Origin of the sequence: Streptomyces albospinus, from assembly GCF_014648695.1 — a bacterium.
Lineage (GTDB): Bacteria > Actinomycetota > Actinomycetes > Streptomycetales > Streptomycetaceae > Streptomyces > Streptomyces albospinus.
The window spans coordinates 104,125-145,105 of the sequence record NZ_BMRP01000021.1 but is presented as its reverse complement, the minus strand read 5'-3'; the positions used below and the strand labels follow the sequence as shown (position 1 = coordinate 145,105).

Below are 40,981 nucleotides of genomic sequence, written 5' to 3'. Positions count from 1 at the left end.
TCACGGTGTCCCCTGGTCGGAACACTGGGCTGCCGCTTCGGCAGGGTAGTTGGGTGGGGGGTGGGCGGGTGGGCCGCGGTGTCGCACTTAGATTCCCTACGAGTCGACAGCCGCCGGAGGAAGCGAGGAGGCGGGTGGCGCTGCTTGCCTCCACCCGCCTCCGTTCACCCGCACCAAGTCCCGATGCCGTGCCCCAGTTGCAGGATCCGTAGCGGTACGCCGCCCCCAGCGGCTTGCCGAGGACCGCAGCGTCCCGGATCCGACCGGCTACGACGCCATCGGAAGCGCCGCGCCCTCGCGCCACTTGAGGATCTTGTCGAAGCTGACCACGGCGCCGCGTCTGCCCGTGCGGTTGTGGTACTGGACGTGGTCGGTGAGGGCTTCGATCAGAAAAAGCCCCCGGCCGTCCTCGGCGTATGCGGGGGCCTGCGCGGGGGTGGGGACGGGAGCCGGCGCCAGAGCGCGGTCCGTCGCGGTATGGGGAGGGGCGCTACGGCGGAAGCCGGGTCCGGAGTCGGTGACCTCGATGCGGCAGGTGTCGCCGTCGATGTAGGCGGTGACGCGGTAGTCGTCGGTGGCGGCGTCGCCGCCGTGCTCGACGGCGTTCGCGCAGGCCTCGGAGAGGGCGACCGACAGGTCGTAACAGATGTCCGGGTCGACGCCGGCCGTCTCCATCGTGCCCAGAAGCAGACGACGGGCGAGCGGCACACTCGCGGCCTCACGCCGCAGATGGAGGGTCCACCAGATGCTCATCGCTCCAGCCTCCTGGCCACGGCTCGACATACCGATACCTATTGCCGCGCCGCAAGGTCCGTAAGCATGTCCGGGACGTGATACCGCTCATTCGGCGGATGCGGAAGGTGAGCGCATAGGTGTAGGCGAGGCGCCGCGTGCGCGCCGTCGCGCGCCCTGGCGGACGCCGCCGGCGCCCCGGTAGGCGCCCCCGTGAGCGGGGTCGTGCCGTACTTGGTGAAACCCTGCCGTAGGCGGTGGATAAGGGCAGTGGGATGATGGCGCCCGCCATGACTGCCCCGCCCGCCCCCACCGCGCGCGCTGCCGCCGATCTGCGGCTGCTGAGGGCCGCGGTGTTCACCGCGGTCTGCGTCGCGCTGTCCGCTGCCGGGCACATGGTCGCCTCGTTCGCCGCCGTTCCGCTGTGGACGCTGGGCCTGGCCTGCGCCGCGGTGTTCGCGGTGGCGGCCCCGCTGGCCGGGCGGGAACGCTCGCTGCCGGGGATCGCGGCCGGACTCGCGGTGGGCCAGCTGGCACTGCACTCGCTGTTCGCGATGGGGCAGCACCCGATGGCGGCACCGCCCTCCGGTGTCTCCGACCGGACGGCCGTCGCACTGGCCCGGCACATGACGTGCGGGCTCGGCGGCGGACGGCTGGACGCCGGTGAAGCGCGGCGGCTGCTCGGTCCCGGCGGCCTGGACATGGCCACGGCGGCCGGGCTGACGGGCTCCGGCGGGCATGCCACCAGCGGTGGCGGGGGCGGCGGTTCGACGATGTCGGACTGCCTGGCGCCGTCGCTGCCCATGCTGCTGGGGCATCTGCTCGCCGCGCTCGCGCTCGGCTGGCTGCTGCGGCGGGGCGAGGCCGCGCTGTGGCGGCTGGTGCGGCTGTCGGCCCCGGCGGCGCGGGAGGTCACCGCGCAGGCGCTGATGGGCGCGCTGCGCTGGGCGCTCACCCTCGTACGGGCGCTGCTCGCCGGACTCGGCACGGCGCACGGCGACGCGCTGCGCGCCCCCCTTTCGTACGGGGATGACAAACCCGGCCTGCGCGATGCCGCGCTCCACCACAGTGTCGTCAGGCGGGGACCGCCCGCCCCGGCCTGCCTGGCCCTCGCGGCCTGACGCCACGCGAAGCACGCTCCCGGAGGACCGGGGGAGGACGGGCCGGCGCGGCGTCGGCGCGCGCCGGCCGGACACCGACCGTCCCCTTTTCCCCTTTCCTCCTGACTTCATGGAGTGTTTCTTCATGTCCAAGACCCCGTCGGCGCGCCGTATCGCCCGCCGACTCCCCGTCCTCGGCGGGATCGCCGCCGGCTCCGTACTGCTGCTCGCCGGCCCGGCCTTCGCGCATGTCACCGTGCAGCCGGGCAGCGCCCCCAAGGGCGGCTTCGCCACCGTCAGCATCAAGGTGCCCAACGAGAAGGACAACGCCTCGACCGTCAAGGTCGAGGTGGCCCTGCCGACGGACCATCCGCTGGCGTCCGTGATGCCGGAGCCGGTGCCCGGCTGGAAGGTCGACGTCACCAAGTCCAAGCTCGCCAAGCCGATCGAGATGGAGGGCGAGAAGATCAACGAGGCGCCCTCGAAGATCACTTGGACCGCGGACGGCAAGGGCATCGAGCCCGGCCAGTTCCAGCAGTTCCCGCTCTCCGTGGGCCAGCTGCCGAACGACGTCGACCAACTGGTCTTCAAGGCCCTCCAGACGTACGACAACAAGGAGGTCGTGCGCTGGATCGAGCCGGCGAAGCCGGGCGGCCCGGAGCCGGAGAACCCGGCGCCGGTGCTCAAGCTCACCGCGGCCGGCGCCGACGGCTCCGGCCAGAGTTCGGGCGACGGCAAGGACGGCGCGAAGAGCGACACCGCCAAGAACGCCGCGGACGCGTCCCCCAGTGACACCACGGCGCGGGTGCTGGCGGTCGCCGGGATCGTCGTCGGCATCGTCGGGGTCGCGTTCGGCGTGCTCGCCGGCCGCCGCCGCAACGCCTGACCCCGCACCGCACCGGGTGCCGGACCGGCGGGCGATCCACGCCGGTCGGGCCCCCGTTCGTACGGGAGCAGTCACCGGTGTGCGCACCGGCGTGCACACCGGCACCCACGACATCCACCCGGATTCAGAAGCACCGAAATTCAGAAGTAACGGACCAACTGGAACCAACGGGATATATCTGTAATGCGTACCTCATCTGCGATGCGCAGAAGAACCCTGCTGCTGTCCGCCCTCGGGGCAACCGCCGCGCTCACCCTGACCGCCTGCGGGAGCGGCGACGCGGACCAGCCCGCCGCCGTCGTCTCCGGCGGTACGACGGCCAAGCCGATCCTCACCCTCGACTCCCCGATGGAGAAGCCGGACCTCACCCTGACCGACACCGACGGCACGCCGTACGACCTGCTGGAGAAGACCAAGGGCCATCCGACGCTGATCTACTTCGGCTACACCAACTGCCCGGACGTCTGCCCGACGACGATGGCCAACATCGCGGTGGCGGTGAAGCAGCTGCCGAAGGCCGAACAGAGCGATCTGCGGGTGGTCTTCGTGACCTCCGACCCGGAGCGCGACACCCCGGCCCAGCTCAAGAAGTGGCTCGGCGGCATCGACAAGGACTTCATCGGCCTGACCGGGAAGTTCGACACCATCCAGAAGGCCGCCCGGGACGTGAACATCGGGATCGAGAAGCCGGTCAGGAAGGCGAACGGCGACGTCGTCTCCACGCACGGCGCACAGGTCCTGCTGAGCTCCCCCAAGGACGACAAGATCCACTGGATGGGGATGCAGGAGGCCACCTCCGACAACTACACCACCGCACTGCCGAAGATCATCAAGGGACAGAACCCGTGAACCGCCGCACCACCCCCGTGAACCGCCGCATAGCCCTGACCGCCGCCCTCGCCCTCACCGCCGGCCTCGCGCTGACGGCGTGCGGTGGCGGGACCACCGGGAACACAGCCCCCCAGCTGAAGGTCAGCGACCCGTACATGCCGCAGCCGGTCACCCAGAGCATGGCCGGCGCCTACTTCGTGATCAAGAACAGCGGCGGCACCGCCGACAAGCTCACCTCGGTCACCAGCGACCTGTCCAAGGACATCACGATCCACAAGACGGTCGGCAACAAGATGGAGCAGGTCGACTCCCTGCCGGTGCCGGCCAACGGAGAGCTCACGCTCGGCCCCGGCGGCAACCACCTGATGTTCATGGGCCTGTCGAAGAAGCCCGCCGAGGGCCAGACCGTCACCATCGAGCTGCACTTCGCCACCGCCGCGCCGATCACGGTGCAGGTCCCGGTGAAGGCCACCAGTTACACACCGAAGCACTGATACGCACGCACCACAGGAGCACCCAGGAGAAGGGAACGAGCGCTATGGCCCTCACCGGCTTCCGGCCGCACCCGCGGCCGGCCGGCCCGCCGCGGTCCGGCCCGCGGTCCGCGGGGACGCTGCGGCTGCTGGTAGTCGTGGCGGCGCTGTTCGGCGCGCTGTTCGCGGGCGCCGCACCGGCGTTCGCGCATGCCGCGCTGACCGGCAGCGACCCCGCGCAGGGGTCGGTGGTGGACCGCGCCCCCGAGCAGGTCGCGCTCACCTTCTCCGAAGGCGTCGCGATGGGCGACGACTCCATCCGCGTACTGGACCCGCAGGGCAAGCGGGTGGACCGCGGCAAGCTGCGCAATCTGTGCAGCGGGAGCACCGTCAAATTCGGGGCGGGGCTGCCGCCGGGTCTGGCCGACGGGACGTACACCGTCGCCTGGCAGGCGGTCTCCGCGGACAGCCACCCGGTCTCCGGCGCCTTCACCTTCTCCATCGGGGCGCCGTCCAGGACCAGCGCCCCGGTGCCCCAACAGGAGGCCGGCGGGGGCCTGGTGGGCGCGCTGTACGGCATCGCCCGCTATCTCGCCTACGCCGGGTTCGTGCTGCTGGCCGGCGGCTCCGCCTTCGTGGTGGCCTGCCGGCCGGCCGCCGCCCGGGTGCGGTCCGTCCAGCGGCTGGTCGTCCAGGGCTGGGCGCTGCTGACCGGCACCACGGTCGCGATGCTGCTGCTGCGCACCCCGTACACCGGGTCCGGCAAGCTGGCCGATGTCTTCGACTTCGCCGGCCTCCAGCAGGTCCTGCTGACCAAGCCGGGCGCCGCGCTGGTCTCCCGGCTGCTGCTGCTCGCCGCCGCCGCGCTGTTCGTGGCGGTCCTCTTCGGCGCGTACGCCCGGGCCCACGCGCCGGACGGCGACGGGGGTGGTGGGGGCGACGGTGACGACGAGCGCGAAGAGGGTGCGGCCGAGGCCTCCGACGACCCCGACAGCGCCGACAGCACCGAGAGCACCGAGGATCTCGCCAAGCGGCGCAGGGACCTGACGTTGGGGCTCTCCCTCGGCGGTGTGCTGGTCGCCGCCGGGCTCGCCACGACCTGGGCGATGGCCGAGCACGCCTCGACCGGGCTCCAGTCCGCCGTCGCGATGCCGGTCGACGTCCTGCACCTGCTCGCGGTGGCCGCCTGGCTCGGCGGGCTGGCGGCCCTGGTCGTGTCCCTGTACTGGGGCCCGGCCGTCGAACGGAGCGCGGTGATCCGCTTCTCGCGGGTCGCCTTCGGCTCGGTGGTGGTGCTGGTCGCCACCGGCGTCTACCAGTCGTGGCGCCAGGTCGGCTCCTGGCGCGCGCTGACCGACACCTCGTACGGGCAGCTGCTGCTGCTCAAGGTGGGCCTGGTCGCGGTGCTCGTCGCCGTCGCGGCGATGTCGCGGCGGTGGACGGCGCGGCTGGGCGAGGTCCGGGAAGCGGCGCGGCCCGCCGGCCCGGAAACCGCGGCGGAAACCGGGGCCGAGGCGGAAGCCGATGCCGAGGCGGAGGCGGAGGCGGAGGCGGAGGCGGAGGCGGAGGCGGAAAACGACGCCGGGGCCGAGGCCGAACGCGAGGTGGTGCCCGTGGCCTTGGCCGCTCCGGCCGCCGCGCCCGCGCCCGGCACGTCGGCCGACCCCGCGCGCGCCGCCCAACTGGCCCGCCAGCAGGCCGCGTTGGCCACCGCCCGGACGAAGCGCATCCGCGACGCGGACCCGGTGCGGCTGGGGCTGCGCCGGGCGGTGCTCGCCGAAGCCTCGATCGCGGTCGTCCTGCTCGGGGTGACCACCGTGCTGACCACCACCGAACCGGCCCGTACGGAGGAGGCGGTGAAGGCCGCGTCCGCCGGGCAGTCCGCCGACGCCAACCAGCCGCGCGTGCTGACCATCCCCTTCGACACCGGCGGCCCGCAGGGCAAGGGCACCGCCCGCCTCGACCTCGACCCAGGACGCAGCGGCAGCGGCAACGAACTGCGGCTGCGGGTCGCCGACCCGTCGGGCAAGACCCGGGACGTCCCCGAGGTGAAGGTCTCCTTCACCCTCGGTGCCAAGAAGCTGGGGCCGCTCCCGGTCGTCCTCCGCCACGTCAGTACGGGCCACTGGACCGCGAGCGGCGTCCAGTTGCCGGTCCCGGGGCAGTGGCAGCTCTCGCTGCTCGTCCGGACCTCCGACATCGACCAGGTGACCGAGACCAGGAACGTGAAGATCGACTGATGAGCAAGCAGACGGACGCACAGAAGGCCGCCGGGAAGCAGACCCCCGGCAAGCAGCCCGCCGGCGGGAAGGCCGGGCGGCCCGCCGGCACCAAGGCCGTGGGCAAGCAGCGGGACGGCCGGCAGGAGGCCGGACCCGCCGGGCCCGCCGCCCCCGCGGACGGTGCCGCGCCCTCCCTGGAGCTCTCGCGCCGCCGCCTCCTGGGGACGGTCGGCGCGGCGGGCGCGGCCGGGCTGGTCGTCGGCGGGGCCGGCGGCGCCATCGGGGTCGCGGCGGCCACCGGGGACGCCCCGGACGCGCTGACCACCATCGGGTCGACCGAGGTCGCGTTCCGCAAGGACGGCACCAGGCAGCAGGCCGGGATCACCACCCCGCTCCAGGCCGACGGGCATCTGCTCGCCTTCGACCTGGCGCCGGGGGCCGGCCGCAAGGAGGCCGCCGCGCTGCTGCGCCGCTGGTCGCGGACGGCCGAGGAGCTGATGGCGGGGCGCGCCCCGGACGCCGACACCGGGGTGGCGCTGGACGCCGGCCCGTCCTCGCTGACCGTCACCTTCGGCCTCGGCCACAGCTTCTTCGACCGTACGGGCCTGGCCGCCCGGCGCCCCGTACAGCTCGATCCGCTGCCCGACTTCTCCGCCGACGCGCTGGACCCGAAGCGCAGCGACGGCGACCTGTGGATCCAGATCGGCGCCGACGACGCGCTGGTCGCCTTCCACGCGCTGCGCGCGCTCCAGAAGGACGCGGCCGGCGCCGCGCGGCTGCGCTGGCAGATGAACGGCTTCAACCGCACCCCGGGCGCCACCGCGCACCCCATGACCGCCCGCAACCTGATGGGCCAGATAGACGGCACCAACAACCCCAAGCCGTCGGACGCGACCTTCGACGAGCGGATCTTCGTGGGGCGGGACGCCGCGCAGGAGTGGATGCGCGGCGGCTCGTACGCCGTGGTCCGCCGGATCCGGATGCTGCTCGACGACTGGGAGAAGCGCTCCCGCGGCGAACAGGAGCGGGTCATCGGGCGCCGCAAGGACACCGGCGCCCCGCTGACCGGCGGCACCGAGACCACCCCGATGAACCTGGACGCGACCGGCGCCGACGGCCTGCCGGTCATCCCCGCCAACGCGCACGCCCGGATCGCCGCCCCGGCGTCCAACCAGGGCGCGGCGATGCTGCGCCGCCCGTTCTCGTACCACGACGGGTTCCGCGACGACGGCGCCCCGGACGCCGGGCTGCTCTTCGTCTGCTGGCAGGCCGATCCGCTGCGCGCCTTCACCCAGATCCAGCGGAAGCTGGACCGCGGCGACGCGCTCTCGCCGTTCCTGCGGCACGAGGCGAGCGGCCTGTACGCGGTGCCGCCGGCCCCGGAGGCGGGTGCCTACGTGGCGCAGCCGCTGCTGGAGGGCTGAGAGGGGTGAGCGGACCGGGGGACCCCGTCCGGAGCGCCGGTATCGTGACAGGGCAGGGAGAAGATCGGCGGGTTGCCCCCGCAGTGACGCGAGGGAGTCCTCCATCCATGTCGGCCAGTCGCTATACCTATCTCGGCCCCGCGGGCACCTTCACCGAGGCCGCGCTGCGCACCCTCCCCGAAGCGGCGACCCGGGAGCTGGTACCGATGGTGTCGGTGCCGGCCGCCCTGGACGCGGTGCGCGCCGGCGAGGCCGCGGCGGCGCTGGTGCCGATCGAGAACTCCGTCGAGGGCGGGGTGACCACCACCCTCGACGAACTCTCCGCCGGCGAACCGCTGATGATCTACCGCGAGGTGCTGCTCCCGATCGCCTTCGCCCTCCTCGTGCGCCCCGGTACGGCGCTGACCGATGTGAAGACGGTGACCGGGCACCCGGTCGCCCAGCCCCAGGTCCGCAAGTGGCTCGCGGCCCAACTCCCGGAATCCGTCTGGGAGTCGGCGGCCTCCAACGCCGACGGCGCCCGGCTGGTGCAGGAGGGCCGCTACGACGGCGCGTTCGCCGGTGAGTTCGCGGCGGCGACGTACGGGCTCGAACCGCTGGTCACCGACATCCACGACGCGCAGAACGCCGCCACCCGGTTCGTCCTGGTCGGCCGCCCGGCACGCCCCGCGGCACCCACCGGCGCGGACAAGACCTCGGTCGTGCTGTGGCTGGCCGAGGACCACCCCGGCGCGCTGCTGGAGCTGCTCCAGGAGTACGCGGTCCGCGGGGTCAACATGATGCGCATCGAGTCCCGGCCGACCGGCGAGGGCATCGGCCGCTACTGCTTCTCCGTGGACTGCGAGGGCCATATCACCGATCGCCGGGTGGGCGACGTCCTCATGGGCCTCAAGCGGATCTGCCGCGACGTACGGTTCCTGGGCTCATACCCGCGCGCGGACGAGGTGACCGCGAGCGTCCGGCCGCAGATGACCGACTCGGCATTCACCGAGGCGTCGGACTGGCTGACCCGCTGCCTCGACGGCCGGGCCTGACCGGTCGCCTTCCCCCGCACATCACGCGCTGCGACCTGCGGCTTTGCCGGGGCCGCGGCGATGCCTCCGTTTTCCGGTCCGACCGCCCTCTGTGGTTGTCCACAAAGTTATCCACAGGCTCGCTTCTCGACCTGTGGGTAAGTCGACACAAGACTCGGACAGAGTCGACATATCGGCCTAGCGACCTCACACCCGTCCACAGCCGCCCACAGTGGATCACCCTCGGCCGCGTCAGCGCAATTCTCGTGATCAATCCTTTAGAGCGAGGTAATCCCACACGAAAGAGTGCGTGAACGAGGTTTGGGCCGAGAATCCATAGCCGACCATTTCGGGTGCAGAATGATCCATTCCGGCTTCCACAGATCCCACGCACAGCCTGTGGATAAAAATCCCCGAGCCCCCCGACCCTGTGGACAACCCAGGGGGCAAGCCATGGGCGACACCCCGCCCCCCGTCACGAATGCCCCATTTCGGAGAATGCCCGGGAATTCCGCAGGGCCTTACGATGCGTTACACAGACGCCCCGAGCGGCCCCGGGAGCACGATTCCCACCCATGGAATAAATAACCCCAAAACGGACAAACTGCCTCGCCGGGGAATATCCCGTCGAGTGCCGGCTCCCGGCCCCGGTAGCCTGGTGGGGTGATTGACCTTCGCCTGCTTCGTGAGGACCCCGACCGTGTGCGCGCCTCTCAGCGCGCCCGTGGAGAGGACGTCGCGCTCGTCGACGCACTGCTCTCCGCCGACGAGCGGCGCAGGTCGTCCGGCGTCCGCTTCGACGAGCTGCGCTCCGAGCAGAAGGCGCTCGGCAAGCTCATCCCCAAGGCCGGCGCCGACGAGAAGGCCGAGCTGCTGAAGAAGGCCGGCGAACTGGCCGCCGCGGTGAAGGCCGCCGACGCCGAGCAGGACGAGGCCAAGGAAGAGACCCAGGCGCTGCTGCTGAAGCTCGGCAACATCGTCCACCCCGACGTCCCGGTGGGCGGCGAGGAGGACTTCACGGTCCTGGAGACGCACGGCACCATCCGCGACTTCGCCGCCGAGGGCTTTGCGCCCAAGGACCACCTGGAGCTCGGCGAACTGCTCGGCGCGATCGACGTCGAGCGCGGCGCCAAGGTGTCCGGCTCGCGCTTCTACTACCTCACCGGCGTCGGCGCCCTGCTGGAGCTCGCGCTGGTCAACGCCGCCATCGCGCAGGCCACCGAGGCCGGCTTCACGCCGATGCTGACCCCCGCCCTGGTGCGCCCGCGCGCCATGGAGGGCACCGGCTTCCTCGGCCAGGCCGCCGAGAACGTCTACCACCTGGAGCGCGACGACTTCTATCTGGTCGGCACCTCCGAGGTCCCGCTCGCCGCGTATCACATGGACGAGATCGTCGACGCGGAGCAGCTGCCGCTGCGCTACGCCGGTTTCTCGCCGTGCTTCCGCCGCGAGGCCGGCACGTACGGCAAGGACACCCGGGGCATCTTCCGGGTCCACCAGTTCGACAAGGTCGAGATGTTCTCGTACGTCGCGCCGGAGGACGCACAGGCCGAGCACCAGCGGCTGCTGGACTGGGAGAAGCAGTGGCTGACGGGCCTGGAGCTGCCGTTCCAGGTGATCGACGTCGCCACCGGCGACCTGGGCGCCTCGGCCTCCCGCAAGTTCGACTGCGAGGCGTGGATCCCGACCCAGGGCAAGTACCGCGAGCTGACCTCGGCGTCGAACTGCGACGAGTTCCAGGCCCGCCGCCTCTCGGTCCGGATGCGCGAGACCGTCGACGGCAAGCAGAAGGTCAAGCCGCTGGCGACGCTGAACGGCACGCTCTGCGCCGTACCGCGCACCATTGTGGCGATCTTCGAGAACCACCAGCTGCCGGACGGTTCGGTCCGCGTCCCCGAGATGCTCCGCCCGTACCTGGGCGGCCGTGAGGTGCTGGAGCCCGTCGCCAAGTGAGTTCCTCAGCTGCGGCGGGCTCGCCGCTGCCGTACAAGCTCATCGCGACGGACCTCGACGGGACGCTGCTGCGCCACGACGAGACCGTCTCCGAGCGCACCCGCCGGGCGCTCGCCGCGGCCACCGCGGCCGGCGCGGCGCACATCGTCGTCACCGGCCGGGCGGTGCCCTGGACCCGGCACGTCCTCGACGCCCTCGACTACCAGGGCCTCGCGGTATGCGGGCAGGGCGCGCAGGTCTACCACGCCGGCGAGCAGCGGCTGCTGACGTCGGTGACCCTGGACCGCCAGCTGGCCGGTCTCGCGCTGTCCAAGATCGAGGCCGAGGTGGGCCCGCTCTTCGTCGCGGCGAGCCGGGACGGCCTGTCCGGCGATGTGCTGGTCGGCCCCGGCTACCGCGTCCAGGAAGGCCCGCTGCCCAGCGTCCTGATGAAGGACCCGGGCGAGCTGTGGGCGGCCCCGCTCAACAAGCTCTACGTCCAGCACCCGACGCTGGACGACGACGCGCTGGCGCTGGCCGCGCGCCAGGTGGCCGGGGACCTGATCGGCGTGACGGTGGCCGGTCCCGGCATCGTCGAGCTGCTGCCGCTGGGCCTGTCGAAGGCCACCGGGCTGTCGCTGGCCGCCCGCCGGCTGGGCATCACCGCCAAGGAGACGCTGGCCTTCGGCGACATGCCCAACGACATCTCCATGTTCGCCTGGTCCGCCCACGGCGTCGCGATGGCCAACGCCCATGACGAACTGAAGGCCGTCGCCGACGAGATCACCGCGTCCAACGAGGACGACGGGGTCGCGGTGGTGCTGGAGCGGCTCTACTCCTGACGCGCCCCGGGCGGCGGCAGCTCCTCGGCCGGCGCCTGGCCGCGCGCCGCCGGGGTCAGCGGCCAGCAGGCGAATCCCATGGTCAGCGCTATGGCGTGGCCGAAGTCGGTGAAGGTCGCACCGGTCAGCAGCGGAATGCCGAAGAAGAGCAGCACGCCGACGAGGTAGCCGTAACGCCACGGCGACGGCAGCCGGTACGTCAGCACTCCTGCGGCGGCGGCCAGCCCGTAGGAGACGCCGATGTCCACGACATGGGTCATCGAGCGCGGCAGCTGGTGGCCCTCGATGGCGAGCAGGACGAGCTCCTGGCTGGCCAGGGTGGCGGCGACATGGGCCGCGCCGACCGTCAGCAGCCACCGCCAACTCCCCATCCAGCGCTCGACGTTGGCATGCACCAGCTCGAACATCACCGCGTAGAGCAGGAACGACCCCGGCCGCTCGATCCAGAAGCCGCTGATCAGGAGCGCGGGGATCGGATGCTCGTTCAGCTCGTGGATGTTGCTGCTGTTGCGGTGCAGCAGGAACTGCTCCAGGCCCGCGGAGGCGGAGGCGATGACCAGGCTGGTGATGCCGATGATCAGCAGCCAGATGTGGGTGCCGGGCGTCGACCGCACCCAGTCGAGCACCCCGTCCCTCGCCCGTCTCAGCAGGACACCGACCGGCGGCGGGCTCATCGGCGGCTCCTTGCGGCGAGCACGGTCGACGCGGTGGCGAGGAACGGGCCCGCCCCCTTGACGTGCCGGATACTCGGCGCGCTCTCCATCGTCCGTACGCCGGGCAGCGCCGCCACCCGGGTCGTCAGATAGCGGTAGAGCTCGCCGGTGTCCCGGCACAGCACGGACGCGAAGAGGTTGTGCGGCCCGGTGGTGGCACCGGCGAAGGCGACCTCGGGGTGGGCCGCCAACGCCTCGCCGGTGGCGGCGAGTTCGGCGGGCGCGACGGACAGCCAGAGAGCGACCATCACCCCGTATCCGCACTGCCGGAGGTCGTAGTCGACGTCGTAATACAGCACACCGTCGGCGCGCAGCGCTTCGAGGCGGCGGCGGACGGTGGTGGGCGACCAGCCGGTGGCGGTGGCGAGTTCGGCGAGCGGGGCACGGCCGTCCCGGGCGAGCACGTCGAACAGCCGGCGGTCGGCGTCGGAGAGCACCACCGGGCCGGCCGCCCGCCGGGCCGGTGCCGGGCTCAGCGCCGCGACCTGCTCCGCCGTCAGCGCACCGGACTTGCTGATCATGCTCTGCGGGCCGCCGTAGAACTCGTGCATCAGGCAGTGCGCGGTGACGCCCACGACGCTCGGGGTGCGCGGCAGCTTCTGGAGCAGCAGCGCATCGCTGTGCTCGCTGCTCGCCGCCCGGCAGACCGCGCCGATCTCGGTGCCGCCGGACATCAGGTTGACCCAGGAGGTGTCCGGGCGGCGGGCCAGCGCCTGGGCCACCGGCAGCGCGGCGTCCGGCGCGCACTGCACCCGGACCAGCCACTCGACCTCGCCCAGCGCCCGGGACTCGGCCAGCCCCAGCACCCGCAGCGCGCCGGAGCCGCGGTGCCGGGTGTAGCGCCGGGCGACGGTCTGGTCCGAGACGCCGAGCACCTCGGCGATCCGGCTGAAGGGGGCCCGGCCGTCGATCTGGAGGGCGTGCATCAGGCGGCGGTCGAGCTCGTCGAAGGCCGCGGCGGCGGTGGTGCCGGCCGCATTCCGGTCCGCTGCGGGACCCGTTCGGTCGGTTTTCACCATTGGAGGCTAACCCGTGTCGGATTGCGCCGCGGGGAACCGGCCGGCTGGGGGGACGAGGGGTCGGGACCGGAAGGTGGGGCCGTGCGACGGGCGCGCTGCCCGGGCACCCACGGAACGAGGACAACGGAGGAATGGTCATGCGGTACCCACCCGAGAACGGGCCCGGAGGGCCCGGCCGGGCGCCGGGCGGGAGCGGGAAGTGGTGGCCGCTGGTCGCCATCACCCTCGGCAACTTCATGCTGCTCGTCGATGTCACCATCGTGAACACCGCGCTGCCCCGGATATCCGACGGCCTGGGCGCCTCCTTCACCTCCCTCCAGTGGGTGATGGACAGCTACGCGCTGGCGCTGGCCGCGCTGCTGATGGTGGCGGGCTCGGCGGCCGACCTCTTCGGGCGGCGCCGGCTGTACGTGGCCGGGCTGGTGCTCTTCGCCCTCGCCTCGCTGGCCTGCGGGCTGGCGCCCGGCGCGGACGTACTGATCGCCTCGCGCGCCGTCCAGGGCATCGGCGCGGCGGCGATGTTCGCCACCAACACCCCGCTGCTGATGGCCGCTTACCAGGGCCGGGACCGCGGTGTCGCGTTCGGCGTCTGGGGCGGCACCAGCGGGGCCGCGGCGGCCGTCGGGCCCGTCCTGGGCGGGCTGCTCACCGAATACGTCGACTGGCGGGCGATCTTCCTGGTCAACCTGCCGCTGACCGCCGTCGCCGGGTGGCTCACCCTGCGCCGCGTACGCGAGTCCTACGGCGACCGCGGCGGGCGCATCGACTGGCCGGGCGCCGCGTCCTTCACGCTCTGCGCGGGTCTGCTGACGTACGGGCTGATGCGCGGCGGCGAGCGCGGCTGGGCCGAGGCCGGGACGCTGGCCTCGCTGGCGGGCGCCGTGCTGGCGCTGGCCGTCTTCGTCGTCGCCGAGCGGCGGATCCGGCAGCCGCTGCTGGACCTGCGGCTGCTGCGCCGGCCGTCGTTCGCGGTGCTGATGGCGGCGGCGCTGCTGATGCAGGCCGCGGCGTTCCCGTACCTGACGTTCGTGGGGCTGTGGACCCAGGACGTGCTGGGGCTGAGCCCGGTCCAGGCGGGCCTCGCGGTGACGCCGATGGCGCTGATGTCGCTCCTGGTCGGTGCGCTGGGCGGCCGGTTCCTCCAGCGGCTGGCTCCTCAACTCCCGCTCGGCATCGGCCTGTTGCTGATCGGGTCGGGCGCTCTGCTGCATGTCGCACTGCTCCGCGGCGGGGCGGGCTGGGCCGCACTGGCTCCCGGGCTCGCGGTGAGCGGGCTCGGGATCGGGGCGGCGATGCCGGTACTGGTGTCGGCGGCACTCGGCGCGGCACCGCCGGCGCGGGCCGGCATGGCGAGCGGGGCGGTGAACACCTTCCGGCAGCTCGGCTTCGCGTTCGGGATCGCGGTCCTGGGGACGGTGTTCGGCCAGGCGATGCGCGATGCGCTGCACGGCCCCGGGCACGCCACGCCCGCCGCCGCGTACCTCTCCGGGCTGCGCGAGATCACCCTGCTCTCCGGGGTCGTGGCGGTGGCCACCGGCCTGCTGGTGCTCGCGGTGGTCCGGCGCGCACCGCGTACGGCCGGCGGGCCCGCGGGCGAGCGCGACGCCGGGGAACCGGGCACCGGCGAACGGCCGCACGCGAAGGCCCCGGCAGGGGCGTGACCGGCCGGGCGGGCGTACGCGGCACACGCCCGCCCCGGGGGCGGGTCGGCACCCGGAACCGTACGGCCGTAGACGGTTCCGGGTTGCCGCCCTGGTCCTGCCACGATCGTCCCGGGGCGGCACCCCCAAGTCAATCCTCGGGTTTCCTTCCAAACTCCTTAGCAGCAGCTTGGGTTGGGGATAGCGTGACGGCGTGACACTCGACGATCTGCGCGCCTTCGTGGCCGTCTGCGAGGCGGGCAGCCTCAGCGCCGTCGCCCGCGACCTCGGCTGCACCCAGTCCGCCGTCAGCCAGCGCATCAAGCGCCTCGAACGGGAGGCGGGCATCGGCCTGTTGGAGCGCCGTCCGCGCGGGGTGGCGCCGACCGGCGCGGGCCGGATCCTGCACCGCGCCGCCGCCGACGGCCTCGGCGGCCTGGACCTGGCACTGCGTCGGCTGGCCGATATGCGCGAGGGCGACGGCGGAACGGTCCGGGTCACCACCGGCGCCACGACCGTCCGGCACTTCATGTCCGACGCGGTGGTCGCCTTCCGCGCCCGGCGCCCGCACGTCAACCTGGAGTTCCACACGGAGAGTTCCAGCCGCAGCTGCTTCGAGGCGGTCGCGGACGGCGGCTCCGAACTGGCCTGGATCACCATCGGCCGGCCCGTCCGCGGCATCGAGCAGCACCCGGTGATCGGCCTGCGCTGGGTGCTCGCGGTGCCCGCCGACGACCCGCTCGCCACCCGCGAGCGGATCGAACCGGACGAGCTGACCGCCCTCCGCCTCATACGGCTCCCGGAGAACTCCACCTCCCGGATGCGCCTCGACGGCCACCTCGGCCACCAGGACGCCGCCCCGGTCCCGCCGCCGAGCACCACCAGCGTCGCCGACTGGGACACCGCACTGCTGCTCGCCGAACTCGGCGTCGGCCCCGCCGTCGTCCCCGAACTCCCCGGCCGCCGGGCCGTCGCCGCCCACCCCGGCCTGCGGCTGGTGCCGATCCCGGCGCTGCCGCCCCTGACGACCGGGTGGGCGGTACGGCAGTGGGCGGCGCTGAGCCCCGCGGCGGTGGAGTTCGCGGAAACGGTGAACCGCTGCCTGGCGGGCGGGGAACACCCCCTCCGACGCTGACGTTCCGTCAATCCCAGCGGGCGCCGGGCCGGATGGCCGCTTCCGTGCCGCCGCGCCGCCGCGCCGCCGTGCCGCCGTGCCGCCCGGTATGCCCGCACGTCCCTGACAGCTAGTCAGCTCCGATCGTGGTCAGGCCGGATGCCCGCCCCCGTCCCCGACGACCGGCTCCTGGATCTCGGTCACCCACTTCTCCTGGTCCGCCGGGCACTCCAGATACAGCTCCCGGGCATACCCGGCGGAGCGGTAGCCGTTGGCGTCGATCCAGTGCGCGAGGTTCTGCGCGGTCGGCATGATCCGGCTCATCGGGCCGCGGTGCACGACGGTCGCGGCGAGGTCGAGGCCCGGGAGCATGACGACGTCGAACCCGAGGCCGGGGACGGGGGTGGGGGTGCGGGTCGTGCCGTCGACCACGGTGCCGGGGGCGGCCTTTGCCAGCGCCTCGGGGGCGATCACGAACCCGGCGTGCACGACGATCGCCTCGCCCCTGGCCTCCCCCTCACCGCTGCCGCCGCGCTGCCCGTCAGGGACGTCCCGAGCGTCCGGGGCATCCGGTGTGTCCGGGGCGTCCTCGTAGTACGCCAGGCCCGGCCCCGAGGGCGTCACCCCGGACGCCTCCAGCCGGCGGCACAGCTGCTCGTACAGCGGCGTGATCACCGGGCCGATGTCCTGCGGGCCGTAGCCGGCGGCGATCCCGCTCAGCTCCGCGAGCAGGACCGTTTCGGTGCGCTTGAGCACCACGTCGTCGGCGGACATGTGTCCCTCACTCTCGATCGTCCGGAGCCTCGCCTCGACCTGCGCCAGCCGCGCGCCGGCCGCGGCCCGCGCCGCCGCCAGCTCCGCCTGCCGCAGCCGCAGCATGCCGCGAAGCTCCGGCACACTCACCTGCTCGTCCAGGATCGCCGCCACCTGCTGGAGGCTGAAGCCGAGATCCTTGAGCGCGATGATGCGGTTGAGTCGGGCGAGTTGGGCCGCCTCGTAGAAGCGGTAGCCGCTGACGGGGTCCGTACGGGCCGGGCGCAGCAGCCCGATCGCGTCGTAATGACGCAGCATGCGGGCCGAGACACGGCCGTACCTGGCGAAGTCTCCGATGGTGAACATGACGCCTTCCAGTGGAGTGCTTTCCACAGTGTCAAGGTCAAGGGCGGGTGGCGGATGGCGGCACCCGCCACGAGGGCCGCGGAGCGACGGGGTCGAGGGCAGGGACGGGGACGGGGACGGGAATGGGGACGGGAATGGGGATGGGAATGGGGATGGGAATGGGAATGGGGATGGGGATGGGGGACGGTGTCGCGGTCCGGGGGACGCGTTACCGGCGTCAAGATCAGCGGCGGTGGACCACGATCGGCTGACCGCTCCCAGGGCCGGCCCAGGGCCGTTCCCGAGCCCGTCCCGGGCCGGGCGCTCCGGCTACGCTCCGCCCACCCCCGTTCACCGCTCGGCGACCGGAATGCGCCACTCAGGTCCGTGCATCGGCCACCGGCGGCAGCATCGCGTCAAGTGACGTAGACAAGCCGTCAATGATGCGTCAGCGGGCGGCGCTCTGCCCGGACGACCGGGCATAGCGTCTGTGACGAGCCCCGGCGTACGCGTTTTCCACCGGTCCGGGGCCGTCCCGTCGAGGAGCAACGCCGTGTCCCACCATCTCTACGCGGAAGACCCCGAGCCTTCTGATCATGTCCCGGCCGGACCTCTCTTCGTCCCCGTCCGGCCGGGACCCGCGGGCTGCACGACCCGCCTGTTCCGCACCCCGCTCGGCGGCCGGACCGCCGTCGGCTTCACCTCACCACAGCGGCTGGCCGAGGCCCTCGGCGGCGGACAGCCCTGGGTACGACTCTCCGAGGCCGCGCTGCGCGCGCTGGCCGAGCCCGTCGGGGCGGCGATCGTGACCGTCGATCCGCGGTTCGCCCCCGAAGTTTCCCGCAGGCACCACCTACGGGCCGTCTGAGGAAGGGGCACCCCCACCATGAGCCACAGCACACTGCCCCAGACCGAGGTGCCCCGGACCGATCCGGTATCCGGCGCGGCACCCCAGGCCCCCGGGCCGCGCACCGCCGCCCGCGCCACCGGCGCCGCCGACCCGCTCGCCATCTGGCCCGCGTCCGTCGTCCCCCTCTCCCAGGACGACCTCGCCCTCGGCGGCGTCCCGCTGACCGAACTCGCCGACCGCTTCGGCACCCCCACCTACGTCCTGGACGAGGACGAGGTGCGCAACCGCTGCCGCGCCTACCTCCGGGCCTTCCCCGACGCCGATGTCTACTACGCGGCCAAGGCGTTCCTGTGCCGCGCCATGGCGCACTGGGTGGCGGAGGAGGGGCTGGGCCTGGACGTCTGCTCCGCGGGCGAACTGGAACTGGCCGTCACCACCGGGTTCCCGCCCGAGCGGATCGTGCTGCACGGCAACGCCAAGAGCCCCGCCGACCTGCGGGCCGCGCTGCGACTCGGCGTCGGCCGGATAGTGATCGACAGCACCTCGGAGATCGCCCGGCTGGCCGCCGCGGTCCCGGCCGGGACGCGGCAGAAGGTGCTGATCCGGGTCGTCCCGGGGATCGCCGCGGGCGGCCACGCCAAGATCCGTACGGGGACCGAGGACCAGAAGTTCGGACTCTCCATCGCCGACGGCTCCGCACAGCACGCCATCACCCGCGTACTGAGCCAGCCGCGCCTCGAACTGGTCGGCCTGCACTGCCACTTGGGCTCGCAGATCACCACCGTCAAGCCCTACCTCTCGGCCGTGCGGCGGCTGGTCGGCCTGCTGGCCCGCATCCGGGAGCAGCACGGCATCACGCTCCCCGAACTGGACCTGGGCGGTGGCCACGGCGTCGCGTACCGCCCCGGAGAGGCCGCCCTCGACCTCACCGGACTCGCCACCAAGATCCGCGCCGAACTCGCCGGCGGCTGTGCGGCGGCCGGCCTGCCGGTGCCCCGGCTCGCCGTCGAACCCGGCCGGGCGATCGCCGGCCCGGCCGGAGTCGTCCTCTACCGCGTGCTCTCCGTCAAACGGACCGGCTCGCACACCTTCGTGGCGGTGGACGGCGGGATGAGCGACAACCCGCGGCCCGCGCTCTACGGGGTGCGCTACGCGCCCCGGCTGGTCGGCCGCCGCTCGGCCACCGCGACCGAACCGGTCACCGTCGTCGGGCGCCACTGCGAGGCGGGCGACGTGCTGGCCTCCGACGTCCACCTCCCCGGCGACATCCGCCCCGGCGACCTGCTCGCCGTCCCCGTGGCCGGCGCCTACCACCTCTCCATGGCCTCCGGCTACAACCTCGTCGGCCGCCCCCCGGTCGTCGCCGTCACGGCAGGCCACGCCCGACTGCTCGTCCGCCGCGAATCACTGGCGGACATCCAGGAACGCGACATCGGCCTCTGAGGGACGTAAGCCGGGCTCCAGCAGCGCGACATCGGTCTCCACGAGCGGGAGTCGGGCTCCAGCAGCGCGACATCGGTCTCCAGGAGCGGGAGTCGGGCTTCCAGACCGGGAGTCGGGCTTCAGGACCGGGAGAGGGGGAGGAGGGGGATCCTCACCATCCCCCTCCTCCCCCTGTCCCTCCCCCGCCCCCGCCCCCGCCCCCTCTTCCGGCCTCGGTCCCGGTCCCGGTCGCTCTTCCTCTGCTCCGCGTTCCGTCCGCCCCCTCTGGCTCCAGTGGGGGCGTCGGCCGTGGGGGCGTCGGCGTACGCGCGCCCCCACGCAGGCATCCACACTCAGCCATCCACGCACAGGCGTCCATCTGCATGCACCCATGCACAGGCATCCATGTACACTGAAACCATCAGTTGTAGGATGACTGGGCAACCGGCCCGGGCGACAACCGAGCCCACGCCCACGACAAGTGCGTCGCGTCGTCGACACGACGGCGCCGCGCCGCGCCGCGCCGACGAACGACTACGGCGGCGAGCGACCACGACGTAACAACGCCACGCCGACGGCACGGCAGGAAGCAGGACAGCGGCATGGCACTCCAGGCAGCCGGACGGCAGTCCCTCGTCGACACCGTCGTCGAAGCCCTGCGCTCCCAACTGGCCGCCGGGGAATGGACGGTGGGGACCCGCATCCCCACCGAGCACGCCCTCGCCGAACAGCTCCAGGTCGGCCGCAACACCGTCCGCGAGGCCATCCGGGTCCTCGTTCACGCCGGCATGCTGCGCTCCCGTCAGGGCGAGGGCACCTTCGTCGTCTCCACCGCGGATCCCGCCGAGATCATGCGCGGCGTCCAGCGGGCCGGCATCCGCGACGTACTCGAACTGCGCATCGCCCTGGAAGCCGAGGCCGCCCGCCTGGCCGCACTACGGCACGAGCCCGCCGACCTGGAGCGGATGCGGGCCGCCCTGGACGCCCAGGCCGAACTGGAGGGCGCCGACGGGCACCCCCGCTCCGGCAGTCTGGAGCTCTACGCCGATCACGACGTCGCCTTCCACCGGGCTGTCGTCGAGGCCGCCCACAACACCGCGCTGACGGCGACGTACGCGTGGTTCAGCAGCTCGGTCCGCGAGGCCCTGGTCACCGCCCTCGACGACCAGGCGATGCCGAGGATCCTGCACGGTGACCACCGCGCCGTCCTGGACGCGATCGCCCACGGCGACCCCGATGCCGCGGAACGCGCCACCCGCGAACTCCTGGAGAAGCCCAAACGGGCCGTGGAAGCCCTCCTGGCCGCCACCGATCCCACCCACTAGGGCACCACCGCAGCGCCGCGGGCCACCCACCAGGCCCGCTCCCCCACCTTCGCCTTCACCTTCGCTTTCGCTTTCGCCTTCACCTTCGCTTTCACCCTCCGCACGATTGGCTGGTACGCACGCATGTCTGGGCCCAGGTCCGAAGCCCCCGTGGACACCTCCTCGGCCACCCCCGCCACCGCTCCCCCGACGGTTCCCACCGCCCCGGCGCACCCGACCGACCCGATCGACCCGAACTACGCGAGCGAGGTGACCGACACAATCCATGCGCCCGACACAATCCATGCGCCCGACGCAATCCATGCGATCGACGCAATCGACCCGGTCGACGCCGAAGAAGATCTGGTCGCGACACCGCGGGTCGCCGCCGCCCGCCGCCGGCTGCGCACACACCCCGCCCTCCTGCTGACCGGCATCGTCCTCGCCGCGGTGAACATGCGCGCCGCCCTCGCCGGTGTCTCTCCCCTGGTCGGCGAAATAGCCCACCACTTCCACCTGGCCGCTACCACCAGCAGCCTGGTGACCACCATCCCGCTGATCTTCATGGGCCTCGGTTCGATCATCGCCCCGAAACTGGCGCGCCGTTGGGGCACCGAGGCAGTGCTGTGCGGCGCGCTGGTGGCCCTGTGCGGCGGCATCGTGCTGCGGATCGCCCCGCCGGTGGCCGCGCTCTTCGCGGGCTGTGCGGTGGTGGGCGCGTCCATCGCCCTGCTCAACGTGCTGATGCCGGGCCTGATCAAGCGGGACTTCCCGGACCGCGCGGCCGGCATGACCGCGCTCTACTCCACCGCGATGATCATGGGCGCAACCCTCTCCGCCGCCTCCGCCGTCCCGTTGGAGAACTCCCTCGGCAGCTGGCAGGGCTCCCTCGTCTCCTGGGCGCTGCTCGCCGCCGTCGCCGGACTCGTCTGGATCCCCCAGGCCCTCATCACCCGCCGCGATGGGGGCACCTCCCATGCCCTTGAGGCTATGGGGGAGCACCACGGCGAAGCCGCGGCAACTCCCGCCCGCGGCACCGCAACCGGCCCGAAACTGAGCCGTTCCCCGCTCGCCTGGCAGGTCACGCTCTTCATGGGCTCGCAGTCACTGATCGCCTACGTGATCATCGCCTGGATGCCGACGATCTTCACCGACCACGGCATGGGCAAGAGCGAGGCGGGCCTGGTCTTCGCCTTCAGCACGCTGGTGCAGATGGCCGGTTCTTTCGTGGTGCCGATGCTCGCGGGCCGGATGCGGCGCCAACGGCTGCTGGGCGTGGCCGTCTCCACCCTCATGGCCTGCGGCGTCATGGGGTTGCTGGTAGCCCCGGTGGCCGGCGCCTGGCTGTGGGCGGCGGTCCTCGGCATCGGCCAGGGCGGCGCCCTCGGCCTGGCCCTGACCATGATGGTCCTCCGCTCCGGCGACGCCCACACCGCCGCCCGCCTCTCCGGCATGTCCCAGACCGGTGGCTACCTCCTCGCCGCCGCCGGCCCCTTGGCCCTGGGCGCCGTCCATCAGGCCACCTCCGGCTGGACCGTTCCGCTCCTCCTCCTGCTCGCCGTCTGCGCGGGCCTGTCCCTCCTGGGCCTGGGCGCAGGCCGCGACCGCCGCATCGGAGAGAGCGCTTAGCGAACACCGCGGAGAAGACGCCGCGTTACGGACAGCGCCAAGAGTTCGGCACCGAACCACCAGGCAACCGGCCCCAATTGCTCCCGAAGAGCCCACACACCGACACGGATACGGATACGGATACGATCCCGCTGTCCCGCCATCCCGCGATCCCGCAGGGGCTCCACATCCAACGGCCCCAGGAGCTCAGCCCGTCGCGCTCCCGCAGACCCAACCCATACATGCGCCAACGCCCGCGTCCGCGCCCTCGCCCCGGCCGCCCCTCGGCATACAGCCCACTGGCCGTGGGGGTGAGGGATTCCGGGGCCCGTGGCCGAGCCTCGGTTATGGGAAGGCCCGGGACTGGGTAACCCGCCACCATCCGCCACCACCCACGACCAGCAGCCCCATCCCACCCCACCCCACCCCACCCCACCCCACCACCAAGTGGAGTGCACCCGGCGGCGCTACGGGAAAAACGGAGTCCCCCGGAGTCCCCCACCCCCACCTGCGCTCCCGCACGCCCAGAACGCCCCACACCCCCGTCGTCTGTCCTACCGTGCCCTCATGAGCGATGGTCAGCACACCGTTCGCCGGCCCGGCCCGCGGCTCTCCCGCACCGGCTGGCTCCTTCTCGTCGCTGTTCTGTGTGTCGTGGCCATCCTCGCCGTACTGATCGTGCCGCGGCTGCTGCGCGAGCGGCAGCAAGGGGAGTTGACGGTCCCGGAAGGGCAGCGGGCCTCACAGGTCTACGCCGCCGCCGACCGGGCCCTGCACCTGCCCGACGGCACCACCGCGAAGACCGCCGAGACCGCGCACCTCCCGCTGCCCGCCGCGGCGAAGGGCAATGCGGAGGGCTATCTCTTCCCGGCGACGTATCCGATCCTCTCGGACACCACCCCGACGTCGCTGCTCACGTACATGGTCAAGACGGCCAACCAGCGGCTCGCCGACGACGGCGTCACCGCCTACCGCACCGTCGTGATCGCCAGCATCGTGCAGGCCGAGGCCGACAGCCCGGCCGATATGGGCAAGGTCGCCCGGGTGATAGAGAATCGCCTCGCCAAGCACATGCCGCTTCAGATGGACTCGACCATCAACTACGCGCTGGGCCGCAGCACGCTCCACACCAGTCATTCCGACACCCGGACCGAGAGCCCGTACAACACGTACCGGAACGAGGGCCTGCCGCCCACCCCGATCGACAATCCGGGTGCCGACGCGCTGAAGGCGGCAAGCGCCCCGCCGGCGGGCGACTGGCTCTACTTCGTCACCGTGAAACCGGGCGACACCCGCTTCACCGCCAACTACCAGGAACACCTACGAAACGTCCGGGAGTTCGACAACCGGCAGAAGAACACCACCGCGAACGCCGGCTAGCCCGCCCACACCCGGACGAAACCACCGCTCACGCCGACCCACACCACAGGGCAGCCCCGACGGCAGAGCGACCGAGCAGCAGAGGAACGACGGCCGACAGACCGGCGCCGGGGCCGATGGACCAACCCCGGCGGACGGACCAGCGCCGGAGGCGATACCGGCGCGGAGGCGGCACCGGGGGTGGCTGCGCACCAACTACCGGCACGCCACCGACACTTCACCGGCCACCGCTCCACCACCGCCCCGACCACTCCGGCTCCCCGCCGCCTCCCCCTGCTTCCCACTCCCCGCCACTCCTCGTCTGCTCCTCGTCTGCTCCCCTTCTCGTCCGCTGCTCGTCTACTCCTCGTCTACTCCTCGCCCGCCAGCGTGAGCGCCTTCAGCCGCCGTCCCGCGTACCACGTCGCCGTGGCGGTGACGCCGACCAGCAGGCAGATGGCGAGTGGCAGATGGACGTCGGAGCTCAGGGCGCCCTCGGCGCCGATCTTCTGGCCCACCCCGAGTGCCCACTGCTGGACGCTGAGGGTCCGCGCACCGGGAACGAGGTTCCCCACGAACGCCTCCCAGACCAGGGCGTAGACCAGGCCGAAGACCACGGCGTGCCGGGTGATCGTGCCGAAGAGGAGGAACAGGGCGCTGTAGGCGACCGAGGCGACCGCCGCCGCCACCGCGTACGCCACGGCTATCTGCTGGCTGTTGCCGTTGAGGACGAAGCCGGCCACCAGGACCGGTATCGCCGAGAAGGCGGCCGTCACACCGATTGCGACCAGCAGCTTGGTGAAGATGATCGTCGACCGCGGCACCGGCTTGGCCAGGAGGTAGACCACCGAGCCGTCGTCGATCTCCGGCCCGATCGCGCCCGTCCCCGCGATCACCCCGATCAGCGGGACCATCGTGCCCAGTGCGAAACCGCCGAGGATGCCGCTTGCGGTGGTGTCATCGGCGCCGGTCAGCACGCGGATGATGATCGCGATGACCACCAGCATGGCGGGCAGCGCGAAGAGGATCAGTGCGCGCCGCCGGCCGAGCAGGGCGCGGTAGGTGAGCCGGGCGACGGTCGGATGGAAGAGCGCGGCCTTGGGCGCGGCGGCGGGCGCCGGCGGGGCCGTAGGAGAGGTCGTGGACATGCTGCCTCAGGGCTCCTTTCTGGCCTCAGGCCGCTACGAGATAGGAGAAGACGGATTCCAGCGACTCATCGGAGGGCGAGACCGTCAACAGGCGGATGCCGTGGTCGCGGGCGACCCGCGGCAGGAGTTCGGTGAACCGGCCGAAGTCGACGGCCTGGATACGCAGCGCGCCCTCGGCGAAGTCCACCTCGATACCGGCGGTCGAGGGGTCGGCTATGAGCGCCCCGGCCAGCGCCCGGTCGTTGTCGGACCGTACGAGATAGCGGTGCGGACGGTCCGTCATCAGCCGGCGGATCTTGCGGAAGTCGCCGGAGGCGGCATGCCGGCCGGCCACCACCACCTCGATGTGCGAGGCCAGTTGCTCGACCTCTTCCAGGATGTGCGAGGAGAACAGGACCGTACGGCCCTCGTCGCCCATCCGCCGCAGCAGTTCCATCAGCTGCATCCGCTGCCGCGGGTCCATACCGTTGAACGGCTCGTCGAGCAGCAGCACGGACGGGTCATGGACCAGCGCGGAGGCCATCTTCACGCGCTGCCGCATGCCCTTGCTGTAGGTCGAGATCTTGCGGTCCTGGGCGTACTCCATCTCGACGGTGGCCAGCGCCCGGGCCGCCGCGGCCCGCCCGAGGCCGTGCAACTCGGCGTTGGCGACGACGAATTCGCGACCGGTGAGGAAGTCGTACATCGCCTCCCGCTCCGGAACGATGCCGATGTGGCGGTAGCTTCCGGCGTTGCGCCAGATCGTCGTCCCGTCGAGGGTGACGGTGCCGGTGGAGGGGGCGAGGAAGCCGCCCATCATGTTGATGAGGGTGGACTTTCCGGCGCCGTTGGGGCCGAGCAGGCCGGTGACACCGGGGGCGATGGTCATCGTGATGTCGTTGACGGCGACGACATTCCCGAACCAGCGCGAGACATGGTCGATGCGGAGAGTACTCATGGGCGCAGCCCATTCCTTGAGGGGTGGCGGTCGGGCGACGGCGACGAGAACAGGCAGCGCGAAGCGCTTCGTGCCGGGGTGGTGGTGGGTGACGGCGACAAGAAGAGGCAGCGCGAAGCGCTTCGTGCCGGGGTGGTGGTGGGCGACGGGTGGGAGGTCACAGGCCGGCCTTCCGGTAGCGCCGCATCAGCAGGGCGTAGCAGCCGGCGATGACGAGCAGCGAGACGACGGCGTAGACGACTCCGGCGGCGGTCGACGGCGTCTGGCCGTTGGGGAACGAGCTGCTGCCGCCCAGGAACGTCGACTGCACACCGTCGATGAGCGTGATGGGGGAGAACAGCCCGAGCCAGCCGACGGCGGCTTCGCTGCCCCGGAAGGAGGCGATGCCCTGGACTGCGCTGACGGCGCCGTACGGGATGGTGAGCACGGCGATCACCGCGGCGACGCCGAATCCGCGGCGCGGGGTGAGCGCCGAGACGACCAGCCCTATCCCGGCGAACAGCAGCGAGAGCAGTGCACTGGAGACCAGCCCCTGGCCGAACCCCTTGGTCTGGTCGAGGAAGTCCAGCTTCGCCAGCAGCGCACCGGCATAGAGGATCACCAGCGGCGCGGCGGTGAGGATGAACAGCGCACCGGCCATCGACGCGAACTTCGCCATGACGTAGTCGGCCCGCTCGATGGGGCGGGAGAAATACAGCGGGACGGTCTTGAAGCGCAGATCACGCGAGACGGACTGCGGGGCCTGTGACGCCAGATAGAGGCCGATGACGGCCTGGAGGTAGATGGCGTAACGGGTGTAGCCGATCGGCAGGTTGCCGGCCTTGGTGAACACCGTGACCGCGACCATGATCCCGGCGGGCAGGCACATCACCCCGAAGAGCAGCATCGGCAGGACCTTGCTCTTCGCGGACCGCCCGAGGCCGTACGCGCCGCGCAGACTCTGCGAGAACAGCGACCGCCGGGCATACGCGCGGCCCAGGCGGGGCCCGTCGTAATGGCGGTAGCCGATGTTGTGGATGTAGGCCCCGCCGGGCGTGGTTTCCGTACTCATGCTCCGTTACCTCCGCCCACGGGGGCGGGGCGCCCGGCGTCCTGCCCCGCTGTTCCGCTCCCCTCCGCTTGCGCACCGGTCCGCGCGTCCGCGTCCCGGAAGACCTCGGCGATCTGGTGCCGCCGCTGCTCCATCCGCACCAGGCCGAGTCCCAGCCCGGCGACGGTGTCGCGGACCACGTCGTAGATCTGCTCGCCGGCCGCTTCGACGAACAGCACATGTCCGGGGGAGGCGAAGCCCTCGGTGCCGGGGCCGCCCGCGGACACCACGGCGCCCGCGGCGGCCAGGGCCGCGCGCAGCGCCTCGGTGCCGTCCGGATGGGCGTCGGTGTCCGTGACCTCGACCGCCAGCGAGGCGGTGGCCTTGGTGAACTCGTCCGTGGACGAGGACCGCAGCAGCTTGCCCCCGTCGATGACGACCACGTGGTCGCAGGTGCGCTCCAGCTCGCCGAGGAGGTGGGAGGTGACCAGGACGGAGATGCCGAAGTCGGTGTGGACGCGCCGGATCAGGCCGAGCATCTCGTCCCGTCCGACGGGGTCCAGGCCGTTGGTGGGCTCGTCCAGGAACACGAGCTGCGGATCATGGACCAGCGCCTGGGCCAGCTTCACCCGCTGCTTCATGCCCGTCGAATAGCCGCCGATGGGGCGGTAGCGCTCCTCGTAGAGCCCTACATGGCGCAGGGTGTCGGCGGTGCGCTCGCGGGCGGCGGTCGGCGGCAGGCCGGACATCCGGGCCATGTGCACGACGAATTCGGTGGCCGAGACGTCCGGCGGCAGGCAGTCGTGCTCGGGCATGTAGCCCACCCGCTCACGAATGGTGCCGCCGTCCTTGGTCACGTCCAGGCCGAGGACATGGGCGGTCCCCTCGGTGGCCGGGGCCAGACCGAGAAGGATCTTGATCAGGGTGGACTTTCCGGCGCCGTTGGCACCCACCAGGCCGGTCACGCCGGGGGCGATGTCAACGGAGAGCCGGTCCAAGGCGGTCACCCGCGGGTACCGCTTGCTCAGGCTTTCGGTCACGATCACTGTCACGCTTTCGACGGTAGGGGCGCCCGCCACACCCGTCGTCAACCCAGGCGGTGGTATCCGCATACCCCTCCGGTACTACATGCCCGTAGGGGTCTCCTGCTTTGAGCTACTCCGGAGTCAGGGGCACGTACTCCGCAGCCGGTCTCGCGTGGACCCGGGACCGGAACACACACCTCCGGAAGGAGCGGAGCGTGCCCCTCCACCGGACCGGGGCGCAGCGCGGATCGCGGGGCGGATCGCGGGGCGGATCGCGGAGCGGATCGTGGAGCGGAGTCGCCGTGGGCTTTGCCTCGTCGGCTGCGCACCCCTTGACGCAGCCGCCGGTCATTGTCACATTCATCAGTGTCAAGTTACGGGCACGTACCGCGATGCACCGCTTACGGACGGACGGTTGGCGATGGCCTCAGTCACCTCAGCGACCTCAGCAGCAACCGGAGAACGCACCGCCGAGCTCAAGGGATTCCGGGAGGTGCAGCGGCTCGCCTACGCCTGCGCGGAAGCCGTGGCCGCCCAGCTCAAGCCCGGGATCACCGAGCGCGCGGCGGCACGGATGCAGCGCGAGTGGCTGCGCGAGCGCGGAGTGCAGGACTGGTTCCATCTGCCCTTCGCGTGGTTCGGCGACCGCACGGCGTTCGTCAACTTCCGCATTCCGCTCCAGTTCTTCCCCACCAACCGCGAGCTGGAGCCGGGGATGCCCTTCATCCTCGACATGGCACCGGTCCACAAGGGGTTCACCGCCGACATCGGCTACTCCGGCTGCCTGGGGCTCAATCCCGTGCACGACCGACTGCTCGCCGACCTCGAAGCGCATCGGGAACTGATCCTGCGCGAGGTCCGCGAACGGCGCCCCCTGAAGGAGATCTACGAGGACGTCGACCGCCTGATGGTGCGCCAGGGGTACGCCAACCGTCACCGCGCCTACCCCTTCGGCGTCATCGCGCACAAGATCGACCCGGTCAGGCAGCGCCGCTGGTCACCGACCCTCTTCGGGTTCGGCACCCAGTCCCTCAAGGGCCTCGCCTCCGATGCGCTGCACGGGCACCGCGACGGCTGGTCACCGCTGTGGAGCCCGTACACCTTCTCCGACCACCCGCCGCAGCCGGGGCTCTGGGCGGTCGAACCACATCTCGGATTCCGGGGCACCGGCGCGAAGTTCGAGGAGATCCTGGTCGTCACGGACTCCAAGAACCCGCAGGAAAGCGCCTTTTGGCTGGACGACGATCTGCCGCATGTGCGGCGCTGGCAGGAGGAGAAGGCCGCGTGAACACGGGACGTGGACGGGACGGGCGTCGGAACCGGCGGCCGGGTCACGGGCAGCCGCCGATGACCGGGGCCGGCCTCCAGGGGGCCAGGGAGCGCCGGGTAAGCACCGGCGGCATCGAGCTGTGCGTGGCCGAGCTCGGGGATCCGGACCGGCCCACGGTGGTGCTGGTGCACGGCTATCCGGACAGCAAGGAGGTCTGGTCCGAGGTCGCCCGCGGACTGGCGGAGCGCTTCCATGTGGTGCTCTACGACGTCCGGGGCTGCGGTCGCTCCACCGCACCGCAGCCGCTGCGCGGCGGCTTCACCCTGGAGAAGCTGACGGATGACTTCCTGGCCGTCGCGGACGCCGTCAGCCCCGACCACCCGGTCCACCTCGTCGGCCACGACTGGGGCTCCGTCCAGGCATGGGAGTTCGCCACCGTCCGGCGCACCGAGGGCCGGATCGCCTCCTTCACCTCCATGTCCGGGCCGTCCCTCGACCACTTCGGCCACTGGATCAAGAAGCGGATGTCGCGCCCCACCCCCCGGCGGGCCGCCCAACTGCTCAACCAGGGCGCCAAGTCCTGGTACGTCTACATGCTGCACACCCCCGTGCTTCCCGAACTGGCCTGGAAGGGCCCGCTCGGCAAGCGCTGGCCGAGCATCCTCCAGAGGGTGGAGAAGGTGCCGGGCGGCGACTACCCGACGGCTTCGCTGCCCACCGACGCGGCCCACGGCGCCTGGCTCTACCGCGACAACGTCCGCGCCCGGCTGCGCCGACCGCGCGCCGACGCCTACGCACACTGCCCGGTCCAGCTCATCACCCCGACCGGCGACGCGTTCCTCTCCCAGCGGCTCTACGACGACCTGGAGCAGTGGGCGCCCGAGCTCGTCCGCCGCACCCTCCCGGCCAAGCACTGGGTGCCGCGCACCCGGCCCGACCAACTCATCTCCTGGATCGCCGAGTTCATCACCTCCAAGGAAGAGGGAGATCCTGCGAAGAAGGTCGTGGCCGCCGGCCCGTACGCCGATCGGTTCGGCGGCCAGCTGGTGCTGGTGACCGGCGCGGCCAGCGGCATCGGCCGGGCCACGGCATTCGCGTTCGCGGAGGCCGGCGCGCGGATCATCGCCGTCGACCGGGACGCGGAGGGCGCCGCCCGCACCGCCGAGATGGCGCGGCTGATCGGCGCCCCGCAGGCATGGGGCGAGGTCGTCGACGTCGCGGACGAGGCGGCGATGGAGAAGCTCGCCGACAAGGTCGACGCCGAATACGGCACCGTGGACGTCCTGGTCAACAACGCCGGCATCGGCCTGTCCGGCTCCTTCCTGGAGACCAGTACCGAGGACTGGAAGAAGGTCCTGGACGTCAATCTGTGGGGCGTCATCCACGGCTGCCGGATCTTCGGCAAGCGGATGGCGGACCGCGGACAGGGCGGCCACATCGTCAACACCGCCTCGGCCGCCGCCTTCCAGCCGTCCCGGATCCTGGCCGCCTACAGCGCCTCCAAGGCGGCCGTCCTCATGCTCAGCGAGTGTCTGCGCGCCGAGCTGGCCGGCCAGGGCATCGGCGTCTCCGCCATCTGCCCCGGGCTCGTCAACACCTCCATCACCAGCACCGCGCGGTTCACCGGCGTCTCCGCCGAAGAGGAGAAGCGCCGGCAGGCCAAGGCCGCACGGATGTACGGGCTGCGCAACTACCCGCCGGAGAAGGTCGCCGACGCGATCCTGCGCGCGGTGGTCCGCAACCAGGCGGTGGTGCCGGTCACCCCCGAAGCGCGCGGCGCCCATCTGATGTCCCGCTTCACCCCGCGCGCGCTGCGCGCCCTCGCCCGCATCGAACCGCCGGTGTAACCGGTCCGTCCCGCCCGCCCGAAGCCCCACCCCGCGGCGTGCCCCGGGCCGGAGACCCCGGCCCGGCGGCCCGCCCCGCCGAGACCAGGAGAACCGCGCACGTCAGGAGCCGCGCATGAGCACGCCACGTCCCCAGGAGCACCACACCATCGCGCCACGCCGGGTCGCGTTCGACTGGCGCCGGACGCCGCTGCACTGGATACCCGACGAACCCACCGCCACCCACGTCATCAACGTGCTGCATCTGCTGCTGCCGGCGGGCGAGCGGTGGTTCGTCAGGGTCTTCAAGGAAGCCCTCCCGCTGGTCCGCGACGAGCAACTCCTCCAGGACGTCAAGGGGTTCATGGGCCAGGAAGCGACCCACAGCGTCCAGCACTCCTACGTCCTTGAGCACCTGGCCCATCAGGACCTCGACACCGCCCCCTACACCCGGCACGTCGACTTCCTGTTCGCCTACCTCCTGGGCGACAAGCCGCCCTTCGGCCTCCCGGTCCCCGAAACGGAGTGGCTGCGCTTCCGGCTCTCCCTGATCGCCGCCATCGAGCAGTTCACCGCGGTGCTCGGCAACTGGGTCCTGGACGCCGACGGTCTGGACCGCGCCGGGCCCGACCCGGTGATGCTCGACCTGCTGCGCTGGCACGGCGCCGAGGAGGTCGAACACCGGGCGGTCGCCTTCGACATGTACCAGCACACCGGCGGCGAGGAACCCGCCCGCTATGCCCGCCGCTTCCTGGGCATGTCCGTGACGGCCCCTGTCCTGATCTACCTCTGGACCTGGGGCGCGTCCTACCTCCTGCGGCACGACCCTCAGCTCGCCGCCCGCTCCCGCTATTCGCTGCGCGAGCACAACCGCGCAGTACGCAAGGGACTGCTTCCCGCCTGGCGTGAGCTGGGAGCGGCGATACCCCGCTACCTGCGGCGGTCGTACCATCCCTCCCAGGAAGGCTCGCTCCGCACCGCCGTCTCCTACCTCGCCTCCTCCCCGGCCGCCCGCGCCGCGGCAGGCGCGGTGGGCCGCGCGGCGCTCTCGTAACGGCACCAGCCGTCCGCCCCCGGCGGCCCTCCTGCGATGCCTGGCCGTCCGGCGGAACGCCCACCTGTCACCCGTCGACGGCCCGTGGCGCCGCCGTCCCCCGTACGTCCCGGCAACAGACTCGCCTGATGACCGCCCCCCAAAGCAGCCGTCAGGCGCGGCAGTCGGTGCCGTACGGCGGCCGCCGCGGCGGTCGCTTCGCAGGACGACCCGGCAGTTGCCTCGCAGGACGGCCGGCCCGTAGTGCGCCCACCCCGTAGGGCAGCCGCCCGTACGACGGCTACCTTGTCACGCGGCCCCTCCCCGAGGCGGCCGTCCCGTAAGGAGCACCGCAGTGACCGAGCAGCCGCCGCCGGCCGAGTACCGCATCGAGGACCTGGCCCACCTCAGCGGCGCCACGGTCCGCACCATCCGCGCCTACCAGGACCGGGGGCTGCTCCCGCGCCCGGAACGCCGCGGCCGGGCCAATGTCTACGGCGACCCCCACCTGGCCCGGCTGCGCCAGATCTCCGATCTGCTCGATCGCGGCTACACCCTCGCCAGCATCAAGGAACTCCTCGAAGCCTGGGACACGGGGCGCGGCCTCGGTGGAGTCCTGGGCCTGGTCGCCGAGATCGACGGACCGTGGAGCGACGAGAAGGCGGCCCGCATCACCCGTGCCGAACTGGACTCCGCCTTCGGTGGCACCTCCAACGAGAAGGCGGTGGCCGAGGCCGTCGCCCTGGGCGTCCTGGAACGCGTCCCCGGCCAGGACGACGCGTTCCTCGTCCCGAGTCCGCAGGAACTCGCCGTCGCCGCCGAACTGCACTCCGCGGGCGTCCCCCTCCTGGCGATCTCCGGTCATCTGCGAGAGGTGCGCGGACAGGTCGAGCATATCGCCTCCCGTTTCCTGGACTTCACCACCGAGCACGTCTTCCAGCCGTTCCTGGACCATCCGCCCACCGAGGCCGAAGCGGCCGAGGCCGCCGCTCTCGTACGCCGTCTGCGCCCTCTGGCCCAGCAGACCATCGACGCCGAACTCGCCCGCGCCATGCGCACCCTCGCTGCCCGGTACCTCCGTCACCACCTCATGGAGGCCCTCCCGCCCACTGCCCGGGAGACGGACGGGTCAGGGGCAGGGGGCGGGGCAGAAGTCGGGGAAGAGGAAGGGACAGTGCGGGTGGGCTGCGAGTCCGGGGGCCCGCATGTTCCCTGGCCGCCCCACGCCCCCACCACGGCCACGGCCCCTGGGCCGGCAGCCACCCTCGTGTCTCAGACCGCCGGGCCGGCGGCCGGTCTTGAGCCCACGGTGGTCCCCGAGCCGGAGTCCGCCCCCGGGCCCGGCGCAGCCCCCCGCTCCGCGCCGGGCTTCGAGGCGGTCCTCCTCCCCACCGAGGCTGTCCAGGCCGTACGGGGCTTGGTGGGCCCGGAGAACACGGCCGCCTTCATCGCCGCCGCCGCACACCGCGAGGTGCAGGCGCGCACCATGGACGCCCTCGCCTCGGCCGCCCGCGAGGTCCGAGCCGTCAACGATGCTCGGGATGCCGGCGCGCCTGGTACCCGGGGCAGCTACGCCAACACCCCCGGCACCGAGTCCAGCGAAGCCCCTGGACACTGACCTGCCCAGGGTGCACGCCTCGCCGGCTCGCCCTCAGCCCTCTCCTTCAGCCTCCTCCCTCCTCCGCGGCTCCCTGCGGGCCCGGGCCCTTCCACTCCCGCTGCGGCTTCTCTCTCCAGTTGTCAAAGACCAAGCCGGGCGCACCCCTCCCCGACCACCCCTGCGGGCTGTCTCAACCGGCCGTATCCGGGAGCCAGTTGCCGTGGAATCCGTACGGAACACGCTGCGGAAGATGGATCGTGGCGACAGGGCCGGCGGATATGTCCTCCGCATCGAGGATGACGAGATCGCTGGTATCGGTGGTCACGTCGTAGACGTAGGTGATCAGCCAGCCCGGTCCGCCCGGACGGTCGTCCGCGGGAGCGAAGGCCGCCTCCCCCGGGGTGCGCCCCGGGCCGAAGTCATGGCGGACGGCCGCCCCCGTCTCCAGGTCGTAGCGGATGAGGGCGCCCGGAACCAGGCCCGTACCGGGCGACTCACCTGCCGATACATGGCCGAAGCGGGCAGGCAGCCCGGCAAGGCGGTCGTCGACCCGGGGGAACTCGCCTGGCTGGTCGTCGAGTTGCTCCTCGGCCACCGTGCCGGAGGCGAGATCGATCGTCCAGCGCCACAGGCAGGGCGGGGTGCCGCGCCCGTCGAGCGAGGCATAGCGGGAGACGTAGAGGACAATCCGCTGCTCGCCGTCGTCATGGGCGTTGAGGGAGTGGAAGACATAGCAGGGGTCGATGGACAGCCAGCGGACCTCCCCGTAGGGATCGTCGCGGCGCAGTACGCCCAGCCGGGCGCCGTACTCCGGATCCCAGCTGTAGGGCAAGCCGGGGCGGTTGCGGTCAAGGACGACCGGGAGGTCCATGAAGACGACATGGCGGGCCGTCAGATGGAAGTCGTGCATCATCGTCGACGCCGGGACGTCGACGGGGCGGCTGACCACCAACTCCCCTTGCGCATCAGCGCGGTGATAGGTCAGGTAGGGCGGTGTGGCGCGACCGTAGCCGAAGAAGTGCAGCTCACCGGTGGTGGGACAGGTCTTGGGGTGGGCGGTCATGGCCGTGGTGAGCCGACCGCCGAAGTCATGCGGGCCGACCGTCTCCAGCTCATGGCCGGGGCGGCAGTCGATCTCGTAGGGGAAGGACGACTCGACCAGTGCCAGGGTGCGCCCGGCGTGCCGGACGACATGGGTGTTGGCCACTCCCGCCGCCAGGTTGGGGCGGCCCTGTGCGTCCCTGACCCGGATGCCGTCGGTGAAGGTCGAGGTGCTCACCCAGCGGTTGCGGTAGGAGACTGCCCGGCCGCCCTCCAGACGCACACCGTGGACCATGCCGTCGCCGAAGAACCAGTGCGCGCTGGCCGCATCCCGCGGGTTGGGGCCGTTGCGCAGATACCAGCCGGTGAGCTCCGGCGGGATGGTGCCGGTGACCGGGAGGTCGTAGGCGGTCAGTTCGTCCATGACCGGGGCGAAGTTTCCGGCCAGGTGCGGTGCGGGAGCGGAGGATTCGGAAACCCCCGCCGGTGATGTGGTGGTCATGAGGTCAGGCCCTCCTGGGTGTCGAGCCGCGCACCGGACTGCTGCTGGAAGCGGGCCCGGGCCCGCTCCGGATAGGCGGCGGTGAAGCGGACGGGAAGAACGAATCCGGCGATCTGGACGAGGAGCGAGAAGACCGCGCTCATGCCATAGGCGGCGATGACGGCCTGGGCGAGCGCGGAGGCGGTGAAGGACAGTGCCCAGGCGGCGGTGAGCACGACATTGATGCGGCGGAACAGGGCCGTCTGCCAGACCTCCGGCGGGGCCACCCGGCGCGCGATCGCCAGCGTGAAGGGACGCCGGACGGCGATCGACACCCAGGCGATGAGGGCCAGCCAGCCCATCGACAGTGCGCTGCTGTACGCCTTGAGGCTGCTGTCGGGGTGAGCGAAGGCCAGGACGGCGAGACCCGCGAAGTACGCGATCGTGCCGTACTCCAGCAGTCGCGTGTCGAGCGACAGACCCGCGGCACGGTCCGCTATGAGCAGCACCACCGAGGCCGCCAGGCCGGCGAGCGCGCCCCACTGCCAGCCGGCGGCGGACACTCCCGCGAAGACGAGCCATGGGATGAAGCCCCGCAGATAGTTCATGATTCCCCCTCTTTGTTCGCGCCCGCTCACGACGGGTCGGCGACGGCACACAACGCCAGGGCCGGGGCAGCGACCGCAGCACGCGGTCGGGACCGAGGACGGCGTCGCCCTCCCAGCCACATTCCAACTCTGACATGTCGAAGCTGGAAATTCCATCATTGACATGTCGAGAGTGGAAGGTAAAGTGCTGACCATGAGCTTGAGACATGCCGTTCTGGGCCTGCTGTCCGAATCCCCGGCGAGCGGCTACGACCTGATGAAGCTGTTCAACGCCTCGCTCGCCAGCGTCTGGCCGGCGACCCAGAGCCAGGTGTACGGCGAGCTCAACAAGCTCACGACCGCGGGCCTCGTCGAGGTGACGGCCCACGGCCCGCGGGGCCGCAAGGAATACGCGATCACCGAGGACGGCCTGACCGAGCTGCGCCACTGGCTCACCGACATCGCGCCCAGCGGCCCGCAGCGCCACGACGGTCTGCTGCGCGTCTTCTTCCTCGGCATCCTCACGCCGCTCGAAGCGCGCGCATATCTCCTCACCCAGGCCGAGTCCGCCGCGCGCGCACACTCCACGTACGAGCAGATCGACGAGGTTTCCGAATGGGACGACGAGATGATCTCTGTCTACGGCCGGATCGCCCTGGAATACGGTCTGCGAATGTCGGCCACCCAGGAGGAGTGGGCCCGTTGGGCCGCCGAGGAGGTGACCAGCGCGAAGGCCAGAAAGGCGAGTGAACTGGCCCGTGCGAAGCACCCCAAGACGCCGCAGGACGGCAGCGGACGACAGGACGACGAAGGCGGGGCGAGCCCGGAGCAGCCCGGCGGCGAGTGACGCACGCTCCGCACCGACGGGCGCGCCCGGCCGACCGCCGGCCGTCAGCGCACCGGGAATTCAGATGCCGCGGCGCCCGCGCCGCAGCATCCTGGAGCCATGAACCATCAGCGTTCCGTACGGATCTCGAAGTATCTGGCAAAGCATCTGCGCCATGAGCCGGAGCGGATCGGCATCGTCCTCGACGCGCAGGGCTGGGTCCCGGTGACGGAGCTCATCGAGGCGGCCGAGCGGCATGGATTTCCGTTCTCCCGGGCGGAGTTGGAGGCGGTGGTCGCCGGCAGCGACAAGCAGCGCTACGCCCTGGAGGGCGGCCGGATCCGCGCCAATCAGGGCCACTCCGTGCGCGTCGACCTCGGTCTGCCGCCGGCGGTACCGCCCGGCCGCCTCTTTCACGGCACGGTGGCCCGCAGCGTGGCCGCCATACGGGAGCAGGGGCTGCGGCCGATGTCCCGCCATGCTGTGCATCTCTCGCCGGACCGGGAGACCGCGACCCGGGTGGGCGCGCGGCGCGGCAAGGCCGTGGTACTGACGGTCGACGCGGCGGCGATGCACCGGAAGGGCCACGTCTTCCGCGTCAGCGCCAACGGGGTCTGGCTGACCGACCGCGTGCCGCCGGAGTTCCTCCGCTTCCCCGGCTGAGCCTCGTCCTGCGCAGAGGCCCAGGTCAGTGGCGCCTTTCAGAGACCGGGTGCGCCCCACACCGGGAACCACCGCGCCAGATCCTTCTCGATCGCCAGATCGTCGCCGAGCAACGCCCGCATTTGCAGTTCGAGCGGGTTGTCGCGCTTCTCGCCACCGCCGGCCTGTGGGGCGAAGGGGTAGAACGTGCCGCGCTTGTAGAGGTAGACCAGCGCCAGCGACCGCTGCCGCGCATCACGGAAACCCAGCAGCGAGCACAGCAGCTGCGGGCCGAAACCCGCCTCCTCCAGAGACGTGTTGACCGCATGGAGATCGTTGACCAGACCCGCGACGTCCTCCGGGGAGTGCCGCACCAGCAGCCACGTATAGCCGTAGGAGTCCTGGGTGAACTCCACCGAGCCGTCCAGGAGGGACCGCGCCTCCTCCTGGATCCGCGAGAACGCCCCGCCCTCGACACTCGCGAAACACACCGACCCCAGTCCGGTGGGCTCGAAACCGGCCGCCGCCTGGAGGGTGACGGCGGCGGACGGCAGCGCGAAGAGCTGGTCGAGATCGGGGCGTACCGGCTTGCTGCGGCCGAGGATGGCGTCCAGAAATCCCATGCGCGGATTACTCCTTGATCCCTTGCTCCGGTGATGCGGCGCGGTCACCGCCGCGCCGGCCGGCCCTGCCGCTCACGGCCGCCCCAGCTCCGCCGCGATCCGGCCGAGCTGGTCGAGCCGCTGCTCCAGCGTCGGGTGCGAGGACAGCAGCTGGCTGAAGGTCTCCTTGTTGAACGCCGGCGCGAAGTAGAAGGCGTTGAACGGCTGGGCCTTGCGCAGGTCTTCGGTGGGGATCCGGGCGATCTGCCCGGTGACCTTCGTGAGCGCGGAGGCCAGCGCCGAGGGGCGGCCGGTCAGCAGGGCGGCGGCCCGGTCGGCGGACAGCTCGCGGTAGCGGGAGAGCAGCCGGGTCAGCAGGAAGCTGATGGCGTAGACCACCACGCTGACGGCGGTGACGATCAGCACGGCGATGGCAGCGTTCTGGTCCCGGTTGTTGCGCCCGACGCCGCTCCACAGGGCGGCGCGGGTGATGATGCCGGCCAGCACGCCGAGGAACGAGGCGATGGTCATCACCGCCACGTCGCGATGCGCGACGTGGGAGAGCTCATGCGCCAGCACGCCCTCCAGTTCCTCCGGCTCCAGCCGTCTGAGCAGCCCGGTCGTGGCGCACACCATCGAGTTCTTCTGGTTGCGGCCGGTCGCGAAGGCGTTCGGCACATCCGACTCGGCGATCGCCACCCGCGGTTTGGGCATATCGGCCAGCGCACACAGCCGGTCCACGGCGCCGTGCAGCTCGGGAGCCTGCTCCGGCGTGACCTCGCGCGCACCCATGCTGAAGGCCGCGATCCGGTCGCTGTACCAGAACTGCGCGACGAACATGGTGCCCGCGATCAGCAGCACCACCACCCAGGCGCCCTTGAGCAGCACCACCAGCGCGCCGACGACCACGACGTACAGCAGTCCGATGAAGAACATCGTCGTCACCATGCGCGAGGTCAGCCCGCGGTCCGGGGCGAATCGGGTCTGTGCCATGGCTCCTCCACAACGCACCGCACTTCGCGCAGTGTCCCGACCCGATCGCGCGCCGTCCAGCCTCCGCGCGCCACGTACCGCACACTGCGCCGCTGTCCCGATTCTCCCTCTTCGAGGCTATATACGGGGTAAAGCCCGGGCCGGATCCCTGGGGAAACCGGCCGCGAAGCCACGGGCCCGCCGGCCCGCTAGCGGGCGCCCAGCTGCGCCGTCCCCTCCGTGGCGATCCGCTCGAAGACCGCGGTGTCGGCCTCGAAGACGGAATCGGCGATCGGCCAGTGGATGACCAGCTCGTCGATACCCAGCTCGGCGTGGCTGCCGGCGAAGTCCACGAAGGCGTCCAGGGAGTCCAGCGGGCGGTCCGGGGAGAAGCCGGTCAGCATGATCTTCCGCAGTTCGCCGGGGTCGCGCCCGAGATCGGCGCACGCCTTCTCCAGGCGCTCGATCTGCCCGCGGATCGCCTCCCGCGACTCGGCCGGTGTACCGCCCGCGTTCGTGACCTTGGGGTCGCCGGTCGTCACCCATGCCTGGCCGTAGCGGGCCGCCAGCTTCAGTCCGCGCGGCCCGGTGGCCGCCACCGCGAACGGCAGCCGCGGTCGCTGCACACAGCCGGGGATGTTGCGCACCTCGTCCGCCGAGTAGTGCTCGCCCCGGTGCGAGACGACGTCCTGGGTCAGCAGCTCGTCCAGCAGCGCCGTGAACTCCGCGAAACGGTCGGCCCGTTCGCGCGGCGACCACGCCTCGTGGCCGAGCGCGGTGGCGTCGAAGCCGTCGCCGCCGGCGCCGATGCCCAGGGTGAACCGGCCGTCGCTGATGTCGTCGAGCGAGATCAGTTCCTTGGCGAGGGTGACCGGGTGCCGGAAGTTCGGCGAGGTGACAAGGGTGCCCAGCCGCATCCGGGAGGTCACGGCGGCGGCTGCGGTCAGCGTCGGGACGGCGCCGAACCAGGTCTGGTCGCGGAAGCTCCGCCAGGAGAGGTGGTCATAGGTGTACGCGGCGTGGAAACCCAGCTCCTCGGCGCGCTGCCACACCTCCTTTCCGCCTTCGGACCAGCGGCGGACGGGCAGGATCACAGTGCTCAGTCGCATACCTACGAGCGTACGGCCGTCCCTGAGCGATCGAATCCGGCCTCGGGAGCGGCCCCCGGCGGGCCCGGCAACGGCGCCCCGCCTGCCCTCGGCCCGCCTCCGCGCCCGGCGCAGCGGCTCATCTGCGCCACCCACCGCACGCCTGTACGTACCGGTACGCGAAGATGGCCCCGTGACTGACGCCTCCGCCACGCCACCCCGCGCGCCCGAGCCGGCCGTGACGCCCCGGCCCACCCGGTTGATCGCCACCGATCTCGACGGCACCCTGCTGCACGACGACAAGACGGTCTCCGACCGGACGATCGCCGCACTCGCCGCCGCGGAAGAGGCCGGCATCGAGGTGTTCTTCGTCACCGGGCGCCCGGCCCGCTGGATGGACGTGGTCAGCGACCATGTCCACGGCCACGGCCTGGCCATCTGTGCGAACGGTGCGGCCGTCGTCGACCTGCACCGCGGTTACCGGATCGTCGAGGTCAGCCCGCTGGACCGGGCCGTCGCGCTCGATGTCGTCCACGCCCTGCGCGCCGCGGCGCCGGGCACCTCGTTCGCTGTGGAGCGCACCGGCGGCATCCATTACGAGCCGCAGTACCCGCCCTTCCTCCTCGACCCGGCCGCCGCCATCGCCCCGGCGGAGAAGCTCCTCGCCGAGGGCTTCGCCCCACCGCTGAGCGCGGAGCCGGAGGCCGGCGCCGGCACCGACGGGCCGTACTCGTCCGACGCCGATCCGGCCGGGCCGGACGCAGCCGATACCGCCGGCAGCGCCGCCGCCCCCGACCAGCCCGTGCTCAAGCTGCTCGCGCACCATCCCGAGATGGACCCGGACGCCTTTCTCGCCCTGGCCCGTACCGCCGCCGGCCATCTGGCATCGTTCACCCGCTCCAGCCCGACGGCCCTGCTGGAGATCAGCGGCCTGGGGGTCAGCAAGGCCGGCACCCTCGCCCGCTGCTGCGCGGAGCGCGGGATCTCGCCGGACGAGGTCGTCGCCTTCGGGGACATGCCGAACGACATCGAGATGCTCACCTGGGCCGGGACCTCGTACGCCATGGCCAACGCGCACCCGGACGTCCTGGCCGCGACCACGCGCCGTACGGATTCCAACAACGACGACGGCGTCGCGGCCGTCATCGAGCGGATCCTCCGCCAGGGCTGAGCCGGACCGGGGGCGCCGAGCCCGGCGATGTTTCACGGCCTGCACTGTTTCACGTGAAACAGCTCGCTCTTCACGGCGAGCTTCACCGAGGGCGCGCCGTCCCCACGCAGGCCGTTTCAC

At 71.9% G+C, this 40,981-nt stretch carries 36 protein-coding genes; 23 read left to right on the top strand and 13 right to left on the bottom strand.

Annotated features, from left to right (window positions below; all coding sequences use genetic code 11):
• Positions 1–267: 267 nt before the first annotated feature.
• Positions 268–753 carry an ATP-binding protein gene (locus tag IEZ17_RS26515; RefSeq protein WP_189304291.1) on the bottom strand — a complete coding sequence of 162 codons (486 nt, stop codon included), beginning with the start codon at positions 751–753 and terminating at the stop codon, positions 268–270.
• 269 nt (positions 754–1,022) lie between these two features.
• On the opposite strand from IEZ17_RS26515, the gene IEZ17_RS26510 reads away from it, so the two are divergent.
• From IEZ17_RS26510 to IEZ17_RS26470, 9 genes are all read left to right on the top strand, one after another.
• A complete protein-coding gene (locus tag IEZ17_RS26510; RefSeq protein ID WP_189304290.1) occupies positions 1,023–1,853 on the top strand; it encodes a hypothetical protein in 831 nt (276 codons plus the stop codon).
• Between the two features lie 124 nt (positions 1,854–1,977).
• A complete protein-coding gene (locus IEZ17_RS26505; RefSeq protein WP_229852651.1) occupies positions 1,978–2,718 on the top strand; it encodes a YcnI family copper-binding membrane protein in 741 nt (246 codons plus the stop codon).
• A 201-nt stretch (positions 2,719–2,919) separates the two neighbouring features.
• Positions 2,920–3,567: an SCO family protein gene (locus IEZ17_RS26500; protein ID WP_189304286.1), complete on the top strand. Its 648-nt coding sequence runs from the start codon at positions 2,920–2,922 to the stop codon at positions 3,565–3,567.
• Positions 3,564–4,043 (top strand): copper chaperone PCu(A)C, encoded by a 480-nt coding sequence (locus tag IEZ17_RS26495; RefSeq protein ID WP_373299943.1) that lies wholly within the window; start codon positions 3,564–3,566, stop codon positions 4,041–4,043. The genes IEZ17_RS26500 and IEZ17_RS26495 overlap by 4 nt, the downstream gene beginning before the upstream one ends.
• Positions 4,044–4,087: 44 nt before the next feature.
• Entirely contained in the window at positions 4,088–6,262 is a 2,175-nt protein-coding gene (locus IEZ17_RS26490; protein ID WP_189304284.1) for a copper resistance CopC/CopD family protein, read from the top strand.
• A gap of 98 nt (positions 6,263–6,360) precedes the next feature.
• Positions 6,361–7,668 (top strand): iron uptake transporter deferrochelatase/peroxidase subunit, encoded by a 1,308-nt coding sequence (gene efeB, locus IEZ17_RS26485; RefSeq protein WP_373299944.1) that lies wholly within the window; start codon positions 6,361–6,363, stop codon positions 7,666–7,668.
• A gap of 107 nt (positions 7,669–7,775) precedes the next feature.
• Positions 7,776–8,702 (top strand): prephenate dehydratase, encoded by a 927-nt coding sequence (gene pheA, locus IEZ17_RS26480; RefSeq protein ID WP_189304282.1) that lies wholly within the window; start codon positions 7,776–7,778, stop codon positions 8,700–8,702.
• 642 nt (positions 8,703–9,344) lie between these two features.
• Positions 9,345–10,634, top strand: a complete 1,290-nt coding sequence (gene serS / locus IEZ17_RS26475; RefSeq protein ID WP_189304280.1) for a serine--tRNA ligase — start codon at positions 9,345–9,347, stop codon at positions 10,632–10,634.
• On the top strand, positions 10,631–11,455 hold the full coding sequence (locus IEZ17_RS26470; protein ID WP_189304279.1) for an HAD family hydrolase: 825 nt from the start codon (positions 10,631–10,633) through the stop codon (positions 11,453–11,455). The genes serS and IEZ17_RS26470 overlap by 4 nt, the downstream gene beginning before the upstream one ends.
• On the opposite strand, the gene IEZ17_RS26465 is transcribed toward IEZ17_RS26470, so the two are convergent.
• Positions 11,446–12,129, bottom strand: a complete 684-nt coding sequence (locus IEZ17_RS26465; protein WP_189304277.1) for a rhomboid-like protein — start codon at positions 12,127–12,129, stop codon at positions 11,446–11,448. The two genes, IEZ17_RS26470 and IEZ17_RS26465, sit on opposite strands and share 10 nt — an antisense overlap.
• A complete protein-coding gene (locus IEZ17_RS26460) occupies positions 12,126–13,184 on the bottom strand; it encodes an Lrp/AsnC family transcriptional regulator (RefSeq protein WP_268249851.1) in 1,059 nt (352 codons plus the stop codon). Before IEZ17_RS26460 ends, IEZ17_RS26465 begins: the two co-directional genes overlap by 4 nt.
• A 140-nt stretch (positions 13,185–13,324) precedes the next feature.
• Here IEZ17_RS26460 and IEZ17_RS26455 point away from each other — a divergent pair, with 140 nt between their 5' ends.
• Complete coding sequence (locus IEZ17_RS26455; RefSeq protein ID WP_229852648.1) at positions 13,325–14,848, top strand: MFS transporter; 1,524 nt, start codon at positions 13,325–13,327, stop codon at positions 14,846–14,848.
• A 193-nt stretch (positions 14,849–15,041) separates the two neighbouring features.
• Entirely contained in the window at positions 15,042–15,962 is a 921-nt protein-coding gene (locus tag IEZ17_RS26450; protein WP_189304271.1) for a LysR family transcriptional regulator, read from the top strand.
• Between the two features lie 129 nt (positions 15,963–16,091).
• Here IEZ17_RS26450 and IEZ17_RS26445 read toward each other — a convergent pair whose 3' ends face one another.
• Positions 16,092–17,060: a MerR family transcriptional regulator gene (locus IEZ17_RS26445; RefSeq protein ID WP_189304269.1), complete on the bottom strand. Its 969-nt coding sequence runs from the start codon at positions 17,058–17,060 to the stop codon at positions 16,092–16,094.
• A 532-nt stretch (positions 17,061–17,592) separates the two neighbouring features.
• Here IEZ17_RS26445 and IEZ17_RS26440 point away from each other — a divergent pair.
• The 5 genes from IEZ17_RS26440 to mltG all read left to right on the top strand — a co-directional run bounded on the left by IEZ17_RS26440 (position 17,593) and on the right by mltG (position 23,603).
• A complete protein-coding gene (locus IEZ17_RS26440) occupies positions 17,593–17,907 on the top strand; it encodes an SAV_915 family protein (protein ID WP_189304268.1) in 315 nt (104 codons plus the stop codon).
• Positions 17,908–17,925: 18 nt separating this feature from the next.
• On the top strand, positions 17,926–19,332 hold the full coding sequence (gene lysA, locus IEZ17_RS26435) for a diaminopimelate decarboxylase (protein WP_229852646.1): 1,407 nt from the start codon (positions 17,926–17,928) through the stop codon (positions 19,330–19,332).
• Positions 19,333–19,913: 581 nt separating this feature from the next.
• Positions 19,914–20,636, top strand: a complete 723-nt coding sequence (locus tag IEZ17_RS26430; RefSeq protein WP_189304266.1) for a FadR/GntR family transcriptional regulator — start codon at positions 19,914–19,916, stop codon at positions 20,634–20,636.
• 297 nt (positions 20,637–20,933) lie between these two features.
• On the top strand, positions 20,934–22,244 hold the full coding sequence (locus tag IEZ17_RS26425; RefSeq protein ID WP_189304305.1) for a CynX/NimT family MFS transporter: 1,311 nt from the start codon (positions 20,934–20,936) through the stop codon (positions 22,242–22,244).
• Positions 22,245–22,790: 546 nt separating this feature from the next.
• Complete coding sequence (mltG, locus tag IEZ17_RS26420; protein ID WP_189304264.1) at positions 22,791–23,603, top strand: endolytic transglycosylase MltG; 813 nt, start codon at positions 22,791–22,793, stop codon at positions 23,601–23,603.
• A gap of 350 nt (positions 23,604–23,953) precedes the next feature.
• On the opposite strand, the gene IEZ17_RS26415 is transcribed toward mltG, so the two are convergent.
• From IEZ17_RS26415 to IEZ17_RS26400, 4 genes are all read right to left on the bottom strand, one after another.
• Positions 23,954–24,730 (bottom strand): ABC transporter permease subunit, encoded by a 777-nt coding sequence (locus IEZ17_RS26415; protein ID WP_189304262.1) that lies wholly within the window; start codon positions 24,728–24,730, stop codon positions 23,954–23,956.
• Positions 24,731–24,755: 25 nt separating this feature from the next.
• Positions 24,756–25,667, bottom strand: coding sequence for an ABC transporter ATP-binding protein (locus IEZ17_RS26410; protein ID WP_189304260.1), 912 nt, complete (start codon positions 25,665–25,667; stop codon positions 24,756–24,758).
• 157 nt (positions 25,668–25,824) lie between these two features.
• Positions 25,825–26,718, bottom strand: a complete 894-nt coding sequence (locus IEZ17_RS26405) for an ABC transporter permease subunit (RefSeq protein WP_189304258.1) — start codon at positions 26,716–26,718, stop codon at positions 25,825–25,827.
• Positions 26,715–27,809, bottom strand: coding sequence for an ABC transporter ATP-binding protein (locus IEZ17_RS26400; RefSeq protein ID WP_229852644.1), 1,095 nt, complete (start codon positions 27,807–27,809; stop codon positions 26,715–26,717). The genes IEZ17_RS26405 and IEZ17_RS26400 overlap by 4 nt, the downstream gene beginning before the upstream one ends.
• A gap of 334 nt (positions 27,810–28,143) precedes the next feature.
• Here IEZ17_RS26400 and IEZ17_RS26395 point away from each other — a divergent pair, with 334 nt between their 5' ends.
• From IEZ17_RS26395 to IEZ17_RS26380, 4 genes are all read left to right on the top strand, one after another.
• Entirely contained in the window at positions 28,144–29,010 is an 867-nt protein-coding gene (locus tag IEZ17_RS26395; RefSeq protein WP_189304256.1) for a M24 family metallopeptidase, read from the top strand.
• Between the two features lie 59 nt (positions 29,011–29,069).
• On the top strand, positions 29,070–30,839 hold the full coding sequence (locus IEZ17_RS26390) for an SDR family oxidoreductase (RefSeq protein ID WP_189304301.1): 1,770 nt from the start codon (positions 29,070–29,072) through the stop codon (positions 30,837–30,839).
• A 115-nt stretch (positions 30,840–30,954) separates the two neighbouring features.
• Positions 30,955–31,872: a metal-dependent hydrolase gene (locus tag IEZ17_RS26385; RefSeq protein ID WP_189304254.1), complete on the top strand. Its 918-nt coding sequence runs from the start codon at positions 30,955–30,957 to the stop codon at positions 31,870–31,872.
• Positions 31,873–32,206: 334 nt separating this feature from the next.
• Positions 32,207–33,469 carry a MerR family transcriptional regulator gene (locus IEZ17_RS26380; protein WP_189304252.1) on the top strand — a complete coding sequence of 421 codons (1,263 nt, stop codon included), beginning with the start codon at positions 32,207–32,209 and terminating at the stop codon, positions 33,467–33,469.
• A gap of 172 nt (positions 33,470–33,641) precedes the next feature.
• On the opposite strand, the gene IEZ17_RS26375 is transcribed toward IEZ17_RS26380, so the two are convergent.
• A complete protein-coding gene (locus IEZ17_RS26375; RefSeq protein ID WP_189304250.1) occupies positions 33,642–34,994 on the bottom strand; it encodes a carotenoid oxygenase family protein in 1,353 nt (450 codons plus the stop codon).
• A complete protein-coding gene (locus tag IEZ17_RS26370) occupies positions 34,991–35,581 on the bottom strand; it encodes a DUF3159 domain-containing protein (protein WP_189304248.1) in 591 nt (196 codons plus the stop codon). Before IEZ17_RS26370 ends, IEZ17_RS26375 begins: the two co-directional genes overlap by 4 nt.
• Positions 35,582–35,774: 193 nt before the next feature.
• Here IEZ17_RS26370 and IEZ17_RS26365 point away from each other — a divergent pair, with 193 nt between their 5' ends.
• Together IEZ17_RS26365 and IEZ17_RS26360 are read left to right on the top strand one after the other, a co-directional pair.
• The gene (locus tag IEZ17_RS26365) at positions 35,775–36,407 is read left to right on the top strand and encodes a PadR family transcriptional regulator (protein WP_189304245.1); all 633 of its coding nucleotides are present in this window, start codon (positions 35,775–35,777) and stop codon (positions 36,405–36,407) included.
• Positions 36,408–36,506: 99 nt separating this feature from the next.
• Positions 36,507–37,049, top strand: coding sequence for an RNA 2'-phosphotransferase (locus IEZ17_RS26360; protein WP_189304243.1), 543 nt, complete (start codon positions 36,507–36,509; stop codon positions 37,047–37,049).
• Between the two features lie 38 nt (positions 37,050–37,087).
• On the opposite strand, the gene pspAB is transcribed toward IEZ17_RS26360, so the two are convergent.
• From pspAB to IEZ17_RS26345, 3 genes are all read right to left on the bottom strand, one after another.
• Entirely contained in the window at positions 37,088–37,651 is a 564-nt protein-coding gene (pspAB, locus tag IEZ17_RS26355) for a PspA-associated protein PspAB (protein WP_189304242.1), read from the bottom strand.
• A 72-nt stretch (positions 37,652–37,723) separates the two neighbouring features.
• Positions 37,724–38,623, bottom strand: a complete 900-nt coding sequence (gene htpX / locus IEZ17_RS26350; protein ID WP_189304240.1) for a zinc metalloprotease HtpX — start codon at positions 38,621–38,623, stop codon at positions 37,724–37,726.
• A 188-nt stretch (positions 38,624–38,811) separates the two neighbouring features.
• On the bottom strand, positions 38,812–39,711 hold the full coding sequence (locus IEZ17_RS26345; RefSeq protein ID WP_189304238.1) for an LLM class flavin-dependent oxidoreductase: 900 nt from the start codon (positions 39,709–39,711) through the stop codon (positions 38,812–38,814).
• A gap of 172 nt (positions 39,712–39,883) precedes the next feature.
• On the opposite strand from IEZ17_RS26345, the gene IEZ17_RS26340 reads away from it, so the two are divergent.
• Positions 39,884–40,861: an HAD-IIB family hydrolase gene (locus IEZ17_RS26340; RefSeq protein ID WP_189304236.1), complete on the top strand. Its 978-nt coding sequence runs from the start codon at positions 39,884–39,886 to the stop codon at positions 40,859–40,861.
• Positions 40,862–40,981: the final 120 nt, after the last annotated feature.

Bases quoted from the DNA above. Each gene is read 5' to 3' on its own strand.
- IEZ17_RS26390 (WP_189304301.1), top strand. From the start codon at position 29,070: ATGACCGGGGCCGGCCTCCAGGGGGCCAGGGAGCGCCGGGTAAGCACC.
- IEZ17_RS26375 (WP_189304250.1), bottom strand. From the start codon at position 34,994: ATGACCACCACATCACCGGCGGGGGTTTCCGAATCCTCCGCTCCCGCA.
- IEZ17_RS26365 (WP_189304245.1), top strand. From the start codon at position 35,775: ATGAGCTTGAGACATGCCGTTCTGGGCCTGCTGTCCGAATCCCCGGCG.
- IEZ17_RS26345 (WP_189304238.1), bottom strand. From the start codon at position 39,711: ATGCGACTGAGCACTGTGATCCTGCCCGTCCGCCGCTGGTCCGAAGGC.
- mltG (WP_189304264.1), top strand. From the start codon at position 22,791: ATGAGCGATGGTCAGCACACCGTTCGCCGGCCCGGCCCGCGGCTCTCC.
- IEZ17_RS26455 (WP_229852648.1), top strand. From the start codon at position 13,325: ATGCGGTACCCACCCGAGAACGGGCCCGGAGGGCCCGGCCGGGCGCCG.
- IEZ17_RS26415 (WP_189304262.1), bottom strand. From the start codon at position 24,730: ATGTCCACGACCTCTCCTACGGCCCCGCCGGCGCCCGCCGCCGCGCCC.
- IEZ17_RS26370 (WP_189304248.1), bottom strand. From the start codon at position 35,581: ATGAACTATCTGCGGGGCTTCATCCCATGGCTCGTCTTCGCGGGAGTG.
- IEZ17_RS26500 (WP_189304286.1), top strand. From the start codon at position 2,920: ATGCGCAGAAGAACCCTGCTGCTGTCCGCCCTCGGGGCAACCGCCGCG.
- IEZ17_RS26430 (WP_189304266.1), top strand. From the start codon at position 19,914: ATGGCACTCCAGGCAGCCGGACGGCAGTCCCTCGTCGACACCGTCGTC.
- IEZ17_RS26465 (WP_189304277.1), bottom strand. From the start codon at position 12,129: ATGAGCCCGCCGCCGGTCGGTGTCCTGCTGAGACGGGCGAGGGACGGG.
- IEZ17_RS26395 (WP_189304256.1), top strand. From the start codon at position 28,144: ATGGCCTCAGTCACCTCAGCGACCTCAGCAGCAACCGGAGAACGCACC.
- IEZ17_RS26400 (WP_229852644.1), bottom strand. From the start codon at position 27,809: ATGCGGATACCACCGCCTGGGTTGACGACGGGTGTGGCGGGCGCCCCT.
- IEZ17_RS26510 (WP_189304290.1), top strand. From the start codon at position 1,023: ATGACTGCCCCGCCCGCCCCCACCGCGCGCGCTGCCGCCGATCTGCGG.
- htpX (WP_189304240.1), bottom strand. From the start codon at position 38,623: ATGGCACAGACCCGATTCGCCCCGGACCGCGGGCTGACCTCGCGCATG.
- IEZ17_RS26405 (WP_189304258.1), bottom strand. From the start codon at position 26,718: ATGAGTACGGAAACCACGCCCGGCGGGGCCTACATCCACAACATCGGC.
- IEZ17_RS26445 (WP_189304269.1), bottom strand. From the start codon at position 17,060: ATGTTCACCATCGGAGACTTCGCCAGGTACGGCCGTGTCTCGGCCCGC.
- IEZ17_RS26505 (WP_229852651.1), top strand. From the start codon at position 1,978: ATGTCCAAGACCCCGTCGGCGCGCCGTATCGCCCGCCGACTCCCCGTC.
- IEZ17_RS26360 (WP_189304243.1), top strand. From the start codon at position 36,507: ATGAACCATCAGCGTTCCGTACGGATCTCGAAGTATCTGGCAAAGCAT.
- IEZ17_RS26515 (WP_189304291.1), bottom strand. From the start codon at position 753: ATGAGCATCTGGTGGACCCTCCATCTGCGGCGTGAGGCCGCGAGTGTG.
- lysA (WP_229852646.1), top strand. From the start codon at position 17,926: ATGAGCCACAGCACACTGCCCCAGACCGAGGTGCCCCGGACCGATCCG.
- pheA (WP_189304282.1), top strand. From the start codon at position 7,776: ATGTCGGCCAGTCGCTATACCTATCTCGGCCCCGCGGGCACCTTCACC.
- IEZ17_RS26410 (WP_189304260.1), bottom strand. From the start codon at position 25,667: ATGAGTACTCTCCGCATCGACCATGTCTCGCGCTGGTTCGGGAATGTC.
- IEZ17_RS26490 (WP_189304284.1), top strand. From the start codon at position 4,088: ATGGCCCTCACCGGCTTCCGGCCGCACCCGCGGCCGGCCGGCCCGCCG.
- IEZ17_RS26385 (WP_189304254.1), top strand. From the start codon at position 30,955: ATGAGCACGCCACGTCCCCAGGAGCACCACACCATCGCGCCACGCCGG.
- pspAB (WP_189304242.1), bottom strand. From the start codon at position 37,651: ATGGGATTTCTGGACGCCATCCTCGGCCGCAGCAAGCCGGTACGCCCC.